Source organism: Natrononativus sp. DTA114 (assembly GCF_059736515.1).
Genome location: NZ_JCASSN010000003.1, coordinates 272,238 through 326,064 on the forward strand (window position 1 = coordinate 272,238; position 53,827 = coordinate 326,064).

Here is a 53,827-nt window from a genome sequence, read left to right on the forward strand (position 1 = left end):
AGAGGTCGATCCCGCTGCCGTCGGCACAGGAGTACACGACGCAGTCGGCGTCGTCGAGACGGTCGAGACACGACGCGACGGTGTCGACGCGCTCTACGGTCGCGTCGACGCCCGATCGGACTGCACTCCACCTGTCATCGCTCGCGTCGACGTACACGACGTGGGGGTCCGTATCCATGTTCGGGCGTTCGCTCCCCGTTCGTCCAGTGTCTCCAAATATCTTTGTTATGTAACACGCCGCTCGAATCCTCGACGGGGGCGTTCTCGACGCTCCGACGGTCGAACTGACGCCTCGAGACGAAACAGCTAAGCCGCGGTAGCCGCGTTTTCCGCGCCGATGGTCTCTCTGGAGCGGGTGTCGACTGATCTCCTCGCCGCGATCGCGGTTTCGACCGGCGTAATCGTCCTCGTCTCGGCTATCGGGCTGCTTGCAGGATGGGGGTGGGGTGCCGTGTCCGACCTCCTGTTCGTCCTCGCCGCACTCCTGTTCGTTCTCGGCGCGATCATGACGCGCCCGACGGTGTCGCGTCGCCGGGCGATCCAGCGAGCGACGGAAGACGACGATACCGAGGAGTCGTCCACGACGCACCAGGACGGTTCGGAACGCCAGTCAAGCGCGCGTAATCCGGGTTTGCAACTCGAGTGGGGACTCCGGATCGTGCTGGTCGCGGTGGTGCTCTTCTGTGCGTCGTTTCTCATTCATAGTATCTGATTCGTCGATCGGCTCTGGCTCGGCTCGCTGTCTTTCGAGCGATGATTTCGGATCTGGACCGATACTAATTACGACTGAATATCCATACTGATGGATTATATAAACACCAGATCTGTCCCCTGGATAGAAAGTTTTATATTCATAATTCCGTAGCAATGGATATGCCAACTCATAACGAAGGCAATGGTGAGAAGCGACGGACGCTTCTCAAGACGATGGGTGTTGGTGGGATAGCGCTTCTTGCGGGCTGTACTGGTGGCGACTCTCCAGCAGCCGGCGACGACGCAGGCGGCAACGGCGACGACGCAAATGGCGGTGAGGGTGGAACGAAACACTGGATCGGCGCACAGGGGAGCGAAGCGCCGAACTACAACGTATTCCGCGTCACCGACACGACGTCCGCAGCCCGCATCACCCGCGTGCTGGATCCGGCGTACACGTTCGACGAAGACAACGAGTTCGTGCCGCGGCTCATCCGCGAGTACGATATCAACGACGACTTCACCGAGTTCACGTTCACGCTCACCGAACACGGCGAGTGGTCCGACCCCTACGGCGAGATGACCGCCGCGGACTGGGTGTACTCGATCACCGAGGTCATCCAGGGCGAGGACAACTGGGCCGTCGTCTCGATGGCCGACGACTTCCGGATGTCCGTCGACGAGGTGCCCGACGGCTTCGACGTTCACGAAGAGCCCGAGGAGGACGGCGACCAGTACAGCGTCTGGTTCAACGTCGAGGAAACCGGCGACTACGAGTTCACCATCGAGACGCCGGCGCCGTATCCCTCGTTCATGGACGAGCCGATCATCTGGGGCTTCCAGGAGGTCGTTCCGCAGGGACTGCTCGAGGAGTACGTCGAGGATCAGGACGGCGACGGGCTGAACGAGGACGAGGAGATCCAGACCCTCAGCTACACCGGCAACCTCGGTGCGTTCACCATCGAAACCCTCGAAACCGAGGCGCGGATGCACGCCGTTCGTGACGACGACTACTACCTGACCAACTACGACGGCTACGAGGACGCCCCGACGCAGGACGAGTGGACCTACCAGGTCATGCGCGAGGAGTCTACCCGTCTGTCGGCACTCCAGGCCGGTGAGATCACCGGCACCGGCATCCCGGCCCGACGCGCCGAGGAGTTCGAGGAACACGACGAGATTAACGTGTTCAACAACCCGACAGTCTACTGCCAGAGCATGTTCTACAACATGCGCGACGACGGCTGGGAGGCGCTCAACACGGCCGAGGTGCGCCAGGCGCTCACGATGGCCGTCAACCGACAGGAGATCGTCGACGAGATCCAGCACGGCTACGGCACCGTCGCCCACACGCTCCAGCCGGAGTACTCCGAGTTCTACGACGACTCGGAGGTCGTCGAGTGGGAGTACGATCCCGAGGAGGCACAGAGTCACCTCGAGGAGCACCTTCCGGGCGACTACGGCTACTCCGACGGCCGCGTCGTCGACGGTAGTGGCGACGAGGTCGTCCTCAACTTCGTCTTCTCCGACTCGGCGGAGGCGACCGAGGTAACCGCCCGTCACATCCAGAGCGAACTGGACGAGATCGGTCTCGACGTCGAACTCGATCCCGTTCCGTGGAACACGATGCTCGACCAGTACATGTACTCGCCACCGGGCGAGGCCCAGGAGTGGGACCTGCTCGCCGGCATCGGCCGCAACGCCTACCCGCGGGCCCCCGAGGCGACGTGGGGCTACTGGGAGCCCGGCGAATCCGCGAACGCCTACGGCTACGACGACCCACACGGCGTCGCGGACATGCTCGCGGAGTCCCAGCGGATGACCGACGCCGACGAGCGCCAGGAGGTGCTGGCAGACGTCTACGGCATCCTGAGCGAGGAGCAGCCGTGGAACTTCCTCTACTTCCCGGACGACCTGTACGGCTACCGACACCACGTCGAGCCGACCGAGGAATCGAGTATCTCCTGGGAGTACGACATCCACCGCTGGGAGATGGAATCGGAGCAGTAACGCGGGACACTCCTCTCGACGTGCGGTTACCACCGCCCCGCGGCTGCGGGGATCTGTAAGATATGATGGATATTTACCGACATAGACAATGAAAGCGTACATCGCAAAACGCATCGCGTGGACCTTCTTTGCGACCTGGGTCACGCTGACGATCACGTTCTTACTGCTGGATTTCTCGCCCATTTCAGCGGCCGGAGCGGAGTTCGTCGACCAACAGGTCCAGCAGGGGATGGACGCGGACGAAGCGAGGGAACTGTATCAAGAGCAACTCGGACACGGGGATACGGTCTGGGAGCGCTACTCTAACTTCATGATCGGGTTAGCGACGCTCAACTGGGGCCAATCGACGACCTACCCCGGCTCGGTCGTCGACGTCATCGCGAACTCCTGGATCTACTCCTTCCAGTACGTCTTCCCGGCGACGGTCCTCTCGGTGTTTCTCGGGTTCGGGATCGGCCTCTACTCGGCGACCCACCAGTACACGAAGGAGGACTACGCGGCGACGCTGTTCGCCTTCAGCGGAATCAGCCTGCCGAACTTCTGGTTCGCGATCATGCTGATCCTGATCTTCGGGGTCTACCTCGAGTGGTTGCCTATCTTCTACACCACGAGCCACGACATCCTCTCGTGGGGGAACGTAAAGCAGCTGATATTACCGATTGTCGTTCTCTCGACCGCGGCAATCGCCTCCGAGATGCGCTATGCACGGGCGGAGTCGCTCGAGTACGTCCACGCGGAGTTCGTCAAGACCGCTCGAGCGAAGGGGCTCACTGAGAACGAGGTACGTGTTCGCCACATCTTCCGTCCGGCGATGGTGCCGTTGATCACGATCCTCGTCGGCGACATCCTCGGCCTGTTGTTCGCCGGCGGCTACGTCATCGAGGTAATCTTCCAGATCCCTGGACTCGGCCTCGTTAGCTACGAGGCGATCATCCAGCAGGATACGCAGCTCGTGCTGGCGACGGTGTTGATCCCGGTGTTCATCGCGATCATCGGCAACCTGATCCAGGACCTCTGTTACACCATCCTCGACCCGCGAATCGACTTCGGTGATCGCTAATGAGTACGGATACAGATTACGCACACGACGACGTCAGTTTCGAGGATATCGACTGGGAGGAGTACGGCGGGGGTTTCGAGTTGACGACGACCAAAATCGTCGCCTGGCTGGCGATGGGCGGGATCATCGTCGGCTGGGTCCTCGATTATCTCTACGGCCACCACCGACAGCCGCTCGTCGAGTGGGAGCTGGGACCGATCGGGTTTGCACCGAACCCCGGAAACGTCGAGTGGCTGTTCGCCCTCACGATTGCGGTGCTGTTCTTCTACGCGATCCTTCCGCTGTACCAGAACCCGCGCCGGACCAAACACTACTGGAAGGAGTTCCGGAAGAACAAGGCGGCGGTGTTGAGCCTGATCTTTCTCGTGTTTGTCTTCTTCGTGGCCGTCTTCGGGCCGTTCATCGTCGGTCGGCCGGAACTCGACCTCGCGAACGCCTACGAGCCGCCGGTGTTCGCGGGCGGCACGTGGGAGCACCCGTTCGGCACGATGCAGTCGGGTGAGGACATCCTCCAGATCACCGTTATCGGCGCACGGATCAGTATGATGGTCGGCCTCATCGGCTGTCTGATGATCATCGTGCTGGCCAGCGCCGTCGGGACGACCGCCGCCTACTTCGGCGGCATGGTCGACGAGGTGCTGATGCGCTTCGTCGACATCATGCTCACGTTCCCGACGTTCTTCCTCATCCTGTTCGTCGTCTACCTCTACGGCGGCGACCTGTTCACCATCATCCTCATCCTGGGGCTGACGACGTGGACGGCGACCTCGAGGCTGGTGCGCTCGGAGGCGCTCCAGCGAAACGAGGAGCAGTACATCGACGCGGCCAAGAACGTCGGCGCGAGCGAGCGCTGGATCATCACGCGCCATCTCGTCCCGAACGTTTCGAACACCATCATCACGGCCGCGACGCTCGCGATCCCGTCGCTGATCCTCTACGAGGCGGTGCTCGCGTTCCTCGGCTTCGGCGACCCGAACGTCTGGTCCTGGGGGCGGGTGATCTCCGAAGGACGGGCCGACCTCCAGAACGCCTGGTGGATCGCGACGATCCCGGGGATCTTCCTGTTCCTGACGGTACTGGCGTTTAACTTCCTCGGCGACGCGCTGCGCGACGCGCTCGACCCACGACACGAGGCCTAACTATGAGCGACGAACCACTACTCTCGATTCGAAACCTGCAAACCCACTTCCACACCGACGACGGGGTCGTCAAGGCGGTCGACGGCGTCAGCTTCGACGTCGACCGCGGCGAGACGGTCTGTGTCGTCGGCGAGAGTGGCTCCGGTAAATCCGTAACGAGCGAATCGGTAACGCAACTGATCCCGATGCCGCCCGGCGAAATCGACGGCGACGTTCACTTCGACGGCGTCGACGTGACCGAACTCTCCGATTCGGAGGTCAGAGACCTCCGCGGGGGACGGATCGGTCACGTTTTCCAGAACCCGCAAGGGGCGCTCAACCCCGTCTACACCGTCGGCTACCAGATCCGGGAGGCGATCAACTCCCACCAGGACGTCACAAAGGAGGAGGCCCGCGAACGCGCGGTTCAGCTCCTCGAGGACGTCGGCATTCCGGAGGCACCGACCCGCGTCGACGACTACCCCCACGAGTTCTCCGGGGGGATGAAACAGCGGGTCGTGATCGCAATCGCGCTCGCCTGTGAGCCGGACCTGCTAATCGCCGACGAGCCGACCACCGCACTGGACGTCACGATCGAGGCTCAGATCCTCGACCTCTTTCGGGACCTCCAGACGGAGTACAACATGAGCATCTTCTTCATCACGCACGATCTCGGCGTCGTCGCCGAGATTGCGGACAAAGTCGTCGTGATGTACGCCGGCAAGGTGATGGAGACGGGGTCGGTCCAGGCCATCTTCGAGAACCCGGCCCATCCGTACACACAGGCGCTACTCGAGTGTCTCCCGGGTCAGTCCGATCTCGAGCCGATCCCGGGGAGTCTACCCGATCCGACGGACCCGCCGGAGGGCTGTCGGTACCACGAGCGCTGTGAGTACGCGATCGAGGACTGCCGGGTCGGCGACCAGCCGCCGCTGTACGATCTCGGCGGCGACCACCGGGTGTCCTGCGTTCACTGGCGCGACGGACCGGAGAGCGACGGTCTTCCCGACGCCGAGACGCTGCCGGATGCCGACGCGAGCGCGACGATCGGAGGTGGACGATGAGCACCGGAGAGCCGCTGCTCGAGGTCGAGAACCTCAAGAAGCACTTCTCGATGACTCGAGGCATGATGAAAGACGAGATCGGCCGCGTACGCGCGGTCGACGGCATCTCCTTCGAGGTCGCGCCGGGCGAGACGTTCGGTATCGTCGGGGAATCGGGCTGTGGCAAGTCGACGGCCGCTCGAACGGTTCTCCAGCTCGAGGAGCCGACCGACGGCGCCGTCAAATTCGACGGCCGGGACATCACGGAGTACGATAGGGCGGAACTCAAGCGGTTCCGCCGGGAGGCACAGATGATCTTCCAGGATCCCGACTCGAGTTTCGATCCGCGGATGAGCGTCGGCGAGTCGATCGGCGAGCCGCTGATCGTTCACGGGATGACCGACCGCGAACTGCGCCGGTCGATCATCAAGAAGCTCCTCGTTCGCGTCGGTCTGCAGGCCGACGACATCGACCGCTACCCCCACGAGTTCTCCGGCGGACAGAAACAGCGGATGGGGCTCGCGCGAGCGCTGGTGTTGAACCCGCGGCTGCTCGTCGCCGACGAGCCCGTCTCGGCGCTCGACGTCTCGATTCAGGCGGAGATTCTGAAGCTGATGGAGGATCTCCAGGACGAGTTCGGTCTGAGCATTTTGCTCATCAGTCACAACCTGGGAGTCGTGCGACACATCTGTGACCGGGTCGGCGTGATGTACCTCGGCGAACTCGTCGAGGTGGGTCCCACCGAGGAGCTGTTCTCGGATCCGAAACACCCCTACACGCGCGCGCTGATTTCCGCGATTCCCTCGACTGATCTCGCGGACCGAGGCAAGCGCGTTCGCCTGACGGGTGACGTCCCGGATCCGGCGAATCCGCCGCGGGGGTGTCGGTTCCACACCCGCTGTCCCGAGGTCATCCCGCCGGAGGCGTACACCCTCGAGCAGCGGACCTGGCGATCGCTGCTCGATTACAAACAGCGCGTCGAGGCTGGATACTCCGTCCAGGAACTGTTCGAGCTGCTGTATCCCGAGGAGGATTCCGACGAGAGCGAAATCCCCGACGAGCTCCCGGCCGACGAGGTCGAAGCCGCGCTCAGAACGGAGTACGACCTCGACGCGCAGATCGAAGACCCCGAAGCGGACTCGGTGTTCGAACGCTCCGCCGGTCACCTCGCGGCGGGCGAACTCGAGACCGCCCAGGAACTGCTCGACGCCGAGTACGTGACGGTCTGTCAGGAGGAGACGCCCGAACTGGTCGAGGAGGATATCGGCCACTTGAACGCCTGTCACCTCACCGACGAGCAGGTAATTTCGCTCGAAGAACGGGCGACGACGTCGGACTGAACGCCGCGAACGGTCTTTTTGTTCGGTGGAACGCGGACTATGCCTCGAACCCGCGGAGAATCCCCTGGCCGTCGGTACCGCCGACGTCCGGGAGGGTCGCTCGCTCAGGGTGGGGCATCAACACGGCGACGGTCTCCGTCTCGCCGAGAAGGCCCGCGACGTTGTGCTTCGAACCGTTCGGGTTGACGCCCTCGCTGACGTCGCCGTTCTCGTCGCAGTACCGAAAGAGGATCCGGCCCTCGGCCTCGAGTTTCTCGAGGCGTTCGTCGGTGACCTCGTAGCGACCTTCGCCGTGGGCGATGGGGATCTCGATGACGTCACCCCGTTCGTAGGCCGCGGTCCAGGGGGTGTCGTCGCGTTCGACCCGCAGGTAGACGTGTTCACACTGGAAGCGCGCGCTCTCGTTGGTCGTGAACGCGCCCTCGGTGAGTCCGGACTCGCAGCCGACCTGAGCGCCGTTGCAGACGCCGAGGACGGGGATACCCTCGTTCGCGGCCTCCCGGACCTCGGCCATGATCGGCGAGCGAGCGGCCATCGCACCCGCCCGCAGGTAGTCGCCGTAGGAGAAGCCACCGGGGAGGACGATCCCCGTCGTCTTCGCCGGGAGACCGTCCTCGTGCCAGACGATCTCCGCGTCGATGCCGAGGTGTCCGAGCGCGCGGTCGGCGTCGCGATCGCAGTTCGAGCCGCCGAAGCGGATGATCGAAACCGTCACGCGAACCACCCCGTATGGTTCGTGTGATCAGGGAGCGGGAGGCGACCAACGGGAGCGAGAGCGACCGTGGTGTTGCGACCGACGGTTTCGGTCAGTGTAATCGAGACGCTCATCTACCGCTCGTCGACCTCCACGTCGTAGTCGTGAATGGTCGGATTGGCGAGCAGGCGCTCTGCCATCTCGCCGGCGCGCTCGCGGGCGCCGTCGGCGGAGTCGGCCTCGAGATCGATCTCGAAGCGGTCGGCGGCCCGAAGTGCCTCGAGATCGAAGCCCAGGCGCTTCAGGGCCTGCTTCGTCGTCTCGGCTTCGGGATCGAGCACGCCGTGTTTGAGTCGAACCGTCACCGTCGCGGTGTAGGCGGACATTACCTGATACCCCGCAACCGTGCTCAAAAACGCTTTCGGCTTTCGACTGTGATACACGTTTGTGGATACTCCCCGAAACTCGAGCGCTCGCCCGTTCGCGGGCGGCCGGAACTCCTGCGGACCACGGCGTCGGAGGCGGTACTGGATTCTCGGCTGCCGTGGTTCTCCGCCGCACGCCATGGACCGGCGACGTTTCCGGCGAGAGAGTCGACTGTCCCCGTGGTGAGCGCGCCGGTAACGAAGGTGGGGAGTCGGTACCGTCCTCGCGGCGCCACGGGAGGCTCCGTCGGCGAGCCAACTCGCGAACTGGCCGGCGGTCGCGCCCCCGCCGAGCGTTTCGCCGGCCAGGCGTCGTCGGCCCGACAGAGTCGTCCCGGCGGTGGTCGACGCCGTGGCAACGACCCCGTGTACTCGGGTGGCCCTCGAGTCGACCTAACAGACGCATCGCTCGTGTTGTTAAATTGTGCCGTCCATCATTGCGAATCTCCTAGCAACTCTTTTTAAGTAATGTGTTCTGAGTTACTAGTGTAATGGCATACACCTGTTCACGCTGTGATTCGGAGTTCCAGTCGGCAGCCGGCGTCACCCAGCATGTTGCGTTGCACCACAACACCTGCGCCGAGTGTGACGAGGAGTTCGGTGACGCGGACGATTTACGCGAACACATTCACGCCTCCCACTGAATCGTCAACGGGCCAGGAGCCCAGTGCGAGCGTCGCACGGCAGTATTTGCAGCCCATCCGCGGACAGCAGCGCTTTTACAGCCGTATGATCTGAAGGGGTACTAATGACCCGCGGCTCACCCGAGCGGAGGTGGTGTCGATGACGACCGATCTGACCGAAATCACGGTCGTCGGAGACGACGACACCGGACTGGTTGCGCGAGTGACGACGCTGTTGTTCGAACGCGGGGTCAACATCGAGGACATCGACCAGGCGGTTCGCGACGGCGTCTTCCGGATGTATCTCGCCGTCGATACTTCCGAGATGGTCTGCACCGAGGAGACGCTCCGGGCGGACCTCGAAGGACTCGGCGACGACCTCGGCCAGGACGTCCAGGTCCGTTTTCCGGCCGACAGAGAAACCCAGCAGATCGCGGTGCTTGTCACCAGGGAGAGCCACTGTCTCGAGGCGCTGTTCGAGGCGTGGGCGAACGACCGGCTCGGGGCGGATATCGGCGTCGTCATCGGCAACCACGACGACCTTCGGCCGCTCGCCGAGCACTACGACGTGCCGTTTCACGACATCGGTACCGACAGCGGCGCCCAGAACGAGGACGAACTGCTCGACCTGCTCGCGGAGTACGACGCCGACCTGATCGTTCTCGCCCGCTACATGCGTATCCTCAGCCCCAACGTCGTTTTCCGATACGAGGATCGCATCATCAACATCCACCCCTCGCTGTTGCCCGCCTTCCCCGGCGCGGAGGCCTACCGACAGGCGATCGAGGAGGGCGTCCGCGTCGCCGGCGTCACCGCCCACTACGTGACGACCGATCTCGATCAGGGGCCGGTGATCACCCAGCGTGCGTTCGACGTCCCCGACGACGCCGACCTCGCGGAGGTGAAAGCCCGCGGCCAGCCGTTAGAGGCCGAGGCGCTGCTCGAGGCCGTTCGACTCCACCTCAACGGCGACGTCTCGGTCCACCGCGGGCGAACGACGGTTCGCGACGACGGCTCGGACTACCAGCTCGGGCTGCCTTCGGAACTCGAGTCAGTGACGCCGGATCGGCCAGTAGACGGTATCGCCACCGCGGTTGCCGACGAACGGGAGGACTGATCGATCCCGCCGAGCGTTCCCGGGTCGCGGAGTCGTTTCTCCCGGCTGGCCTGTTGAGGCAAGCACTACCGTCAACTGGCGTGAGGGTGTTGTCCATACAATGAGTAACAGCACCGAGCGTTCCCCTGGTCGATCCAGCGTGAAGTACTGCGTGGACTGTGGCTGGTTTGCGAACAGCGACACCACCGAAACGAGCGGCTCTCGGGCGGCGATCGAGCACTTCCTCGAGACGGGCCATACGATAGAATCGATCGGCACGGGGCCGCCACCGCCGCTGATCACACGTCGATAGTTCGTCCGATCGAAAACTGGCCGCCCGTCTCAGTCGGCGTTCTGCGTCTCGAGCGCGTCGGCGGCGTTCGGGCTGCCGGACCAGCCGGGCATGACGAACGCGATGTACACCATGAACGCGACCGCGAGCAGCAACACGATCGATGCGACGGCAGTGATGCCGATGGTCGGGTCGAACGGAACGATACCGGGTACGATGCTGTTGAGACTCATTCGTCAATCGTACGTTACCTGCTCGGTCTTATGAGGATTTCTGAATCGGTCGACAACCCACATTATCGACCACGTTAAACGGCGTTTCGAACTAGAGGCCGCTGACGGAGCCGATCGCACTCGAGAGCGGCGGTGCATCGAAGAACTCGCGGCCGGTGTAGGCGTTCGTGCCGGCACAGTACATGTTCCGGGCGGTCGTGACGACACGGTCCTCGAGCGGGTCGGGTTTGACGTCACAGAGTTGCTTCCAGTTCGCGATGTCCTCCTGTTTCGCCTCGGCTTTCGCGGCCTTCACCGCCTGAACCCACTGGGGCTGGGTGCGTTTGTGGTACTGGCGGAGCACCTCCTTCGAGAGCTGTGTCCCCTCGTAACTGAAGCGGTTCTCGTCGAAGGTGCCGACGACGTCGGCGACGCGGAGTTCGCCGTCGTAGTACAGACACTCGATCTTGCCGTCCTCGTGAACCAGGTCCGTCGACGAGGCCTGATCGGTGATGACGTCGTTCACCTCGCGAGCGAGGGCCTCGAGATCGGAAACCGCGGCGCGGCCGGCGATCTCGTCGGCCTCCTCGCGGGAGAGATACCGGTCACCCTCCTCGTACTTCGTCGAGAACTCGACGATCGGCTCCTCGAGTTCGACGACGCCCTCCGGCCACGTCTCGTCGCTCAGCCCGTGGTCGGTCGGGTCGGTCCGTCGACGCAGGCTCGAGCCGACGGGAACCCGGTTGCGGAAGATGACCTCGAGTGGGACGAGATAGTTCTCGCCCGCCGTCTCGTGGTAGGATTCGTAGTCGTAGGTGCGCCCCTCGTTCGGCAGGTCGGGGACCTGTGTGAGCTCGATCGCCATCTCCCAGGGTGGTCGGGAGGCGTCGGTGAGGTCGAGAACCTCGCCGTTTTCGACGATGCCGCGATAGTGAGTCGGCACGCCCGCCGCCTCGAGCAACTCGAAGTTGAACGCCCCCATCGTACAGAGGCTCGCGCCCTTGTCGGGGATCTGGTCAGGCATCTTCCCCCAGTCGAACACCGAGTAGTCGTCGGTGAAGACGAACGAGCCGTGACCGAGGTCGTCGGCCGTCGCCGCCTCCTCGATTCGGAACTCCTTGACGCTCGTCACGGCTGGCACCTCGGGGACGGACAGTCGCCGCGTTCCATACTCGAGTTGCCGGTGCGGGGCCTCAAAAGGTTTCAGTATTCAGTCGACGGGTCAGAGTCAGCGGCTGTAGCCGCCGAGACGCCATTCTTTTTGTGGTGTGCGGCCATCGTTGCGACGATGAACCGACCGGTGACCGACGACGACCTCGCGTTTGCACACAGTCCCGAAACCGATCAGCCGTTCGAGAACGCTCTCGAGAGCGCTCGAAACGGCGATCGACTCTCCGTCGAGGACGCCGTCGCGCTGCTGACGACGGGGGCGGACGTCGAGGGGATCGACCCCCGACGCAAGGAACGGGTGCTCGAGGCGGCCGACCGCCGCCGCGCCGAGGTCGTCGGCGAGGAGGTCACCTTCGTCGCGAACCTCAACAACAACGTCACGACCGCCTGCAACGTGGGCTGTCTGTTCTGTAACTTCAAGGACGCCGCCCACACCTTCGAGGAAGGGTACGAACCCGACCCCGGCGTCGAGACGGCCGGCTTTACGAAGACGCCGGCCGAATCCCGCGAAATCGTCTCCGACGCCGTCGCCCGCGGCATCTACGAGGTGACCTCGGTTTCGGGCCTCCACCCCGGGTTCGCGCTCGACGACGAGCACCTCGAGATCCTTCGCGCACACGAGGAGCCGAAGGCGGTCAACTTCGTCCCACCCGAGCGGTACGACGTCGATCCCGGCACCTACGTCGAGCAGCTCGAGGCGATGGCTGTCGACGGCGTCCACGTCCACTCGATGACTCCGGAGGAGGCCTACCACGCCCGGCGGGGGACCGACTGGTCCTACGAGGAGGTCTACCGGCGTCTGCAGGAGGCGGGGCTCGACACGGTCCCCGGCACGGCGGCCGAAATCCTCGTCGACGAGGTCCGGGACGTGATCTGTCCCGGCAAGATCGATACCGGCGGCTGGCTCGAGGCGATGGCGGCCGCCGCCGACGTCGGACTCGGGCTGACGGCGACGATCATGTACGGCCACGTCGAGAACGAGCGCCACCGCGCGATCCACCTCGAGCGAGTGCGCGAACTGCAGGAGCGCGTCGACGGCGCGATCACGGAGTTCGTTCCGCTCTCCTTCGTCCACCAGAACACCCCGCTTTACGAACACGACGTCGTCTCGGGCGGGGCGAGCCAGGCCGAAGACGAACTGCTGATCGCCGTCTCGCGGCTCTTCCTCGACAACGTCGATCACATCCAGTCCTCGTGGGTCAAGTACGGCGACGAGGGCGGGCTGAAGATGCTCAACTGCGGCGCCGACGATTACATGGGAACGATCCTTTCGGAGGAGATCACGACCCGCGCGGGCGGCGAACACGGGGAGTTTCGCTCCTTTGCGGACTACGTCGAGATGATCGCCTCCATCGGCCGGGTTCCGGTCGAGCGCTCGACGGACTACGAGCAACGGCGGGTGATCGACCCCGACGACCCGCCGTTCGGACCGCGACTGGGGCCGAAGGCAGACGGCACGCCGCTGCTCGAGGACCGGCCGCGGGCGACAGCGGACGACTGACTTTTTTAGCCGCCCGCGCCTCGAGTGCGGTATGAACCACCTCTTTCAGACGGACGAGAACCGGTGGCGGCTACCGACTCACGCCCACCTCGTCGTCTACGAGCGCGAGGGTCGCGGCCTGCTCACGATCTACGACTGCGGGGCGGCCCAGAAGCCGCCCTCCGCGCAGTTGCTCGGGACCCTCGAGTCCGTTCGGGCACGGGCGGAGACGCAGCCGAACCCGACGGGCCGGGTCGTGAAACTCCGGGAGACGGCGGTCCTCGAACGGGTTGGCGAGGACCGGTATCGTATCGTTCCGGCCTGATCCGAGCGGAGGTCTCGCCGGTGCACCGGCGCCGGCACCTGCCGCAACCGTTAACCGGCGGCGATGACACCTTTCCGGCATGCTCACCCTGCATCTGGTCTTTCTCGTCCTGTTCGTCGGGACGACGGCGTTTTTCACCGCGCTCTCGGTACTCAACCTCCGGTACGGCGCGCGGACGATCGAGCGCGAACGGGAGTGGGTGGAGGACCGACTCGGCCTCGAGGACACCGACCGGGTCGTCGCCTACCAGCGCGCGAAGAGCCGACTGGGCGCGATCCAGACCTGGGCCACCGTCGCGCTGTTTCTCGCCGTTCTCTACTCCGGGGCGCTCGCGGCGGTCGGGGAGTGGCTCGAGTCCCTGGGGTACGGCCCCGCGCTCACGGGTGTCGTCTTCTTCCTCGGAACGATCGTCGCCCTCCGGCTGTTTTCGGTCCCGTTCGATCTCTACGACACGTTCGTACTCGAGGAGCGATTCGATTTCAACGAACAAACGCCGGGGCTGTTCGCGAAGGACCTCGTCCTCGGAACGGTCATCTCGGCCGCGTTCGTCGTCGTGCTCGCGGGCGGGGTGCTCTGGTTCATCGCGGCGGTGCCGACCTACTGGCCGCTCGCGGCGCTCGCGCTGTACGCCGCCTTCTCCCTCGTCATGCTCGTCGTCTACCCGCGGGTGATCGCCCCGCTGTTCAACGACTTCGAGCCGGTCGAGGCGGGCGAGCTCCGGGCGGCCGTCGAGCGGGTGTTCGAGCGCGCCGGCTTCTCCTGTGACGGCATCTACGTGATGGACGCGAGCAGGCGCTCGTCACACTCGAACGCCTACTTCGTCGGTTTCGGGCGGACCAAGCGCGTGGTGCTGTTCGACACGCTGGTCGAGCAGATGGAACTCCCGGAGATCGAGGCCGTCCTCGCCCACGAACTCGCCCACTGGAAGCGCGGCCACATCTGGACGCAGTTCGGCGCGGGACTCCTTCGGGTCGGCGCGATTCTCGCGATCCTCTGGTACCTGCTGTCGACCCCGTGGCTGTACGAGATGTTCGCACTCCCCGAAACCGCCTACCTCGGGCTGGCCGTCGGCGCGCTGTGGATCCAGCCCCTCGCGAAGCTCAGCCGGCCGCTCGAGAACCGACTCTCGCTGGCCCACGAGCGCGAAGCCGACGCCTTCGCGACGGACGTGATGGGCGACGGCCAGGCGCTGATCGACGGTCTTTGCCGGTTGACGAGCGAGAACCTCTCGAACCCGTTCCCGCATCCCTGGTACGCGACGTTCCACTATACGCATCCCCCGATTCCCGATCGGATCCGCTACATCCAGGGGCTGGGTGAGGGGGCCGACGACACGCCGCCGGCGGGTGCGAGCGGCGCGGACTGAGCGTCGACGTCTTGGGACTCAGTCGCCGGACGCCCGCGGCGCTCCCGCGAGTTCTTCGAGCGTCGGCCGAACCTCCTCGAAGTTCGGCCCTCTCGTGATTTCTCCTCGCTCCCGATGCCATCTGACGTAGCCTGCGTCCTCGAGCACTGGCAGGTGCACGTGGGCGAACGCGACGCGTCGGCGATCGGTGCTGTCGCTCACGCGATCGTGCTGGGGCTCTGCTTCGAGGAGCGCCAGCAGCAGGTGCCGCCGGTGTTCGTTCGAAAGCACCTCGAGGGGATGGCTCTCATTGGCATCGTCCATGTGTGACCCCAAAATCACGTTCGAATATCCTTAGAAGGGCTAACAGCGTAGGGTCTCCGAGCAGAACGCGAGGTCAGCCGCCCGGTTCGCCGAGAACCGCGCGGTACCGGTCGCCCGCCTCGTCGCCGGCTTCGAGGGCTGCCCGGATACGCGGCGAGATCCACTCACGCTCCCCGCAGGATGTGCCGTCGGCGGGGACGCCGTCGAAACCCGAGGTCCGGAGGCCGGCCGGGAGGAACCGCTCGTAGACGGGGAGCCGCTCGCGGAGGGGGACGCCGGCTTCTTCGGCGATTTTCTCGAGTTCGCGCAGCGCCGGCCAGGCGTAGTCGGGGTTGATGTGGTCGTCGGTCACGGGCGAGACGCCGCCCAGATCGTCGATCCCGCAGTCGACCAGTTCGCGGGCGGGCGCGAGGTTCGGCGGCACCTGCACCGACACCTCTTCGGGGAGGGCGACGCGGGCCATCGCCGTCACCCGTCGCAGCGTCTCGAGGTCGGGCGCCCCCTTCGACCAGCGCTCGTTGTCGACGACCGGCTGGACGATCACCTCCTGAATGTGATCGTAGCGCTCGTGCATCTCTCGGATCGCGAGCAGGCTCTCGGCGCGATCCCGCCAGCTCTCGCCGATCCCCACGAGAATCCCCGTGGTAAACGCGACGTCCAGTTCGCCCGCGTTCCGGATGGTCCGCAGCCGCTGGCCGGGCTCCTTTCGGCGAGGGCCGGCGTGGGCGTCGACTTCCGCCGTGGACTCGAGCATCACGCCCATGCTGGCGTTCAGGTCGGCGACCTCGGCCATCTGTTCGCGGGTCTGGTCGCCGGGGTTCGCGTGGGGCAACAGCCCCTCCTCTATGGCGACCTCACAGGCCGCCCGCAGGTAGGTGTGGATCGAGTCGTGGCCCCACTCGGCGAGCCGGTCGTGGATCTCGGTGTAGCGGTCGTCCGGGTCGTCGCCGAACGTAAACAGCGCCTCGGTACAGCCGGCCTCTGCGCCGGTTCGACAGATCTCGCGAACCTCCTCGAGGGAGAGCAGCGAGGCCTCCCCCGGCGGGTCGAAGTACGTACAGTAGGTGCAGGTGTACCGACAGGCTGTCGTCAGCGGGATGAAGACGTTTCGGGCGAAGCTGAGCTCCGGGGCGGGGTCGACGTCGTCGGGCGTTACCTCGAGCAATCGATCGCGGTCGCTGGGATCGATCGACAGCTCGACGCCGTACTCGGCCGCACCGGGAATCATCACGTCGGTGTGGCCGCCCCGCGGGCATAAGCGCTCTCACTTCGGTTCGGGGCCGTCGGCACGCGGCGTCCCGTCGCGAGCGACGGCGACGCGGCCGCCCGTCGTCTGGAGGCGAAAGCCGGCCTCCTCGAGAAACGTCCGCGAGCGCGGCCGACCGTGGAGCAACACTTCGACGAGATCCGCGGATTCGTCGATATCCGTCGCGAGCCGGTAGGAGTCGACGGTTTCGAGCCGGGCTCCGACCTCGTCGGCGACCGCCCGGTGGTCGAGAAACGACGCGCCGTGGTAGTCCACGCGGAACTCCGGGTGGCGGACGACCAGGGCGTTCGTCCCGCCGCCACGACCCGGTGCGACGACAACCTCGCCGTCGGCCGAAAGCAGCGCCTCGAGGGCGTCGCTCGTCGCCAGCGCGAGATCCGCCATCACGACCGCGACGGGTTCGGTCGCCGTCTCGAGGAGGGCGTTGACTGCCCTGGAAAGGGATCGGTCGTCGACGCGGACCTCGGCTTCGAGTTCGATCGGCCCCGTCGCCAGCACCGTCGGCTCGTGTCCGGCGTCGTCGATCGCCGCCAGGACGTCCTCGAGCATCGCTCGCGCGAACCGCTCGCGCTCGGCGGGCGAGAGCACCGGCTCGAGACGGGTCTTCGGCGTCTCGACGGCGATAGGGACGACGACCTGCATCGTCCGACGATTGCCCGCACGCCGTCAAAAGGGCGTCGCCATCGGGTAGCGACCGAGCGCGTCTCACCCGGCGTCCGGATCGACGCCTCTCGAGAGGGAGTTCTCGGTCGGAGGAACGGATCGAGGGGACCGCTTCGGGTCGACGGCTCTAGAACAGCGGCTCGAGTTCGTCCTTCTCGTCTTCGACGAGCGACTCGAGGTTCTGCTGGCTCTCGGCCTGGATATCCTCCTGGTTCTCCTGGGCTTCGATCGCGACCTGCTGGAGTCGCTTGATCCGCGGAACGTTCGTCACGCCCGACAGCAGGATGGCCGCGGACACCTCCGGCTCGTCCAGCGGGTAGTCGCCACCCCGGACCTCCATCGAGCCGGTTTCCTCCTCGAGCCACTTGCGCCCGCGCTCGATGCCTTTCCGATTGAGGTACTCGTTAGGACCGGCGACGACGAGCAGCGCCCGCTCGGTGCCGTCGATCTCACAGGGGAGCGTGAGCCGGCCGAGTGCGGCCTTGCGGACGAGGCTCGTGATGCGGTTGGTCGTGTTCGCAGCGTCGAGCCCGTCCTCCGGGCTGTTGCCGGTGCCGCCGGTAAAGCGCGCGAGCAACCCGCCGCCACCGCCGGTCAGTTCGACGTCCTCGCTCGCGTAGCCGACCGTAGAGACCCCGCCACCTGAGAGGGTGTTGATGATCTCCGAGGAGTCGACGACGCTCTCAGCGACGTCCTGTCCTTCGCCGACCTCGCCGGCGCCGAAGAGGATGCCGAACCGGCGGACGATCTCTTCGTTGATCTGATCGTAGCCACCCTCGACGGACTCGCCGGTCTGTCGCCACGAGTCGTTGTCGAAGACGAGCAGGTTGTCGACCTCGCGGACGAACGTCTGGAACGACCTGGCCGCGTTCAGGGTGTAGATGCCACCCTCGTCCGTTCCGGGCAGGACGCCCAGCCCGTAGACGGGGATGGTGTAAATCCGCTTGAGGTGTTTCGCGAGGACGGGTGCGCCACCGCTGCCGGTGCCGCCGCCCATCCCCGCACAGACGAGGAACGCGTCGACCTCGTGGGTCGGGATCTGGTCGATCGCGTTCTGGACCTCGTCGATGTCCTCCTCGGCGACTTCCGCGCCGAGTTCGTTGTCTGCGCCCACGCCGTGGCCCTTTACCCGGGCCTGGCCGATGAGCACTCGATTCTCCTGGGGAATGTTCTCGAGGCCGATGAGGTCCGCTTTCGCGGTGTTGACGGCGATCGCCGCGCGGACGATCCCGCCGTTCGTTCGATCGTCGTACTCGAGGAATCGATCGACGATCTTGCCACCTGCCTGTCCGAATCCGATCATCGCCAGCTTCATAGTTAGTTTGGGGGCTCCGTTGGGTTGACACCAGTGCGATTAACAGTATAAATCTTTTGATTGTGTGAATATGTGGCACGTGGTGTGGGTGCCGAAAAACGCAAGACTGCGGCGACTTCGAAAGACGACAATCTATGATAACGATATTTGTCGCTGTCGGCTGCTCTATTCTTTATAGTAAGTGTTTGGGTCACCCGCTCCGTGTATTATATCCCCCCGTATACTCGCCCGAGCGCTCACCCCGCTCTCACGCGGTCTCGCGCGGTGGCTCCGCGGTGGGCTGTGTCTCGAGGCCGAGGTACTCTCGCAGCGTTCGCAACTCGGACTCGGATCGGCCGAACGCGGCAACGTCGTTTTCCGAAACCACGTTGTCCACCTTCAGCGAGCGAGCTTGATCCGGGCCGAACGGGAAGAACGGCACCGGGTCGGCGACGGTGAACCCGAACTTCGCCATCGATAACGGAACCGGGACGATCGACACCGACTTTCCCTCGGCCTCGTAGACGAGTTCCGTGACGTCCGCGAGCGTCAACACCTCGGAGCCGCCGAGTTCGTACGTTTCGCCGGCGTGATCCTCGTCTTCGATCGCATCCGCCATCATCGACACCAGATCGTCCACCCAGATGGGCTGAAATCGCGTCTTCCCGCCGCCCGGGAGCGCGGTGACGTACGGGGTCGTCACCTTCTTGGTGAACTCGAGGAACTCGGCTCCGTCGCCGAAGACGACCGACGGGCGGAAGATCGTCCACCCGAGGTCCGACTGACGGACGACCTCCTCGGCTTTCCCCTTCGCGCGGAGGTAGTCTGTCGGCCCGTTCGGATCGACGCCGAGTCCACTCATCTGTACGAACCGCGAGACGCCGGCTTCCTCGGCGGCCCTGACGAGGTTTTTCGTCCCCTGGAGGTGGACCTCGTCGTGTCCTTTCTCGCCGCTCGGCTCGAACAGCGGCGAGAGCGAGACGAGGTTGACGACGACGTCCCGGCCGGCGACGGCGCTCGTGATCGAATCGTAGGCGCTGACGTCGCCCACCGCCGTCGACACCCCGTCGGGGAGGTCGTCGCCCTCCGGACTGCGCGAGAGCACCGTTACCTCGTGACCGCGTTCGACCAGTTCCGCGGTCAGATTCGTGCCGATGAAACCACTGCCACCCGCGACGAGGACGTTCATATCTGTACACACTATCTCGAGCGGTAAATAGTTAGAAGCCGACACTGTAAGGGATCCCTGTCGCCGGGAGACGATTCCCGTCGCGCCGACGGAGTCGACGAGCCTCGACAGATTGTAGTAGCCGCCACCGAGACTGACGGGTATGCTGGTCACGCTCGAGGGTCTGGACGGCAGCGGCAAGACGACGGTCTGGGAGGCGCTTCACGACGTCTACCCCGAGGCGGTGTTCACCTCGGAACCGACCTCGGGTGAGACGGGGTCGTGGTACGGCGAGGCCGTCTACCGCTCGATCGCCGACGACGACGCGGATCCCCTCGCCGAACTGTTTCTCTACACCGCAGACCACGCCGACCACCTCTCGCGGCTGATCGAACCGGCGCTCGAGCGCGGCGACCTCGTGATCTCGGATCGGTACTCGGACTCCCGCTACGCCTACCAGGGAGCCAGCCTCGAGGGCGAGATCGTCCGTCCGATGGAGTACATCATCGGCGTCCACCGGGCGTTCTCGATCGATCCGGATCTCACGATCTATCTCGACGTCGATCCGGAGACGGCGGCCGCCCGCGCGGGCCGGACCAACAAGTACGAACACGAGGCGTATCTCTCGAAAGTCCAGGCTAACTACGAACAGTTGCTCCAGGGTGAACCCGACCGGTTCGTCCGAATCGACGCGACGCAGTCGCCGGAGGTCGTCCTCGAACGGGTGGAAACCGTGCTAGAGACGGCGCTCGAGGAGTAGCTCACCGCTCGGTCGTTTCCGGAAGGTCGATCTCGTCGGGGTGGGGCATCCAGAAGACGTCGATGGTGTAGCCGAGCGCGAGCGGGAGGCCGATCGCGACGGTGAACACCATCTCCGTCGAACCGAGATCCGCTCCGAGTCCGAGCGGTCCGCTCAACACGAGCGTGAAGACGAACAGCGCCATCGGGATCAACACGAGCACGTAGAGCACCGTCCCCCACTGGGTCTCGAGACGAATACGAAGGAAGCGGGTGGCGACGGCTGCAAACAGCGTGTTGACCAGAAGGATAACGAGCAGGCCGACCGCCGCGACGAGCGACACCATACCGAACGTAGCGGCCGGACGCTCTTTTCGGTATCGGAACCGCTTTGATGCCCGCGGGAGAGACACCCGCCATGAACCGGGTTATCGGTGAGCGCGACCTCGATGGGACGCCGTACAGCGATGAGGAGGCGCTCTCGCTCTTTCGCGATATCGTCCGGACGCGTCGATTCGACGAGCGTGCACTCGCACTCCAGCGCCGGGGCTGGATGAGCGGCTACCCGCCGTACAAGGGCCAGGAGGCTTCCCAGGTGGGCGCCGCCCACGCTCTCACGGACGCGGACTGGCTCGTGCCGACCTACCGCTCGAACGCGATGCAGATCGCCTTCGGGGTACCGATGAGCGATATCCTGCTCTTCCGACGAGGTTACGCGGAGTACACCTCCGATCACGACCTGAACGTCCTCCCGCAGGCGGTGCCGATCGCGACGCAGATCCCCCACGCCGCGGGGATCGGGATGGCCGCAAACTACGCCGACGACGACGCGGCGGTCTGCTGTTACTTCGGCGACGGCGCGACCAGTGAGGGCGACTTCCACGAGGGGCTCAACTTTGCGGGCGTCTTCGACGCCCCGGTCGTCTTCTTCTGTGAGAACAACGACTGGGCCATCTCCTTGCCCCGGGAGAAACAGACCGCGAGCGACACCATCGCCCAGAAAGCCGACGCGTACGGCTTTTCGGGGACCCAGGTCGACGGCAACGATCCGCTCGCCGTCCGCGAAACCGTCTCCGAGGCGTTCGAGTCGGCCCGCGAGGGCGAGCCGGTCCTCGTCGAGAGCCTGACCTACCGGCAAGGTGCCCACACGACGAGCGACGACCCCTCCCGCTACCGCGGGGAGCGCGAGGACCTCCCGGAGTGGCGGACCGCCGACCCGCTCGAGCGCTACGGGAACTACCTCCGCGAGCAGGGCGTTCTGGACGACGAACTCGCCGAGGCGATCGAGGAGGAAGCCGAGACGGAACTCGCAGAGGCTGTCGACACCGCCGAGGAGACGCCGGCCCCCGAACTCGACGAGATTTTCGACTCCGTCTACGCCGAGCGCACCCCGCGACTCGAGGAACAGCAGGCGTGGCTCGAGTCGTTCACCGCCGAGCACGACGTGCAGGAACTCGAGCACTGAGTCAGGGCTCGAGCTGACGGCTGGACTGTGAGTGATCCAGTTTACCCCGTGGAAACACCGTATGGCCGGGAGCGTGAGTCACCGCATATCGCGGTGACTCCAGTGACCCGGGGAAGGGCAGGCTTCACGGCACTCACCGCGAGCCTCGGAGAGGCGAGCGGGCCGACGACCGATGTGGAGGGTCGCTTGCGACCCGGAACGGAGGGAGGAGTGCTTTTAATCGAATTTTTGCCGAGGGTGCGCCGTAGGTGCACCCGCAGCGCAAAACTTCGCTTTAGTCCATCGCGATGTACGTCTGCGTGTCCTCGACGCCGCGGATCCCCTGGATCTGGTCCGCGGCGATCTCCTTTACCTCGCCAGGCGTGTCGACGGTCGCCTTCGCGATGATGTCGACGTCGCCGGCGACGATGTGGGCCGACTCGACGCCGTCGATTCCCTCAATGCTGTCTCTCAGCCTGTCCGCCTCGCCCGTGTTTGCCTTGACCATGACGAAAGCTGTAACCATCAGTTGACACCTCCGGGTTCCGCGTTCGCGCGCTGGTTCGTCGCCGATTCGCCGACCAGGATCTGTCGCACGTCGCTCAACACCGCGAAGTCCGCGAGCACCACCAGCCGGTCGCCCGTTTCGAGGGACTCGTCCGGGGTCGGGATCTCGAGGGGTGCACCACGCTTGCCGAAGGCGAGGGTTGTCGCGTCGGCCGGTAGCTGGAGTTCGCTGATCGTGTACCCCTTGACGGGGGCGTCGTCGGTGATCGTGAGTTCGACGACCTGGAGATGCTGGGCGATGTCGGCGATCGCCCGGATCGTCCCGCCGAGCAGGGCGTTCTTCGCCCCCATCGCGCCGAGCCGTTCCGGGTAGATCACCTCGTCGACCTCGTCGGCGTACTTGCGGTAGATCTCCTCGCGGTAGTCCTCGTCGATGCGCATGATCGTCCGGCAGCCGTGGTGTTTGGCGATCATACACGCCGCGAAGTTGACGTTCAGATCGCCCGTGAGCGCCCCGACCGCGTCGGCCTCCTCGACGCCCGCCTCCCTGAGCAGTTCCTCTCGAGAGCCGTCGCCCTGTACGACGGTAAACTCCTGATTACGGGCACGGCGCACCTTCGACTCGTCTCGCTCGATGAGCGTCACGTCGTGTCCCTCCTCGCGCAGAACACGTGCCGTGCGCAGACCGACCCGTCCGGCACCAATGATGACAAACCGCATGGGCAGGGGTACGCCGTCCCCCGTGAATAAGTTTGCCCCGCCGCTTCGAGAAAACTGGGCAAAGGCTTTAGTCATGTGAGAGAGTATCACACCGCCGAGATAGATGGTACACGCCTACATCATGGTGAAGACCGCCTCCGGACAGTCGGAACAGCTCCTCGAGGAGATCCAGGGACTCGGGTCGGTCGAGGGCGCTCACATCGTCGCCGGTAAATTCGATATTATCGTCGAGGTCGACACCGAGGAGGTGTACGACGTGCTCAAGACGTCCTCCTCCGGAATTCAGGGGTTCGACGGCGTCGAGGAGACGAAGACGTACATCGCGATGGATTAGCGCCGGTCGTCGTCCGATCTGGCGGCTCTCGAACGACGCGTCGGTAACACTCGTTGAGCTACAGGGGCGTTCCGCCGCCGTTCTCCGCCGCCCGCTGGCCGCGTTGCTGAGCGCTCTCGAGCAACGTCGCCGCCTCGCCGCGGTATTCGTAGCCGGGGATGATCCCCTGTGCGTAGGTCCCCTCGACGTACTCGATGAGCGTCTTCGCGTCGTCGACCCCCTCGCCGGCGTCCCAGGCGACGTACTCGAGGGTCACCCGTACCCGATCGTCCTCGCGGTCGATCCGTGGCTCCTCGTGGCTCGTCGTGTGCGCCACCGAGAAGACGTCGGCGAGGCGGCGCTCGAGCGTCTCGAACCAGCCGTCTTCGACGACCGGGTCGACGAGGTCTGCGGTGGCCGCGGAGAGCGACGGCAGGGTGACGACGAGGGTAAACCGACCGTCGCGCTCGCCCGGTGCATCGGCGGCGGTGACGGTCGTCTCGAAGACGGTCGTCTCGAGGCTGTAGCCGACGTCGTCGGCTGCGAACGAGTCGTGTGTTTCGAGCGCGCGGTCGACGGCGGCCGGGAACTCGGTCATGACGGGACGGTCGCGGTCGCGAGAGAAGGGTGTTACGCTCGCCCGATAGTATCGGCGAGTGGACCCTGCGGCGTCCGTTCGCACACGCCACCTGGCGTTCGCTTGGCGGCCGTAATCGGATATTACGCATCGGCTGGGGTCGCCCGAAACCGTTCCGTCGAACTAAGCCCTCGTTTTGAGGCTGTTCGAGCACCATAACTACGTGGGCCGTCGCCGTTGTGCGGCGGCATGGCTCTGGATAAGTACGTCGCCGAACAGCGACGGTTCGCACGCCTTCTCGGAACCGGTTCACATCGCAGCGGCCTTCCCGTCGGCTCCGCACTCGAGGAGACTGACCGAGACGACTCGTCCGATCGCGGCTCCTTCGATTCGATTTCTGCCAGCGACTGATTCGATTGCCGCCTCGTCGGTATCAGTTCCGCGTTCGGTGCTCGAGAACGGTCCCGACCGCGGTCGCCACCTCTTCGAAATCCCGGATCGTCAGCCCGTCAGTCGTGACGAAAACCCCCTCGCGATCGGTCGTGACGCGGACGAGAAAGCCGTTGTTGAACACCCGGATCGTGTACCGATAGCTCCCCAGTTCCGATCCTTCGTACGCCGTCTGCGTGGTCTTGAACCCGCGCCACTCGTGGCCGATGAACGTCGAGAGGTCGGCGTCGCGGGCCAGATCGCGCCGCAGGTAGAGCTGTTCGTAGTCGTCCCGCGTGAAGTAGGTGATCGAGCGGAGACTGTCGCCGACGGCGGTCCTGCAGGTCGTCCGAATCCGATCGGCCGTCTCGGCCGGCAGTATGCTCGCAGCCATATCCACGCCGTCGGCCCCCGGCGGCTTAGTCGCCGCGACTCCGACAACGGGGACGGTCGTCCGGCATCCCGCCAGCCAACGAAAAGAGCGAACTATCCGGCGGTGCATCGGAGGGACGATGGACCACGACCACGAACTGTTGATCCCACACGCCTACTCGAGTCAGACGAAAACCACCCTCGAGGCCGCGCTCTCGTCTCTCGACGGGCTCTCGCTTTCGATCGCGGACACCCCTGCGGAGACGCGAGCGGGGTTCGAGACGGCGACCATCGCGCTGACGACGCGCCTCCCCGAGGAATGGCCTGATGTAGTCGCCCGCCTCGAGTGGGTACAGGCGATCAGCGCGGGCTACGATCACTACGACCTGGACGCCCTCGAGGAGGAGGGGATCGTCCTGACGAACGCCGCGGGGGTTCACGCCCAGCCGATCGCAGAGCAAGTCCTGGGGGCGATGCTCTCGTTCGAACGCGAACTACTCACGGCGCGGGACCGCCAGACCGACGGCGTCTGGCTCCGATCGGAGGGCGGCGAACTCGCGAGCAAGACGGTCGGCGTCGTCGGGTTGGGGGCGATCGGCGGGCGGGTCGCTGAACTCGCCGCCGCCGTGGGTTCGACGGTCATCGGTACCAAACGGGATCCCTCGAGCGCGCCCGCGGCAGCCGACGAGGTCTACCCGTCCGAGGAACTCGACGAGGTGCTTCGCCGCGCGGACTACCTCGTTCTGGCTTGCCCGCTCACCGACGACACGCGGGGCTTGATCGACGGCGCCGCCCTCGAAACGATGCCCGCAGAGGCGGTGCTGGTCAACATCGCCCGCGGCGGCGTCGTCGATGAGGACGCGCTGGTGGCGGGACTCCAGCAGGGGCGGATCGCCGGCGCGGCACTCGACGTGTTCGAGGAGGAACCCCTTCCACGGAAGTCGCCGCTGTGGAATCTACCGAACGTGCTCGTAACACCGCATATGGCGGGGTCGACGCCGCAGTACTACGACCGGGTCGCGGAGATATTCTCCGAGAACTACGAGCGGTTCCGGGCGGGCGATCTCGAGGGGATGCGAAATCGGATCGTCTGACCGGCGGCTCGCTACCACCTCTCGAGCGCTATCGGTCGGTCGCGACGGGGTCTATCCGCGACGGTGCTACCTCGATCGCCTTCGCGGTCTCGGTCGCGATGCTCGTGTCTCGAACCCTGACGTCACCACTTCGCGCATCGTACTCGAGTACCGACGCGTCGTTGAGGGCGGGAAGGTGACTGTGGCGGAGTTCGATCGCGATCCGACGGCGTACTGTCGCTTCGTCTGCGTCAGAGCGCTCATGCTCGTGTTCGACCAGCGCCTCGACGAGTTCGTCGACGTGGTAGACCTCCTCCTTCCCTTCGAGCGCGAACGAACACAGAAAGCGGCGTCGAGGGTTCTTGAGGAGCCGAAAGACAGTAGTGAGATGAACAGACTCGATCGGAATATACATCGTTCTTACTAACCAGAATTTTTCTGATGTAGCTGTGGCGGGAATACTCCTGCCATTTATCCTATGCGACCGGATCGCAAGACGAAGCCGTCAAATACCCTGCTTTCTCTCGGCAACATGAGAATGATCATCGTGGAATTCCGCCTCGATCACCCCGTCTTGCGGCAAACGCTTCAGCGGGTGCCCGAGGTCGAACTCACCTGGGAGCGATCGGACGCGATCGACGACAGCCGGATTCGCCTTCTGATCTGGGCCGACGGCGACGGCCTCGACGCGTTCGAGTCCGCACTCGAGGACGATCCCACGGTTGCGAGGTCGTCGCTGGTCGCCGACGTTGGCGATAGCCGTCTCTACCGGGCCGAGTTGGCCGACGAGGGGCTCGAGACGAGCATCTACCCGCTGCTCGTCGACGAGGGCAGCGTCATCCAGGAGCTCACCGCGACCCACGAAGGCTGGTCGTTCCAGGTCGCGTTCCCGAGCCGGGACTCGGTCGACCGGTTTTTTACGTTCTGTTCGGATCACGGGATTGGCGTCGATCTCCACCGGCTGTACGAGGAGGCCGACTCGATGCCGGAGTCGACGTACGGGTTGACTGACAGCCAGCGGGAGGCGCTCGTCGCCGCCCTCGAGAGCGGCTACTTCGAAATTCCGCGCGGGAGTTCGCTCGAGGAACTAAGCGATCGGCTCGAAATCTCCGAAAATGCGGCCTCGGAGCGGCTCCGGCGGGCGATGGAGACGCTGGTCGAGCACACGGTGTACCGGGACGCCTCGACCGCCGATTAGACGGCGTCGATCGCCGACTCGAGGTCCGCGATCACGTCGTCTGCGTCTTCGATCCCCACGGAGAGCCGCACGAGGTCGTCGGTGACGCCGCTGGCCAGTTTCTCCTCTTCCGTGAGTTGCTGATGGGTCGTGCTCGCCGGGTGGATGATCAGCGTTTTCGCGTCACCGACGTTCGCCAGCAGGCTCGTCAGATTGACCTCGTTGCAGACGGTTTCTGCCGCATCGTACCCTCCCTCGAGCCCGAACGTGATCATCCCGCCGTAGCCGCCGTCCAGATACTCGCTCGCTTCGGCGTGCGTCTCGTGGCTCTCGAGGCCGGGGTAGGTGACCCACGCGACCTCGGGATGGGCCTCCAGGAACTCGGCCACCGTGAGGGCGTTCTCGCAGTGTTTCTCCATGCGCAGCGGTAAGGACTCGAGCCTCTGGAGGGTGACCCAGGCGTCGAACGGCGACTGCTGGTTGCCCAGGTCCCGCAGGCCGCGGGTGCGGGCGGCGATGGAAAAGGCCTGCTCGCCGAACGTCTCGTAGAAGTTCACGCCGTGGTAGGCCGGATTGGGTTCCGTTAGTTCGGGATAGTCACCGTCCTCCCACGGGAAGGTACCGCCGTCGACGAGCACGCCGCCGACCGTCGAGCCGGCGCCGTGGATCCACTTCGTCGTCGAGTTCCAGACGAGGTCCGCGCCGTGCTCGAGCGGCCGGCAGAGGTAGGGCGTCGCGAACGTGTTGTCCACGAACAGCGGCACGTCGTGGTCGTGCGCGATATCGGCAATCCGTTCGATGTCGGGCGTCACCAGGGCGGGGTTGCCGATCGTCTCGAAGTGGACGAACGCGGTGTCGCCGTCGATCGCCTCGGCGTAGGCGTCGTAGTCGAGCGTGTCGACGAATTTCGTCCCGACGCCGCGCTTCTCGACGGTGTGAGTGAGGTAGGTGTAGGTGCCGCCGTACAGCGACGAGGAGGAGACGATGTTGTCGCCGGCGTCCGCGAGGATGAACGTCGCCAGATCGAAGGCGGCCATCCCCGAGGCGGTGGCGAGGGCGCCGACGCCGCCCTCGAGGGTGGCGATCCGCTCCTCTAACATCGCGTTCGTCGGGTTCATGATCCGCGAGTAGATGTTGCCGAACTCCTCTAAGCCGAACAGCGCGGCGGCGTGGTCGGTGTCCTCGAACTCGTAGGAGGTCGTCTGGTAGAGCGGCGGCGCCCGCGCCCCGGTCGTCGGATCCGGCTCGTGACCCGCGTGAACGCTGTTCGTCGCGAAGCGGTGGTCGTCCGTCATGGTCGCCCCCTCGCAGCGAACCCACCTAAAGGCGCGAGGTAGCTGCAAAAACGGTCGACTGTCTGTCACCCGCGCCGCTGCTACAACCGCTTTTCCATGTGCAACACGTCGAACGGTGCCGACTCGAGCGGGCGCACTCGAACGTCCTCGTACCCCCGGCGACGGTACATCGCCGGCAGGAACGGGTGGCCGTCGAACGTTCGAAGTCGCATGCGGTCGGCGCCCTCCCGTCGGGCGAGACCCTCGGCGTGGGCGACTAACGCGCCGCCGACGCCGGCCCCGCGCGCTCGCGGCGGAACGGCGAGACGGCCGAACTCCGGGGCGTCCTCGTCGTACTTCCCCGCCGCGCGATACCGGATGGCGCCGACGAGTTTGTCCTCGCAAACGGCGACGTAGAGCCGTGCCCCACGGATCCAGCGCTCGAGGGTGGCCCGGTCGGCCTCGGCCGCGCGGGAGCGAAAGCCGAGTTCGACGTTCGTCGCGTAGGCGTCGCGGTAGAGCCGCGCCAGCGTCGGGGCGTCCGCGAGCGCGGCCGGCCGGATCGAATCGAGGTCGGTCACGGTTTCGTGTGTCGCCTGTAGGGTGATAATATTACTCGAGCAGGTTTTCTCCCGTCATCTCCGGCGGCTGGTCGACGCCGATCAGCGAGAGCAGCGTCGGTGCGATATCGGCGAGCGTGCCGCCCTCGCGGACGCGTTTCCCGCCACTCGTTCCGTCGGGACCCACGTAGACGAACGGCACGTCGTTGTACGTGTGGGCGGTGTGGGGTTCCTCCTCGGTGCCCATCTCGTCGGCGTTGCCGTGGTCGGCCGTGACGATGACGTGTGCGCCGTGGGACTCGAGCACTTCGACGAGTCGGCCGAGTTCGGTGTCGACGGCCTCGACGGCCTCGACGGCGGCGCGGTAGTCGCCGGTATGGCCGACCATGTCGGGGTTGGCGTAGTTGAGCACGAGCACGTCGGGGTCGTCGCGTTCGATGCGGTCGATCGCCGTCTCCGTCACCTCGGGGGCGCTCATCTCCGGCTGCAGGTCGTAGGTGGGTACGTCCGGGCTGTCGACGATTTCGCGGCTCTCGCCGTCGAACTCGACCTCGCGGCCGCCGTTCAAGAAGTAGGTGACGTGGGCGTACTTCTCCGACTCGGCGATTCGAAGCTGGCTCTTTCCGGCGTCGGCGAGCACCTCGCCCAGCACCTGGGAGGGCTGGTTCGGCGGGAACGCGACGGGGAGGTCGAACGTCCTGTCGTACTGGGTCATCATCACGACCTCGACCTCCGGCGGGTGCGTCTCGAACTCGCCGCGCCAGTCCTCCGGGCGGATGTCTGCGAGCATTCGGGTCAACTGGCGCGCCCGGTCGGAGCGGAAGTTGAACCAGACGACCGCATCGCCATCTTGCAGCGCGAGATGGCTGCCAGCTGAGCTGTGCTCAGCGCTGTCGTCCGCCCCCTCTCCGTTCGCTCCGGAGCCTGTCACCAGCGTCGGCTCGAGGAACTCGTCGGTTTCGCCGCGGTCGTACGCGTCCCGGACGGCCTCGAGTCCGGTTTCGGCCGTGAACTCGGCGTCCCGGTTCACGATGGCGTCGTAAGCCCGCTTCGTTCGCTCCCAGTTCTGGTCGCGATCCATCGCGTAGTAGCGCCCGCAGACGGTCGCAACGCGGCCGGTGCCGACGTCCTCGATAACGTCTTCGAGCGTCTCGAGGTAGCCCTCCCCGCCAGTCGGCGAGGTGTCTCGGCCGTCGGTGATCGCGTGGGTAACCGCCTCGACGTCGCCGTCGGCGGCCATCCGGAGCAGGGCGTGGAGGTGTTCGTGATCCGAGTGGACGCCGCCGTCGCTGACGAGGCCGAGAAAGTGCACGCGGCCGCCGCGCTCTCGAGCGTGTTCGAACGCCCCGGTGATCGCCGCGTTCTCCCGGAAGGAGCCGTCGGCGACCGAGTCCGAGATACGGGTGTACTCCTGGTGGACGACCCGACCGGCGCCGATGTTCAGGTGGCCGACCTCGCTGTTCCCCATCTGGCCGTCGGGGAGCCCGACCCGCCGGCCCGCGACCTCGAGTCGTCCCGCGGCGCCGTGTCTCGAGAGTCTGTCGAACACGGGGGTGTGCGCCGCCTCGACCGCGTCCCTGTTCGTCCCGTCTCCGAGTCCCCAGCCGTCGAGGATGAGCAGAGCCGCCTCCATACTCGAGCGGTCACCCCGGCGGCGTAACTAGCTATCGTTCGAGACGCCGTCGAGGCGACGGTCACCGACGTTCCCCTCCGAACCGGTGGTCTCACGATCGATCGTCCCGCCCCCGTCGTGCGCCGCCAGCGGGAGACGGACCGTCACCGTCGTTCCGGTGTCGTCGCTGTCGAACGTGATCGAGCCGCCGGCGGCGTCGACGATCCACGTCGACACCCACAGCCCGAGCCCGCTCGAGTGATCGAGCGGGGTTTCGGTGCCGTCTTCCAGAACATCGAGTTCGCTCGTGGGGATACCGGGGCCGTTGTCGCAGATGGTGACGACGGCGGCGTTCGCGTCGATGTCGAGTCCGACGCCGAGTGCGGGATCGTCGGCGTGAACCGCCGCGTTCTCGAGCAAGTGATCGAAGGCAGCCTCGAGGTGGGCGTCCGTTCTGACCGTCACGCCCGACCGGATCGACGTCGTGATCGTCGCCGACGGAAATCGGTCGGCGAGCGCGGCCTGGCGGTTCCGGACCAACGCCGTGAGATCGACGTGGGTGGTCGGTGTATCGTCACCGATCGCGTCGGCAAGCCGGCGGACGGTATCGCTCAGGCGAACGATCCGTGCCGCGGTTTCTTCGATCTCGTCCGCCCGCTGGTCGGGGCGGCCGATTCCCTCGCGGACGAAGTCGGCCGTTCCCAGCAGCAGGTTGGCGCTGGTTCGAACGTCGTGTCTGAGTACCCGGTGTAACACCGCGAGTCGCTCGCGCTGGCGCCCAAGTTCCCGTTCGCGGCGGTTGGCCGCAGCCGAATTGGCGGTCGCCGCCTCCCCGCCTCGCTCGAGGCGGGAACCCGACTCGAGGACCGACCGGATACGGCTCTCGAGCAGCGTCGGTTCGCCCGTACCGTCACCGATGAACACGTCGTCGACACCGTCGTCGAGGGCGATGACGGCGTCGTCGCGATCGGTGACGACGGCGAGAACTGGGGCGTCAGCGCGGTTCACGGTTGCCTTGAGGCGGCGGTCGTCGACCGTTCTCGTGTCGACGACGAGACAGTCTACCGACTGGCCGATACCCGCTCGAGAGCCTCGCTCGGTGGTGACTCGCCAGGCCGAATCCATACGCGAGAGCCGTTCATCGATGGCGCTCTCGGTCCCCGCGACGACGAGGACGTGCGCCGGTTCTCGCTCGCGCACGGACAGTCCGGACACCATTACTCATTCCGGAAAATAGTACCTGATAGTGATAAATCCACGCGTGACGGAAACGACTGGTTCGGTTCGCTGGCACCGGTCGCACGACGGTCCGAGAACGGCTGTCCCGGTAGTTATCGATCGTGAGAGTACACCGCACCACACTCCCCACAGCGGGTCCCGTTTCCGGGTTTTCCCCGCTGGGCGAGGACGCTTCCGCAGTCGTGACAGATCATGTAGGGTCGGTGTTCCGGAGCGACGCCTGCCTCGAACTCCATGTGAACCCACGCGTCGGAATTCTCCTCGTCGTAGACGGTGACGCCGGTCGTCGTCTGGCGCCAGTTGATCGCGTCGCCCTCGGCGTCGCCGGTCCCTCGCGCTCGCTTCGACATCGGATACTCGACACTCCGCACACCGTCGCATAACCCTTCTGATACATTTTTACCCGCCTTCGAGTTAACCCGCACCGCGGGATTTTTCTCGGTGGGCTGGGAGGAGACGGGCATGACACTCGATCCGGTTCACTTCGAGGGAATCGCGCGACTGGCGCGACGGATCGACCACGGCGCGGACGAACGCGACCACCGGGCGTTCGCCGAGACGGTCTGGCGGGACTTTCTCGACCCGCTCGTCCACGACGGGCGAACGATACTCGAGCCGATCGACGGCGTCTCGAAACACCTCGTCAACTGCGAGGACGTCGCGCTCTGCGAGCGGCCGTTCCCGACCGAGCACGGTCTCGACGCGGGGACGATCAATCCGACGACGTTTCGCAACGGGCTGGTCATCGACATCGCGCAGGCGGCGATGAGCGCAACGCCGACGGACCTCGATCTGCACCGCTCCCGGAGCGTCGTCGCGACGGTCCACTCGAACGACGAAACCGCACGCGTCGACGACCGCTGGGATCGCTTCGACGAGGGGTACAGCCGCAGCCGCGCGGTGAAGGTGCCGCCGCTGCCGCGGTTCGCCGAGGGCGTCGTTCACGCGCTCTCGCTCTATCTCGCCGAGAGCGAACACGCCCGCGAGCACGCCTCGAGCGTTTCGGATCTGCTCGTCCTCGACGGCCCGCTTTATCCGCGCGGCCTGTTGCGATGGGCTGACCAGCACCCCGACCTCGCCGACTTCCTGCTCGAGGACCCGCGGCCGGCGACGGTCCTCGAGAACTACGTTCGGCTGGTCGAGACGTTCGTCGAACGGGAGGTTCCGCTCGTCGGCTTCGTCAAGAACCCCGCGACGCGAGTGCTCACGCGGGCGGTGAAGGCGAAGGGGCTCGAGGCGCCCTGGACCGACGACTCGGCGTTCTTCTCGCGGGTGCTCGAGCGCGGCGAGTACGTCGACGACGTCGAGGGCGACCGCTGGCAGCGCGACACCGACGCGCTCACCTACACCGGCTGGTTCCGCTCGCGGGGCGGCGTCGACCGCCCGCTCTCGACGGAGGGTGACGCGCTCGGGGTCGAGCGGCGGCTGGATCTCGAGAACTACGAGGTGACGTTCTTCGTCCTCTACGACCCGCGCGACGACCTCTGTTACCGCGTGGAGGCGCCGTATGCGTTTACTCGCAACCTCGACCTGCGCGAACGGCTAACGAAACAGTTGCTACAGGACGTCGCCGTCTCCCACGGCCCCCCGGGAATCGTCGAGAAGGCCGACGAACTCGCGCGGATCAGCGGCGCGGAGAAACAGTCGTTGCGAGAGGCGTTCGAGCAGCGGTTCGAGACGAGCCAGGACCGAACGTACGACGACCGTCGCTGGGGCGATGAGTTCGCCTGATACGGATCGGTATGACGTTTTACCGGCGATCGCTCGACCGGGGCTGCGATCACCGGCACAGAATTACGACGGACCGTATGAGCGGTCAGACTTCGGGCTCCGGCTCTCCCTTTTCGACCTCGAGTTCGACCTCGGTGCGGTCGACGCCGATCCGGGCGAACTGCGTGCGGACGTGTTCGCGGGCCGCCTCGAGAGCCTGATCGCGGGTGTCGAACCCGCGGGGCATCGGTGACTCGAACGCGAGGTTGACCTCCCGATCGCCGACGAACTGGGTGGTTCCGCCGCTATCGACCTCGTAGAACTCGTCGCAAACCCAGACGTACGCGGCGTCCTCGTCGGGGGCACCGCGGAACGACGGTGCGCGTTCACCCCGTTCGTACAGCGTACCGGTGAGTTCGGTGCCACCTGCCCGTCCGCGTACCAGAAGCATACCGAATTCGTACGCGTTCACGACGGAAAAAGACGCGGGGATCGATCGCGTGTTCTTTTTACGATCGTTCAGCGGATCGTGACTGGCCTCTGGAAACGACACTCCATTCGACGTTCAGCGAAACGAGTTGCGGCCGTTGTCGGGTTCCGTTCGACGCGCGTCCTTCCCGAATCCGTCCCGCCAGAATAGCCGGATCGATGACACTCAACCCGTTCGGTCACGGCGGTATCGGCTGAGAGCTATCGACGACGTTCTAACACCATGATCTATTACTACCAAACTGTTTTGGATCGGGGCTTATGTCGCTCCCGTGTGTACCGTGTTGCGATGAGTTCAGACGCTCCCCTCCACCGGACACGCGACCCGGCGCTTCGAACGGTCGACGTCCCGTCGGACGCTCTCGAAGCGTTCGCCCACCCGCGTCGCTGGACTGTCGTCTCGGTTCTCCTGGAATCGATGGAGTCGATGTCGGCATCGGAGCTGGCTGAACGAGTGATCGAACGCGAGCAGGGAGGTGAAATTTCGATAGGGGAGGACCTCGAACGGACGACCGTGGGCGTCTCGCTCTATCACAGCCACCTCCCGAAGCTTGCGGATCACGATCTCGTCGCGTGGGACCCGGAGACTGAGCGGGTCTCGCTCACCGACGACCCCCAGACGCGGATGTGGATACGATCGACGCTCGAGTCGGAGACGGCGAGCCGATGCCGGACGCTCGCGAGCGGCCGTCGCCGATCGGTGCTGGCGGCGCTCTCAGAGCAGTCCGGCGCCGTCTCCGTGTCTGCGCTCGCCGACGCCGTCGCCGCTCGAGCGGACGAGTCGGCGCTCGACGGCGACCGCCTCGCGATTTCGCTCCGCCATAGCGACCTTCCGGCGCTCGAAGCGGCGGGTTTCCTCGAGTACGACGCCGAAGCCAACGTGGTGGCGGCGCCGGACGCACGTGAGTAACACCGGGTGTCGGAGCGACTGGCCGCGTTTCACCGACGGTTCGGAGGCTGTTCTCGTTTCGCTACTGTCGTCGTCCAGCTAACACAGGGACGGTCTGTTTCCCCTGACGTGTGGCCGGGCGGAGGGAAACGGGTTTGAGGATCGCGTCGGATATCCTGGGTATGACCGATCTGGGTGATTTCAGCAGCTACACTGGGGACGATGGAGAGGCCGAGTCGCCGGACGACGATCAGGTGGCCTCGGACCCGGACTCTGACGAATTCGAGTCGATGGACGTCTCGCCGCGGGGCGACGACGTCGGGATCGGCACGCTCTGTGTCTCACAGGGGCTTCGAGTCGCCGAAGACGAAGAGGAGACGACCCTCCGGGCGTACGTCACGACCGGCAACCGAAGTGCGATTCGGATCGGCACCTACTTGCTCGCGCCCTATCCGGACGGGGCGGCGACTGCCGCCGGTTCAGAGCGTGCCGTCGGACACGCGGGCGAATCGCTGTTCTGTCGGATCTCGGGTCTCGAGTACGCCCAGCAGTATCACACCGACGACGCCACCGAAATCTACGCCCGGCGGGCGATGCGCGAGGAGTTCGACACGACGGACGAGGCCGACTACAAGTTCGTCGCGAGCCTCGATCCGGTCGCCGTGCTCTACGAGGACGACGGGGAACTCAAACGCCGGATGACCGACCGCGTTCCCAAGCCCCAGACGGTGGTCCGCGAGGCGACCGAAACCGAGGAGATCAAGACCGGGCTGAAGATGCCCGACGACGGCGTCTTCCTCGGTCACCTCGCGGTCGGCGGCGAGAAAGTTCGGACCGCCGCCTCCCCGCCGACGATCGACTACCGGCTCAAAGACGACTACGAAGCCGGCGACCCGCTCGTCTTCCGGCACACGCTGATCGCGGGCGGGACGGGATCGGGGAAGACCCACGGCGCGAAGAACATCCTCCGGCAGTACCTGAGCGAGGCGCGGACGTACCCGATGGACGGCGGCCGCGAGGCCCAGGCGGCGGTCGTCCAGTTCGATCCCCAGGACGAGTACGCCCAGATGCACGACGACAACCCCGATCTGGACAGCGAGTTCGCGCGACGGCTCGAGCGCGAGGGGATCGCCCACGGCGGTCACGACGATACGACGGCGTTCGTCCCGAAAATCGGCACCTCCTCCTACGCCGCGGGCCACCACCGCGCCGAGTGCGTCGAGTTCACCATCCCCTTTTCGATGGTGTACGACAACCCGTGGCTGGTCGCCGGCAGCGGCCTCAACGACAACCAGTACGGCGCGCTCGTGAGCGTGCTCCTGCCGCGGTTCAGAGAGCAGTTCGGCCGCGGCGGCACCTACGAGGAGTTCACGACGTTCCTCGACGACCCGGCCCTGCGCGAGGAACTCGACGAGTCGGGGCGGGTCCACGAGGCGACGTTCGACGCGGTCCGCCGCCGGATCTTCGGGTTCAGCCACGTCTTCGACCAGGACGCCCGGCCGATCACCGATCTGGTCCACGAGTTCGTCCGCCCCGGCGGGCTCACGGTCGTGCCGACCTACCACATCAACGACTCGCGGGCGACCGAGGCCGTCGTGCTCGCGCTCTCCTCGCTGCTGATCGACCAGAAGCTCTCGAACGATCCCACCTACGAGCGGATCAAGGAAACGCCGCTCGTGCTGGGGATGGACGAGGCCCACAACTTCCTCACCGACGCCGACAGCGTCCAGGCGGGGAAGGTGATCCGGAAGTTCACCGAGGCAGCGAAACAGGGCCGCAAGGAACGGCTCGGCCTCTTTCTCATCACCCAGGACCCCCAGGACATCGACGACGCGGTGTTCAAGCAGTTGAATACGACCGTCGTCCTGAATCTGGGCGACGAGGACGCCATCAAGAGCGTCAACATCCCCAGCAGCCTCGAGTCGAAGGTGCCCTACATGGAGAAGGGCCAGATGGTGGTCTACTCGCCCGACAACTCCGAACCCGTCGAGATCGTGGGGCTCTCGCAGTGTGTGACCCGCCACGGCCGGGACTGAGTGAGACGACGTCCAGCCACCGGCTATCGGGGAGCGACGGCCGTCGGTTACCGCCGCCCCAACCGTTATTCGATCGGCTTTCGCTCTTCGAGTATGAGCAGCTACGACGCCGTCGTCGTCGGCGGCGGAATCGTCGGCGCGTCGACCGCGTACCACCTCGCGCGAGCCGGCACCGAGGCGCTTCTTCTCGATCGAGCGGACGAGGGCCGCGCGACGGATGCCGGCGCGGGAATCCTCTCGCCGGCGACGAGCAGCCGAACCGCCTCCGACACCTGGTTCGAGTTCGGAACGGCCGCCGTTGACTACTATCCGACCCTCGCCGAGCGACTCGAGCGCGAGACGGGCGGGCCGACGAGCTACGAACGGCCGGGGCTGCTTTCGGTCGCCATCGATCCGGACGAGGTCGACGCGTTCGACGAGGCGTACGCCCGACTCGAGGCCCGACAGGAGCGTCTCGGAACGCCCGAGCCCGGGAGCGTCGAGCTGCTCGACGGCGCGGCGGCCCGCGAGCGGTTCCCGCCGCTGTCGTCGGTCGAACGCGCGTTCTACTACGAGAACGCCGGTCGCGTCGACGGCCGGGTGTTCGCCGACGCGCTGCTCGCGGGGGGTCGGGCTCACGGGCTGACGGCCGAAACCGCGGACGTCACGGAGATCCTCCTCGAGAGCGGCTCGGTCGCGGGGGTTCGGACGGCCGCCGGGGAGACTGTCCGCGCCGACCGCGTCGTCGTCGCGGGCGGAGCCTGGTCGAGCAGCTTCGGCGAGCAGCTGGGCCTCGAGGTTCCAGTCGAGCCGAAACGCGGGCAGATCGCCCACCTTCGGCTCCCCAACGCGGACGCCGACGGCGGCGCGAAGCGACGCGAGTCCACCGGCGACTGGTCTATCGTCGGGGCCTACCGCGGCCACTACATCGTTCCGTGGGACGACGGTCGCGTCGCGATCGGCGCGACGCGTGAGGCCGGCTCCGGCTTCGATCCACGACCCACGGCGGACGGCGTTCGCGAGGTGCTTGCGGAGGGGCTCCGCGTTGCGCCCGGACTCGCCGACGCGGAACTCGAGTCGGTGCGCGTCGGCCTCCGTCCCGTCACCCCCGATGGACTGCCAGTGCTCGGCTCCGTTCCCGGCGTCAGCGGGGCGTTCCTCGCGACGGGTCACGGACCGACCGGTCTCCAGTTGGGTCCCTACAGCGGGAAGCAGGTCGCCGACCTCGTCCGCGGCGAGGCGGTCGACCGCTCGCTCGAGGCGTTTTCGGTGTCGCGATTCGACTGAGACGAATCGGTATGTCGGTTTGCCGGTGATCGCAGCCCCGGTCGAGCGATAACCGGTAAAGAATCACGACAGGCCGTTCGGGGTGGCGCCCGTGACCGGTCGTCGCCCGTTTTCGGTGCCGGCGGCCGACGCCTCCCCGTCGACGTAGACACGATCCGCGCGAGCGGTGTGTCAACTCGAGCGAACTCAGAAGTAGCCGAACAGCGTCCCGACGAGCACGAGCGCCCACATCCCGACGCCGGCGATCAGCATGTCGTTTAACCGCGAGTCCCGCGTCGCTCGGCGGGCCGCGCCCCCGGCGATCAACCCGAGGGCGGCCACGACGAGGATCCGCTGGAAAACGACGTCGACCGGCAGCGAGTCCACGCCCAGCAACCCGTAGTCGATCCAGATCGCGACCGCGAGCGAGAGCGAGGCGACCATCGCGGCGTCGAGGCGGCGCTCGAGGCCGCTCGCGATGGCGTAGGTCGCGATCGGAATCCCGACCGCGATCACCGGGTAGAGCAGCGCGGCGATGGCGTGCATCGACAGAAACGAGGCGTTGCGCTCGAGGGCGACGCCGGCGATCCGAACCCCCAGAAACAGCGTGAGGATCGTCGCCGCGAGGATCAGGTGGCGGGCTTCGAGGCGGTCGTAGGCTGCCTGGAGCCGGGCACGATCGACGTCGGTGAGTTGTGCGAGCTCCTCGGGCTCGTCGGTCCGCTGGCGAGATTTGCCGACGCTCGAGCCCGCACTCGCGGTCAGCGCCAGGCCGCCCACGGCGGGAACGACGATCATTCCCAGGAGATCGACGACGGTGGCCCAGCCGTCCGAGTCGGAGGGGCCGGAGTTCTCGAGGTTGATCCGCCGGATGTCGGTCTGGTTGTCGGTCTGGGGCAGCGCCATGAACTCGGATTCGACCGCGAGCTGGGCGGCTTCGACGCCGTCGACACGGTGACGGAGCGTGAACCAGTCGAAGTGCTCGTGGTGGGTCTGCATCGCGACCCACTGGTCGTCGGGGTTCGGACTCTCGTAGAGCCGGATGTGGGTGCGCTCGCCGTAGTAGTCGCCGTCGTCGAGCTGGAGGGTTTCGGTCGTCCAGTAGGGGTCGTCGTCGCCGGGATCGATCCAGGCGTACCGGGTCGTTCCCGCAGCTTCGCCCCACTCGGTGCCGGTCGCGTGGTGGCCCTCGTCGGCGAGGAACGAGTACGTCTCGGGTTCGGCGTCTGCTTCGTCCTCGTCGATTTCGACCCAGTCGCCCTCGCCCTCTTCGACCAGCAGGCGGACGACTTCGTCGGTGTCGCCGCGGACGACGACGTTTATCGGACTCCGCTTCTCGTGGGCCTCGCGGGCGTTGAGGTACGCCCAGAACCCGCTGTCGGAGTCCTCGAAGGAGACGACTTCCGGCGTCGGCTGCTCCTCCTCTTCGGGGGCGACGTCGCTGGTCGACGGCGAGGTGAGCAGCGACGGACCGCCGACGAACAGGAACGCAATCGCGAGTACGGCGACGGCGACGACGATCGAACGGCGCATTTGGCCCGTGGTATCACCGGCGAGGACATTACTGTACTTGTAGCGGACGTCTCTGTCGTGATCCCGGCGATCACCGTCGGGTGTCGACCCTCGGATCGGCTCACACGCCGGGGATCCCGAGCGCCTCCGGGGTGATAATCTCCAGGAGTGCGAACCCGTAGACGATCGCCACCGCCACCAGCCAGGCGACGAAGCCGATGCCGACCGCGGTCGCCCAGCCGCCGGGATACCGCCAGTGGATCACGGCGACCCAGGCCAGCAACATCAACAGCACGCCGACGATCGGGACCCAGTCGACGACCGGGATCCAGTCGACGAGCAGGCTCGAGGCCGCCCAGACGACCGCGCCGACGAGTGCCGTTAGCGTCGCGTTCGCAATACCGGCGTCGCTGTCGACGATCAACCGCGCGCCGACGAGGATCGCGACGGCTCCGACGAGAAGGCTCAGCAGAAAGATCAGAACCGCGTCTTCGACGGCCATCTACGGCTTCCAGCTCAGTTCGATGTCGATCGTCTCGCGTTCGCCCCGCAGCATCGAGGAGCGCTCGACGACGTCGATCGAGACGTCGACGCTCTCGGGTGGGTGGAGTGCAACCGTCTTGTTTCCGACGGTAACGGCCATCTCCTCCCCCCCGCGCTCGAACTCGGCGGCGAGCTCCTCGAGGTAGGCGGCGAGCTCCGGGCGGGTCATCGTCTCCTCGGTAGTCGTTCTGTCGGCCATGGCCACCGATGTCGGCGCTGGCGCTGAAAAGTATGGGCTCCAAACAGGGGTCCAACGAGAAGTTACCCGGCCACCAGCCGGCGAAACAGTCGGTCTGGGAAACTCTCGTACGAATCGACACTCGTCGACGTCGGATTCTCGTCCCGACGACCGACGGCAGGTGGTTTTTTGCCGATACGGCGGGTAGCCGGCGACGATGGACGCCGCCGTCGGACTCGTCGCCCAGCGGAACAACGACCGAGCACAGGGCCTCGCCGCGAACATCGCCGAAGCACTCGAGCCGGCCGGCGCTCGCGTCGTCGTCGACGAGGCGACGGCACCGGCGTTCGGTGACGTCGAGGGGGTCCCCGTGGCGGCGATGAACGACTGCGATCTCGTGGTGAGCATCGGCGGTGACGGCACGTTCCTGTTCGTTGCCCGGGAGGCCGGCGACGCGCCGATCCTCGGTGTCAACCTCGGTGAGGTCGGCTTTCTGAACGCCGTCCCGCCGGCCGACGCCGTCGACACCGTTTCGAAACTCGTCGACGAACTGCGGACGACCGGCACCGTCGGCGGCTACGAAATCCCCCGTCTCGAGGCGACGGCTCGGGACTGGACGCTCGAGTCGGCGGTGAACGAGGTCGTCGTCCACGGGCCCAGACGGGGCCACGGCGGCGGGACGAGCGTCGAGATCAGCGTCGACGGCCAGACGTACGTCGGGAGTCACGCCGACGGGGTGCTGGTCGCGACGCCGACCGGATCGACCGCCTACAACCTGAGCGAGGGGGGGCCGCTCGTCCGCCCGGCTGTCGACGCCCTCGTCGTCACGCAGATGGCTGCCGCCGAACCGATGCCGCCGCTCGTCGTCGACAGCGACAGCGAGATCGAACTCCACGTTTCCGGCGCCGACACCGCCTACGCGATCAGCGATGGCAGAAACCGACGCGAGCTCGAGCCACCGGAGACGGTGACCATCACGCTCGCGGACGACCCGGTGACGGTCGCCGGTCCGCGCGGGAACTTCTTCGACGCTCTGGGCAAACTCGACTGATCAGGTTCCCTCGAGCAGCCGCGCCAGATGCTCGGGCGGGACCGCCCCGCGAGCGGTGTGGCCGTCGGCGACGAACGTCGGAACGCCGGTGATCCCGGCCCGGCGGGCGTCGGCGAACCGACTCTCGAGGCGAGCCGCGAGATCGTCGTCCTCGAGGAACTTCCCGACACTCGTTTCCGGCTGGTGCAATCCCGCTCGCTCGGCGACGTCGACGAGGACGTCCCGGTCGCCGATGTCACGCGACTCTCGCCAGAGCGCCTCGTAGACGGCGGCGTCGAACGTCTCCCACCGCTCCGGTTCTCGCTCGCCGATGGCAAACGAGACGAGTTGAGCGGGCCGGGAGTCGACGTCCGTCGCGATCTCCCGGCTCATCTCGACGCCGTAGCGCTCCTGGAGCCGCCGGACGTTCGACCGCGCTTGCGCGTAGTAGTCGTCGTCCTTGCCGTCGTCGACGGTGTGGTCGATCGAGCCGTCGGCGTCGCGTTTGTCGTACCGGAGATCGAACGGCCGCCAGTCGATCTCGAGGGGGTCCTCTCGACGCGTTCGATACTCCGACAGCGTCCGGTGGCCGAGATAGCAGAACGGGCAGACGTAGTCGGCGTAGACGGTAATCGTCTCCGCGGCGGTCGTGTCGCTCACGGTAATCGGTCCTGAGCGATGGGCGGTGCGACGCGCTCCCACTGCCGGCGGCCGGGCCGACGCGCGTCGACGTTACTCGCCCGACGCATCCTCGAACTCGCGATCGGTGAAACTCGGCAGGTTCGGGTCACGGTTCGGGCTCCGGCCGTAAGCCGGCAGGCCGTCGGCGTCCTCGAGCTGTGCCTTCAACACCCGCCGGAGGCGGTTGAGGTTGGTCGTCTCGAGGCCGTACTCGGCCGCGAGACGTTTGAACGCTCGGTCGTCGGTGATGTCGTGGGCGCGGTACTGGGTGAACAGGTCGTCCATCCGATCGGCCGAGAGCGCCGCCGCGTCGAGGTCGTCCAGCCCGAAGTAGTGGCGACGGTCGACGTCGACGACGTGGCGGATGACGACCAGCGCGACCTTCGGGATCGCTCGCTGGCTTCCGAACTCGGTGAGATCGATCTCGTCCATGATGCCGAGGGCCAGGTCGCGCTGCCAGGGGGTGAGCTCGAGAGCGTTACACAGCGCCTGGGTCGTCCGCAGGCGGTCGAGCTGGTGGGCGCGTCCGGCGTGGCCCGCCGTCGCCGTGTGCTGTTCGTCGTGGAGCCGCCGGATGCTCTCGGAGAGATCCTCCTCGGGTGAGGCCGCCCGCCCGATGACCGTCGCACTCGGGGTGACGACACCCCAGCGGCGGACCGTCGCGTCGCGCTGGGCGGCCGCCCGGGTGAGCGAACCGGCACCCGCGCGGGTCTCGAGCCGCCGCGGCTCGTCCTCGGCGTGTGTCGACTCGAGGGGTATTTCGGGCGGTCCGCCATCGACTTGCATACGGGTTGGTGGTCGTACGTAGAGACTGATAAAGCCGTCCCAACGACTCCAGAAGTTGATAATTACCGTGGGCGTTGATTACCGTTGCTAGAGGGTCGACCTGCCGAAAAAGTCCTTCATAGCTCCCCCTTGTGACCAGAGATACTTAAATGGACGATGAGCGATCACACGGAGGCAGCCGTTCGGGAGACGCAGACAGCGTCGGTCGCAGCGGCTCTCGAGCCGATTGTGCCTCCGAAAAGCCCTTCATAGCTTCCCCTTGTGACCAGAACTACTTAAACGAATGTCGGTCGTTCACACACGCAGGCTCGTCTCGGGGCATCGACGAGGCGACAGCAACGGCTCTCGAGTCAGTCGTACCCCGTAAAATCCCTTCATAGCTCTTCCTTGTGACCAGAAGGACTTAAACGAGTGCCACTGCCTCTCACACCGGCTTCGATCCGGAAGCGTCACACACCGCGTTCGCGGCGAGACCGCGACCAGAATCCGATAGCGAAGCCTCTCGAGTCGATTGTGTCTCCGAAAAGCCCTTCATAGCTCTCCCTTGTGACCAGAACTACTTAAAGAACGGCGGGGACCACCGTCGCCGGGGTCCGAGCGGCGAGGCGTAAGCCTTCCGAAAGGCCTAATCACGCGTCGTCCCCAGTTGTCGACAATGAGCCACCAGTTGCCGGACGTCCAGGCGACCGCACCCGACGTCACCGTCGGGCTGAGTCAGGTCGGCGTCACCGGCGTCGAGAAACTCGTCAAGATCGCCCGCGAGGGGAAACGCCCCATCGTCCTCATGGCCGACTTCGAGGTGTTCGTCGATCTCCCCTCCTGGCGCAAGGGGGCGGACATGAGCCGTAACATGGAGGTCATCGACGAAACCCTCGAGGAAGCCACCCGCGAGGAGGCCTACCGCGTCGAGGACGTCTGCGGCGACGCCGCCGAGCGGTTGCTCGAGAAACACAAGTACACGACCCGTGCGGAGGTGTCGATGGAAGCCGAGTTCGTCAAGCGCGAGCAGACGCCCGCTTCCGACCGCGAAACCCAGCACACGGTCGACATCATCGCCTCGGCGACGGCCACGGAGGAGGGCACCCGCGAGGAGGTCGGCGCCCACGTCGTCGGGATGACCGTCTGTCCCTGCTCGCAGGGGATGTCCGCCGCCCGGGCGAAACAGACCCTCGAGGATCTGGACGTCGACGAGGACACCATTACGCAGTTTCTCGATGAGGTGCCCCAGCCGGGGCACTCCCAGCGCGGCCACGCCACGCTCACCGTTGAGGCAGCCGGCGACCCCGACGTCGATCTCAACGAGATCATCGACATCGCGCGCGACTCGATGAGCGCCCGGATCTACAACCTCGCGAAGCGGCCCGACGAGGACCACATGACCTACGAGGCCCACGCCGACGCGAAGTTCGTCGAGGACTGCGTACGCGCGATGGCGGAGGGAGTGATCGATCAATTCGACCACCTCGCCGACGACGCGGTGATCTCGATGAGCCAGTCGAACGACGAGTCGATCCACCAGCACAACGCTCACGCCGAGCGCGTCGTCGAGATGAAGACGCTGCGCGAGGAAGTCAACGGCGACGGCGAGTGATCAGAACGTAAGCCGCGTCGCCTCGTCCCAGCGCGGGCGGAACTCCTCGTAGACGTCGGCAGCGAACTCCGGATCCTTGAGGTCGATCATTCCAAAGGCGTCTCCCGAGGAGAGGGGGTTCGGAACCTGAATACAGACCTCGACGCCGTCGATGATGTTGAACGTGCCCGTGACGTCCTCGTTCGTCCGTACCGAGAAATCGGGATGTGATTGCAGGGTTTCCTGGTAGCGCCGGCCGACGTTTGCAGAGAGCGAATCGACCAGCTCGCGGCTCAACAGCACCTCGACGCCCACGTCCCGGTCCAGGGCGTCCTCGAGCTGTGAGAGGACGTCCTCGCCGACCGTCCGGATGTCGAGTTGCGGGGAGGGGTCGGCCGCGACCATCACGATCTCCCGGTCGGCCGCGGTGAGTCGCTCGAGCAACAGATCGATCGTCTCCTCGGGGCCGACGGCGGCCGTCCAGAACTGCTCCTCGACGGGTTCGGCGGCGTCGAGTTCGTCCGCGAGGTCGTCGACGATCGACTCGTACTGCTCTGCTTTCTCTTCGAGCTCCTGGCGCTTGTCCTCGAGCAGCCGATCGAGCGCGGTCGCGGGCTCGACGGCGACGTACTTCTTCGGTCGACTCGCCGTCTGACTGCGGACGAGGTTGTACTGCTCGATACTGTTGAGCACGTCGTAGATCCGTCCCATCGGCACGTCGCTCGCTCGTGACAACTCCTTTGCGGTTGTGGGGCCCGTACTCAGCAGTGCCCGGTAGGCGCGTGCTTCGTACTCTGAGAGTCCGAGGTCCCTGAGACTGGCCATGTCGGTACGAATTCGCTCGAGCAGATATAAACGCTGTGGTAGTTTGATAGCCCGGTGACGGGACGACGGGGTCGAGAACGCGTCGCCGCGCTACGGGAGTAGCGTCCGAACCCGCTCGCTCAGCTCTTCCGGCGACCCGGCGGTCTCGGAGACCAGCTCACCGCGCTCGACACGGGCGGTTCCCGCCTCGAGGTCGTCGCTCGCCGGGACGACCACCTTCTCGTGGTCGGCCATCCGGAGCGCGGCGCGATGGAGGTCCGAGCCCGGTTCGTCGCCGACTCGAATCACGAGCGAGCCCTCGAGCAGTCGGGAGGCGACCGAGGCGTAGGACGCGACCTGAACCCCGAACCGGTCGCTCGCACCGGCGAACGCCTCGAGCGTCTCGCGGGCGACCTCCCGGTATCGATCCTGGCCCGTGAGGGCTGCCAGATCGAGCAGGGCCTCGGCGAACTCGACGTTCGAGTCGAGCGGCCGAAGGGGCCGTTCGAGCAGACCAGCCCCGGTTGCCGGTCCGTCGACGAACGACTGCCCGTCTCGCAGGCGGTCGATCGTTTCCTCCGCCACCGCTCTCGCGTCCTCGAGTGCGCCGGTTTCCGGGCCGAGCACACTCGCTGCGGTCGTCAGCGCGCTGAGGGTGCGCGCCTGATTCGCCAGCAGACAGCGCTCGCCGTCCCCGTCGCTCCGGGTTCCGAGCGCGCTCGCCCCCGCCGCCTCCCCGCCGTCGCGGTAGTGGATCGTGACGCCCTCCTCGAGGAGGTGTTCGCGCAGCGACGACAGCGCCCGCTCGGCGAATCGCCCCGCGCGCTCGTCGTCGGTGTAGGCGTGGTAGGTCAGGAGCGCGTCGACCGCGAGGGCGTTCCGGCCGGCGAACACCGTCTCGTCGACCGGCGGCTCTCCGGCCTCCTCGCGGTCGCTCGCCTCGAGGGTGTAGTTCTCGGGATCGCCGGGTGCCTGGCTGCCGGCGAACGCGCCGGTCCCCGACTCGTCGGTCGTCCACAGCGTCGTCGTGAGGTAGTCGATGGTTCGGGCGGCCGGCTCACGGTACGCCTCGCGACCGGTGTAGAGGTAGGCGTTCGAGAACGCCCGCACGAGGGCCGCGTTCTCGTCGAGCAGTTTTTCGCGGTGGGGGGCAGACCAGTCGCGCTCGGCCGCAAAGCGGTAGAAGCCGCCGTCGTGCTCGTCGAACAGGTTCGCCCCGACCGCGTCGAACGACCGCAGCGCCATCTCCCGGTCGCGCTTGAGCGCGAACTCGAGGGCACCGGGAAGCGGGAATTTCGGCTCCGTCCCCCAGCCGCCGGCGACCTCGTCGTAGTTTTCGCTGAGCTGGCCGAGCATGTTCGCCTCGGCATCCTCGGTGAGGTCGCCGGCGGGCGGTTCGTTCTCCCGGAGCGGGCGCGGAATCCGCCCCGCGTCGCTCCCCTTCTCGTCCCACATCGTCCGGACGCTCTCGAGTACCTGCCGCATCCCGTCCGGGCCGAGATAGCCCGCGCCCGTGAGCACCGAGCCGTCGGGGGTGAGAAACACCGTCGAGGGAAAGCCGCCCATGTTGTACCGGTCCCGGACCCGCGGGTGGCGGTCGACGTCGACCCGAACCGGCACGAAGCCGTCGGTGACGTTCGCCGCGACCGTCGGAACGGCGTACGTTTCGGCGTCCATCTCGTGGCAGTGATCGCACCACGCCGCCGTTAGCGAGAGCAGGATCGGGCTGTCGGCGTCGGCGGCTGCTTCGAACGCCGCCGGCCCCCACTTCCGCCACTCGACGTGGGTTTCCTCGTCCATACGCGAGGCGTCGGCGCTCGCGGGTGTAAGACCTTCGTTCGCAGACGCGACCCGAGGGATCGACGGCCGGGAAATCGGCGACATCGCGACAGCTGCACCGAGAGTAAAGCGTTTTCACCCTCGAGCGGTTACTGACGGGCATGCTCCGGTGGCTCTTCGCGCTGTTGCTCATTCCGTTTCTCGACGCGGTGTTGCTCGCACTCGTCGTGAGCCAGACGGATTTCGGCTGGGTCGCGATGATCTTGCTCGTCGTCCTGACGGGACTCGTCGGAATGCTCCTGGTTCGTGCGGAGGGCCGGCGGACGATCGGTAAGATGCAGCGTTCGCTCGCAGCGGGGCGGCCACCGACGAACGAACTGCTCGACGGCGCGCTGTTGATCGCCGCGGGGGCGTTCCTGCTTACGCCCGGCCTGGTGACCGACCTCGTCGGCTTCCTGCTCGTGATCCCGATCACGCGGATTCCGATCCGGAAGGCACTCAAGCGGTTCGTGGTCGTCCCCTACGCCGACAGGAAGATGGACGGCTTCGTCTCCGGCAACGTCTGGACGTTCGGGTTTCCCGACGCGGAGGGTGACGCCGGGGCGGCCGGTTCGACCGGCCGGTCGTCGGCGGCCAGCGACACCTACGACCTGAACGAGGACGATTACACCGTCGACACCGGCTCGAGTGAGAGCTACTCGATCGACTTCGACGACGAGCGCTCGAGCGGGCCTCGAGACGGCCACGATGGGACGGGCGATTCGGGCGCTCGCTAGCGGTTCTCACTGGGGGTGGAGAAAGAAACGTTTAAACGTACCACTGCGCAACTGTGGGATGCAGCGCGGGCCAATAGCTCAATCAGGTTGAGCGCCACTCTGATAAGGTGGAGGCTCTCGGTTCAAATCCGAGTTGGCCCACTTCTCGCGGCGAACAATTCCGTGAGCCGCGGGTACGTGCCGCCGCTCGGATTTGAATCAGGGAGTGAGAGGTGAGCGAGGCATTGCCGAGCGAACGGGAACGACCGTGGTGACAGTTGGAAAATCGTACCGGTCGCGGCGATCGGCGCTCGCCGCGTTCGAGAGGTGTTCGAACGCGACCGGTGTCACTCCTCGGTCTCGTAGGGCTCGCCGACGGACGACGGCATCCGCGTCTTCCCCCACGCGGTGAGCACCACGATCACGGCGACGTAGGGCAAGAGATTGACGAGCCTCGAGGACACCTGGATGCCGACCGTCTGGAACTGGACGTTCAGCATGTCCAGCCCGCCGAACAGCAGTGCGGCGGCCGCCGCACCGATCGGGTTGTAGTTGCCGAACAGGTAGGCGACGATGGCGATCCAGCCACGGCCGTCGGTCATCGTGTCACCGGTACCGACGAAGTTCCCGAGGTGGGCCAGCAGCACCGCCCCACCGAGACCCGCCATCGCGCCGGAGAAGATCACCGTCGCGTACCGAACCCGGTTGACGTCGATGCCGGCCGTGTCGAGCGCCTCCGGGTTCTCGCCGGCGGCCTGGATCCAGTAGCCATAGCGGGTGCGGTAGAGCACGACCCAGGAGACGGCGACGACGAGAACCGTGAGGAGCACCAGCGGCGACTGGTTGAAGACGATCGAGCCGACCCACGGAATCTCCTGGAGATACGGGACCGCGACGTTGTTGATGCTCTCGAGGCCGGGGCTGCGCCTGCTTCCCCAGATGGCGGCCGCCGCGAAGGGTGCGAACCCGAGGCCGATGAACCAGACGGCCAGTCCCGCGACGATCTGATCCGCCTTGAAGTGAATCAGGAGCACGGCGAAGATCACGGTCAGCGCCATCGTGACGAGGATCGCGCCGACCAGCGAGAGCCAGATGTGTCCCTGTGAGGGCGACGTTCCGCCGAGGAGGTAGAGGGTGCCGGCCGCAGAGATCGCTCCGAAGATCATGAACCCCTCGAGACCGATGTTGAAGACGCCGCTCTTTTCGGCGTACAGGCCGCCGATGGCTGCGAGCGCGATCGGCGTGGCCATCTGGAGCGACCGGTTGACGAAGCCGACGGTGACGATGCGGTCGAGCGTGACGAGCGCGGCTACGGCATGATCGACGACTTCCGCCGCCGAAACGCCGTACCAGAACGCGAGCACCGTACCGAGGGCGAGCAGGACGACCGCGCCGAGGCCGCCGATTCGGACGCCGGTCCGGTCGGCGTAGTCGGCGACGCTCATCGGCTCTCACCTCCCAGGTTCGTCCGCTGTGCGACCATTCTGAACAGTTCCGGCACGGCGACGAACAGGACGACGAGCCCGGCGATGCCGTCGATCAGCTGGACCGGAACGTCGCTTCGAATCTGGATGTACGAGCCGCCGGACTCGAGGCCGCCGAACAGCAGTCCCGCGGGGATGACACCGATCGGGTTGTTGGCCGCGAGCAGGCTGACGGCGATGGCGTCGAATCCGTAGTTTCCGATCCCGGAGGGATCGGTGTAGTAGCCCTGTATCATGATCGCGAAGACGGCCCCCGCGAGTCCTGCGACCATCCCGGAGAACGTCATGGTCGAGACGATCATCCGCTTCGCGTCGACGCCCGAGTACGTCGCGGCGGACTGCTGGTGGCCGCTCGTCACCATGTCGTAGCCGAAGCTGGTCCGCGTCATGACGACGGCCACGAGCGCGACGACCGCGACCGTCACCAGCAGGCCGATGATCGACAGACTCGAGTCGCTGAACACGATCGACGGGAGGTCGACGTTGTCGGGAAGCCGTCGGGTTCGCGTCGCGGTCGTCTCCGGATCGCTGAACCAGCCGCCGACGAGCCAGCCGACGAAGCCGATGGCGATGAAGTTCAGCATGATGGTGGTGATGATCTCGTTCGCACCGCCGTACGCCTTCAACACGCCGGGTAACGCCGCGTACAGGCCGCCGGCGGCGACGGCGACACCGGCCCCGATGAGCATCAGGGCGATACCGCCCGCCGTTCCGGTCGGGAAGAACGGCGCGAGCCAGACGATCGCCACGACGGTGGCGAACCCGCCGACGATGAACTGACCCTGGACGCCGATGTTGAACACACCGGCCCGGAACGCGATCGCCACGGAAACGCCCGTCAGAATGAACAGCGTCGAGTACCGAAGCGTCCGTGAGATCGCTCGCTCGCCGCCGAACGAGCCGATCACCAGCTGGTTGGCGAACCGAACCGGGTTGTGGCCAGCCGCAGCGACGATGATCAGTCCGATCGTCAGGGCGAGAACCGTCGACGCGACGGCGATGCCGATCCGCTCGAGCACCGACGCCTGCAACATCCGTGCGGCGGCACGGTCGAGCGCGCCGTCGGAGCGGTCCGGATTGTCGGCACTCATCCGTGTGCACCTCCGTCTGTCGCGTTTTCGGCCGTTTCTTCCGTCTCGAGCCGGTGGCCGGCCATGAGTAGACCGAGCTCCTCCTCGGTGACGTCGTCCGGGTCGACGACGTCGATGAACTCGCCTTCGTACATGACCGCGATGCGGTCGGCGAGCTTCTGAATCTCCTCGAGTTTCGACGACACGACGAGGATCGCGACCCCGTCGTCCCGAAGTTCGATCAACCGGTTGTGGATGAACTCGATCGAGCCGATGTCGACGCCGCGGGTCGGGTGTGACGCGACGATGACGTCCGGGTCGTGGCCGATCTCGCGCCCGACGATGAACTTCTGCTGGTTGCCACCGGACAACGACGTCGCGCTGGCGGCGGGGTTCGGCGGCTGGACGTCGAACTCGTCGATGATATCCGTAGTGTGCGCCCGAACTGCCTCCCAGTCGAGAAACCCGTCCGCAGCGTACGGCTCGACCGTCTGATTACCCAGCAGGGCGTTCCGGACGAGGTCGTAATCCTGTACGAGCCCGTCCGTCTGGCGATCCTCGGGGACGTAGGCGATCCCCCGTTCGATTCGCTGTCGTCGGCTCAGATCCGTTATCTCCTCGCCATGGAGCGAAACCGCTCCGGCGTCTACCGACCGGAGCCCCGTGATCCCCTCGACGAGCTCCCGCTGTCCGTTCCCCTGGACGCCCGCGATTCCGAAAATCTCGCCCGTCCGCACGGTGCAATCGATCCCGCTAACCTGTTCGCGACCCCGACGGCCGCGAACGTGCAACTCGTCGACTTCGAGCGCCGGATCGCCAGGAGTGGTCTCGCGCGATTGGCGGTCAAAGAGGACCTCCCGGCCGACCATCATCCGCGCCAGTTCCTGCTCTGAGGTCTCCGCCGCGGAGACGGTCCCGATCGCCTCGCCGTCTCGAAGGACGGTGATGTGATCGGCGATCTCGAGCACCTCGTCGAGTTTGTGCGAGATGAAGATGAGCGATCGTCCGTCGGCTCTGAGGTCGTGCATCACGTCCATCAGCCTGTCGACCTCCTGTGGGGTAAGCACCGCCGTCGGCTCGTCGAGAATGAGGATCTCCGCGCCGCGATAGAGGCTCTTGACGATTTCGACGCGCTGCTGGGCGCTGAGGTCGAGCTCCTCGACGGGCGTATCCAGGTGTCGATCGATGTCGAAATCGTACCGCGCGCAGATCTCTTCGATTTCGGCTCTGGCGCTCGTCTCATCGATCAGTCCGTCTTCCGTCGGCTCGTGTCCCAGAATGACGTTTTGCAGGACCGTCATCGGCCGCACGAGCTGGAAGTGCTGGTGGATCATTCCGACGCCCGCATCCATCGCCTCTCGCGGGGATTCGAGGGCTCTCGGCTCGCCGTTGATGGAGACCTCCCCCTCGTCCATCTCGTACAGCCCGTAGAGGATTCGCATCAGGGTCGTCTTTCCCGATCCGTTCTCGCCCAGTAGCGCGTGGATCGAGCCGCGCTCGAGGGTAAAATCGACGTCGTCGTTCGCGACGACGTCACCGAACCGCTTGGTGATCCCCTCGAGACGAACTGCTGGCGGTGTACTGGTTTCGTCCATTCTCTATAATGTTGGTAACATGATGGCGTCTGCGGGTTAGCAGCTCGTCGGCCCGCAGCTCAGATCGATCTCGTCGTCCTCGAACGCCTGCTTCGCGTTTTCGACTTCCTCCTCTACCGCGTCGGGCAGTTCGCCCGCGAACTGCTCGCCGACGATGAAGTCGATCCCCTCGTTCTCGAGGCTGAGGTTCTGCTCGCCGACCATCTCGTCGAAGTTTCCGTTGACGACCGATTCGGCGACCTGGTACGCAGCCTCGTCGAGCGCCTTCACCGCGGAGCCGAGGATAACGTCCGCGTACTGGTCTTCGGTCACCGACTGGTCGACGTCGACGCCGATCGCGAACCGGTCGTTGTTCTGGGCGGCCGAGAAGGCGCCCGCTCCCGCCGCCGAGGCGGCGTGCCAGACGATATCCGCGCCGTCGTCGATCTGGGACTCGGCGACGTCCTCCACCCCGCTCGGGTCGTCGAAGCTGCCGCCGTAGCCGGTGAGGACCTCCGCGTCGTCGTTGACCCACTCGACGCCCTCGATGTAGGACTGTTCGAACGCCTCGATCAGGGTAATCTCCTCGCCGCCGACGAAGCCGACGACGGCGTCGTCCGGATCGGTTTCGCTGTCTTCGTGCTCGAACTCCTCGTCGGTCATCACGCCGGCGACGACGCCGGCGAGGAACGACATCTCGTTGTTCATCTCGATCCACCCCGAGACGTTGTCGGCACCTTCGACGACGTTGTTGATGAGCATCCAGTTCTGGTCGGGATACTCCTCGGCGTTCGTCGACAGCGGATCGGTGTGCTGGTCACCCACCAGCACGATGAGGTCGTACCCCCCTTCTGCGGTGTCCGCCTGCGTCGATTCGTACTGCGCCTCCTCCGTCTCTTCGACGGTGATGACTTCGAAGCCGAACTCGTCGCCCGCCTCCTCGAGACCGTCGCGTGCGTTGTCGTTGAACGCGTTGTCGTCGAAGCCGGCGGGACTCGAGATGATCGCCATCTGATCCGCGTCTCCGTCGCCTCCGTCGTCGAGACAGCCGGCGAGTGCCGCGCTGCCGAGGACGGCCGCACCGGATGCGAGTACGGACCGACGGCCGACGTGCGATGCGAACTCTTTCCCCTTCTGACCGTTGCCTGCGGCCTTACCACGTGACATTACAGTCGCTCTATCTGACCCGGCTATCATAAAATTACGCATATGAGAAATAATTTTCCCAGATGCTCCTGTCTCCGGGAGGTGTCCGTAAAATTCACCAGTCGGTCATCGGGATTCTTTGGTAATTTCCGAACGAATCGATTCGTTCAGGGCGCACCCGTTATCCGAAGAGAGCGAGTTCGGAGCGTCGCGGCTGGGTTCGGTGAGAGCGAACTGACCGAACTCGCTTTCGGATCGAACTACTCGACGTCTTCGCCGGTCAGTTTCCGGAGAACCACGTACAGGGCGACGAACATCACGACGAAGACGAGAAGCCCCTGTACGACCGTAGTTGCCCGACTCGAGTCCGATTCCTCGACGTCGCCGGCCGCTTGCTGTGTGTCACCTGCCGTCTCCTCGCGGATTTTGACGGCCCCAGAGTCCCTGACGGCCTCGAGGATCGGCTCCCGGAAGGAGGTCTCCAGGCCGAGACGAACGGCTTCGTTGACGAGTTGTTCCTGCAGTTCCCACTCCTGGTCGGCATCTGCGGACGTGTCATGATCGGCATCGACGGACATGGCTCCCGCTTCATCACGGATACAAATAGGTCTATCCGCTGCGGTATCGCCCCGCGGCGTCGAACGACCTTTCGTCGGCCCCGACGAACGAGGGGGTATGACCGACGCGGCCACTCCCGCGGAACCGTACCGACTCACGGAGATGACCTGGCAGGACGTCGAGAGCGCGCTCGAGGAGACGTCGACGCTGCTCGTCCCCGTCGGGAGCACCGAACAGCACGGCCACCACCTTCCCCTCGGGGTCGACGGCTTCATGCCAGAGGCGATCGGCGAGTGCGTCGCCCGAGAGTG

At 65.8% G+C, this 53,827-nt stretch carries 60 protein-coding genes and 1 tRNA gene (2 of these 61 only partly in view); 27 read left to right on the plus strand and 34 right to left on the minus strand.

Annotation, left to right across the window (positions count from 1 at the left end; translation table 11 throughout):
• Positions 1–178 carry the 5' portion of a PAS domain S-box protein gene (locus AC6I6S_RS11320; RefSeq protein WP_497950193.1) on the minus strand. 2,891 nt of this gene lie to the left of the window's left edge, so 178 of the gene's 3,069 nt are visible here — the first part of the coding sequence; its start codon is at positions 176–178; its stop codon lies beyond the left edge, outside the window.
• A 159-nt stretch (positions 179–337) separates the two neighbouring features.
• Between AC6I6S_RS11320 and AC6I6S_RS11325 the strand changes: the two genes are divergently transcribed.
• The 6 genes from AC6I6S_RS11325 (at position 338) to AC6I6S_RS11350 (ending at position 7,264) form a co-directional block, all read left to right on the plus strand.
• Positions 338–712 carry a DUF7555 family protein gene (locus AC6I6S_RS11325; protein ID WP_497950194.1) on the plus strand — a complete coding sequence of 125 codons (375 nt, stop codon included), beginning with the start codon at positions 338–340 and terminating at the stop codon, positions 710–712.
• Between the two features lie 161 nt (positions 713–873).
• Positions 874–2,703, plus strand: a complete 1,830-nt coding sequence (locus AC6I6S_RS11330; RefSeq protein WP_497950196.1) for an ABC transporter substrate-binding protein — start codon at positions 874–876, stop codon at positions 2,701–2,703.
• A gap of 88 nt (positions 2,704–2,791) precedes the next feature.
• Positions 2,792–3,763, plus strand: coding sequence for an ABC transporter permease (locus tag AC6I6S_RS11335; protein WP_497950197.1), 972 nt, complete (start codon positions 2,792–2,794; stop codon positions 3,761–3,763).
• Positions 3,763–4,902 carry an ABC transporter permease gene (locus AC6I6S_RS11340; RefSeq protein WP_497950199.1) on the plus strand — a complete coding sequence of 380 codons (1,140 nt, stop codon included), beginning with the start codon at positions 3,763–3,765 and terminating at the stop codon, positions 4,900–4,902. The genes AC6I6S_RS11335 and AC6I6S_RS11340 overlap by 1 nt, the downstream gene beginning before the upstream one ends.
• A gap of 2 nt (positions 4,903–4,904) precedes the next feature.
• A complete protein-coding gene (locus tag AC6I6S_RS11345; RefSeq protein WP_497950200.1) occupies positions 4,905–5,945 on the plus strand; it encodes an ABC transporter ATP-binding protein in 1,041 nt (346 codons plus the stop codon).
• Entirely contained in the window at positions 5,942–7,264 is a 1,323-nt protein-coding gene (locus AC6I6S_RS11350; RefSeq protein ID WP_497950202.1) for an ABC transporter ATP-binding protein, read from the plus strand. The genes AC6I6S_RS11345 and AC6I6S_RS11350 overlap by 4 nt, the downstream gene beginning before the upstream one ends.
• 37 nt (positions 7,265–7,301) lie before the next feature.
• Here AC6I6S_RS11350 and purQ read toward each other — a convergent pair whose 3' ends face one another.
• Together purQ and purS are read right to left on the minus strand one after the other, a co-directional pair.
• Entirely contained in the window at positions 7,302–7,979 is a 678-nt protein-coding gene (purQ, locus tag AC6I6S_RS11355; RefSeq protein WP_497950203.1) for a phosphoribosylformylglycinamidine synthase I, read from the minus strand.
• Positions 7,980–8,092: 113 nt separating this feature from the next.
• Positions 8,093–8,344 carry a phosphoribosylformylglycinamidine synthase subunit PurS gene (purS, locus tag AC6I6S_RS11360; protein ID WP_497950205.1) on the minus strand — a complete coding sequence of 84 codons (252 nt, stop codon included), beginning with the start codon at positions 8,342–8,344 and terminating at the stop codon, positions 8,093–8,095.
• 530 nt (positions 8,345–8,874) lie between these two features.
• Here purS and AC6I6S_RS11365 point away from each other — a divergent pair.
• The 3 genes from AC6I6S_RS11365 (at position 8,875) to AC6I6S_RS11375 (ending at position 10,415) form a co-directional block, all read left to right on the plus strand.
• Positions 8,875–9,027 carry a C2H2-type zinc finger protein gene (locus AC6I6S_RS11365; protein ID WP_497950206.1) on the plus strand — a complete coding sequence of 51 codons (153 nt, stop codon included), beginning with the start codon at positions 8,875–8,877 and terminating at the stop codon, positions 9,025–9,027.
• A gap of 139 nt (positions 9,028–9,166) precedes the next feature.
• A complete protein-coding gene (locus AC6I6S_RS11370) occupies positions 9,167–10,123 on the plus strand; it encodes a formyltetrahydrofolate deformylase (protein ID WP_497950208.1) in 957 nt (318 codons plus the stop codon).
• A 100-nt stretch (positions 10,124–10,223) separates the two neighbouring features.
• A complete protein-coding gene (locus AC6I6S_RS11375; RefSeq protein ID WP_497950209.1) occupies positions 10,224–10,415 on the plus strand; it encodes a hypothetical protein in 192 nt (63 codons plus the stop codon).
• Between the two features lie 29 nt (positions 10,416–10,444).
• Here the strand turns inward: AC6I6S_RS11375 and AC6I6S_RS11380 are convergent, their stop codons facing one another.
• Both AC6I6S_RS11380 and AC6I6S_RS11385 read right to left on the minus strand, forming a co-directional pair.
• The gene (locus tag AC6I6S_RS11380; protein WP_497950210.1) at positions 10,445–10,627 is read right to left on the minus strand and encodes a hypothetical protein; all 183 of its coding nucleotides are present in this window, start codon (positions 10,625–10,627) and stop codon (positions 10,445–10,447) included.
• Between the two features lie 91 nt (positions 10,628–10,718).
• A complete protein-coding gene (locus AC6I6S_RS11385; RefSeq protein WP_497950211.1) occupies positions 10,719–11,738 on the minus strand; it encodes a phosphoribosylaminoimidazolesuccinocarboxamide synthase in 1,020 nt (339 codons plus the stop codon).
• A 156-nt stretch (positions 11,739–11,894) separates the two neighbouring features.
• Between AC6I6S_RS11385 and cofH the strand changes: the two genes are divergently transcribed.
• The 3 genes from cofH (at position 11,895) to AC6I6S_RS11400 (ending at position 14,947) form a co-directional block, all read left to right on the plus strand.
• Positions 11,895–13,277: a 7,8-didemethyl-8-hydroxy-5-deazariboflavin synthase subunit CofH gene (cofH, locus tag AC6I6S_RS11390; RefSeq protein ID WP_497950213.1), complete on the plus strand. Its 1,383-nt coding sequence runs from the start codon at positions 11,895–11,897 to the stop codon at positions 13,275–13,277.
• Positions 13,278–13,308: 31 nt separating this feature from the next.
• Complete coding sequence (locus AC6I6S_RS11395) at positions 13,309–13,581, plus strand: hypothetical protein (protein WP_497950214.1); 273 nt, start codon at positions 13,309–13,311, stop codon at positions 13,579–13,581.
• Positions 13,582–13,660: 79 nt separating this feature from the next.
• Positions 13,661–14,947 (plus strand): M48 family metallopeptidase, encoded by a 1,287-nt coding sequence (locus AC6I6S_RS11400; protein WP_497950215.1) that lies wholly within the window; start codon positions 13,661–13,663, stop codon positions 14,945–14,947.
• 18 nt (positions 14,948–14,965) lie between these two features.
• Here AC6I6S_RS11400 and AC6I6S_RS11405 read toward each other — a convergent pair whose 3' ends face one another.
• The 5 genes from AC6I6S_RS11405 to AC6I6S_RS11425 form a co-directional block, all read right to left on the minus strand.
• Positions 14,966–15,250 (minus strand): hypothetical protein, encoded by a 285-nt coding sequence (locus AC6I6S_RS11405; protein ID WP_497950217.1) that lies wholly within the window; start codon positions 15,248–15,250, stop codon positions 14,966–14,968.
• 73 nt (positions 15,251–15,323) lie between these two features.
• Complete coding sequence (gene cofG, locus AC6I6S_RS11410; protein ID WP_497950218.1) at positions 15,324–16,478, minus strand: 7,8-didemethyl-8-hydroxy-5-deazariboflavin synthase subunit CofG; 1,155 nt, start codon at positions 16,476–16,478, stop codon at positions 15,324–15,326.
• 36 nt (positions 16,479–16,514) lie between these two features.
• Positions 16,515–17,159, minus strand: a complete 645-nt coding sequence (gene cofC, locus AC6I6S_RS11415; protein WP_497950220.1) for a 2-phospho-L-lactate guanylyltransferase — start codon at positions 17,157–17,159, stop codon at positions 16,515–16,517.
• A 148-nt stretch (positions 17,160–17,307) separates the two neighbouring features.
• Positions 17,308–18,495: a tubulin/FtsZ family protein gene (locus AC6I6S_RS11420; protein ID WP_497950221.1), complete on the minus strand. Its 1,188-nt coding sequence runs from the start codon at positions 18,493–18,495 to the stop codon at positions 17,308–17,310.
• Positions 18,496–18,742: 247 nt separating this feature from the next.
• Positions 18,743–19,663 (minus strand): complex I NDUFA9 subunit family protein, encoded by a 921-nt coding sequence (locus tag AC6I6S_RS11425; protein ID WP_497950223.1) that lies wholly within the window; start codon positions 19,661–19,663, stop codon positions 18,743–18,745.
• 142 nt (positions 19,664–19,805) lie between these two features.
• Between AC6I6S_RS11425 and tmk the strand changes: the two genes are divergently transcribed.
• Positions 19,806–20,402: a dTMP kinase gene (gene tmk, locus AC6I6S_RS11430; RefSeq protein ID WP_497950224.1), complete on the plus strand. Its 597-nt coding sequence runs from the start codon at positions 19,806–19,808 to the stop codon at positions 20,400–20,402.
• A gap of 1 nt (position 20,403) precedes the next feature.
• On the opposite strand, the gene AC6I6S_RS11435 is transcribed toward tmk, so the two are convergent.
• Positions 20,404–20,727, minus strand: a complete 324-nt coding sequence (locus AC6I6S_RS11435) for a DUF7991 family protein (RefSeq protein WP_497950225.1) — start codon at positions 20,725–20,727, stop codon at positions 20,404–20,406.
• Positions 20,728–20,798: 71 nt separating this feature from the next.
• On the opposite strand from AC6I6S_RS11435, the gene pdhA reads away from it, so the two are divergent.
• The gene (pdhA, locus tag AC6I6S_RS11440; RefSeq protein WP_497950227.1) at positions 20,799–21,845 is read left to right on the plus strand and encodes a pyruvate dehydrogenase (acetyl-transferring) E1 component subunit alpha; all 1,047 of its coding nucleotides are present in this window, start codon (positions 20,799–20,801) and stop codon (positions 21,843–21,845) included.
• A gap of 274 nt (positions 21,846–22,119) precedes the next feature.
• Here pdhA and AC6I6S_RS11445 read toward each other — a convergent pair whose 3' ends face one another.
• Together AC6I6S_RS11445 and AC6I6S_RS11450 are read right to left on the minus strand one after the other, a co-directional pair.
• Positions 22,120–22,350 (minus strand): Lrp/AsnC family transcriptional regulator, encoded by a 231-nt coding sequence (locus AC6I6S_RS11445; RefSeq protein ID WP_497950228.1) that lies wholly within the window; start codon positions 22,348–22,350, stop codon positions 22,120–22,122.
• On the minus strand, positions 22,350–23,051 hold the full coding sequence (locus AC6I6S_RS11450; RefSeq protein ID WP_497950230.1) for a potassium channel family protein: 702 nt from the start codon (positions 23,049–23,051) through the stop codon (positions 22,350–22,352). Before AC6I6S_RS11450 ends, AC6I6S_RS11445 begins: the two co-directional genes overlap by 1 nt.
• Before the next feature lie 103 nt (positions 23,052–23,154).
• On the opposite strand from AC6I6S_RS11450, the gene AC6I6S_RS11455 reads away from it, so the two are divergent.
• On the plus strand, positions 23,155–23,385 hold the full coding sequence (locus AC6I6S_RS11455) for an Lrp/AsnC ligand binding domain-containing protein (protein WP_497950231.1): 231 nt from the start codon (positions 23,155–23,157) through the stop codon (positions 23,383–23,385).
• Between the two features lie 58 nt (positions 23,386–23,443).
• On the opposite strand, the gene AC6I6S_RS11460 is transcribed toward AC6I6S_RS11455, so the two are convergent.
• Positions 23,444–23,962 (minus strand): DUF5813 family protein, encoded by a 519-nt coding sequence (locus AC6I6S_RS11460; RefSeq protein ID WP_497950233.1) that lies wholly within the window; start codon positions 23,960–23,962, stop codon positions 23,444–23,446.
• Positions 23,963–24,190: 228 nt separating this feature from the next.
• Here AC6I6S_RS11460 and AC6I6S_RS11465 point away from each other — a divergent pair, with 228 nt between their 5' ends.
• Positions 24,191–24,352: a hypothetical protein gene (locus AC6I6S_RS11465; RefSeq protein ID WP_497950234.1), complete on the plus strand. Its 162-nt coding sequence runs from the start codon at positions 24,191–24,193 to the stop codon at positions 24,350–24,352.
• Positions 24,353–24,374: 22 nt separating this feature from the next.
• Here AC6I6S_RS11465 and AC6I6S_RS11470 read toward each other — a convergent pair whose 3' ends face one another.
• A complete protein-coding gene (locus AC6I6S_RS11470; RefSeq protein WP_497950236.1) occupies positions 24,375–24,764 on the minus strand; it encodes a DUF7522 family protein in 390 nt (129 codons plus the stop codon).
• Positions 24,765–24,882: 118 nt separating this feature from the next.
• Here AC6I6S_RS11470 and AC6I6S_RS11475 point away from each other — a divergent pair, with 118 nt between their 5' ends.
• Entirely contained in the window at positions 24,883–25,836 is a 954-nt protein-coding gene (locus AC6I6S_RS11475; protein ID WP_497950237.1) for a D-2-hydroxyacid dehydrogenase, read from the plus strand.
• A gap of 28 nt (positions 25,837–25,864) precedes the next feature.
• On the opposite strand, the gene AC6I6S_RS11480 is transcribed toward AC6I6S_RS11475, so the two are convergent.
• Positions 25,865–26,230, minus strand: a complete 366-nt coding sequence (locus AC6I6S_RS11480; RefSeq protein WP_497950238.1) for a DUF7344 domain-containing protein — start codon at positions 26,228–26,230, stop codon at positions 25,865–25,867.
• 123 nt (positions 26,231–26,353) lie between these two features.
• Here AC6I6S_RS11480 and AC6I6S_RS11485 point away from each other — a divergent pair, with 123 nt between their 5' ends.
• Complete coding sequence (locus AC6I6S_RS11485) at positions 26,354–27,013, plus strand: helix-turn-helix domain-containing protein (protein WP_497950239.1); 660 nt, start codon at positions 26,354–26,356, stop codon at positions 27,011–27,013.
• On the opposite strand, the gene AC6I6S_RS11490 is transcribed toward AC6I6S_RS11485, so the two are convergent.
• The 5 genes from AC6I6S_RS11490 to AC6I6S_RS11510 all read right to left on the minus strand — a co-directional run bounded on the left by AC6I6S_RS11490 (position 27,010) and on the right by AC6I6S_RS11510 (position 32,027).
• Entirely contained in the window at positions 27,010–28,287 is a 1,278-nt protein-coding gene (locus tag AC6I6S_RS11490) for an O-acetylhomoserine aminocarboxypropyltransferase/cysteine synthase family protein (protein WP_497950241.1), read from the minus strand. The two genes, AC6I6S_RS11485 and AC6I6S_RS11490, sit on opposite strands and share 4 nt — an antisense overlap.
• 80 nt (positions 28,288–28,367) lie before the next feature.
• Positions 28,368–28,847, minus strand: a complete 480-nt coding sequence (locus tag AC6I6S_RS11495) for a GNAT family N-acetyltransferase (protein WP_497950242.1) — start codon at positions 28,845–28,847, stop codon at positions 28,368–28,370.
• A gap of 31 nt (positions 28,848–28,878) precedes the next feature.
• Positions 28,879–30,459 carry a 2,3-bisphosphoglycerate-independent phosphoglycerate mutase gene (gene gpmI / locus AC6I6S_RS11500; RefSeq protein ID WP_497950243.1) on the minus strand — a complete coding sequence of 527 codons (1,581 nt, stop codon included), beginning with the start codon at positions 30,457–30,459 and terminating at the stop codon, positions 28,879–28,881.
• 27 nt (positions 30,460–30,486) lie between these two features.
• Positions 30,487–31,638 carry a sensor histidine kinase gene (locus AC6I6S_RS11505; RefSeq protein WP_497950244.1) on the minus strand — a complete coding sequence of 384 codons (1,152 nt, stop codon included), beginning with the start codon at positions 31,636–31,638 and terminating at the stop codon, positions 30,487–30,489.
• A gap of 131 nt (positions 31,639–31,769) precedes the next feature.
• Positions 31,770–32,027 carry a hypothetical protein gene (locus AC6I6S_RS11510; RefSeq protein ID WP_497950246.1) on the minus strand — a complete coding sequence of 86 codons (258 nt, stop codon included), beginning with the start codon at positions 32,025–32,027 and terminating at the stop codon, positions 31,770–31,772.
• Between the two features lie 112 nt (positions 32,028–32,139).
• Here AC6I6S_RS11510 and AC6I6S_RS11515 point away from each other — a divergent pair, with 112 nt between their 5' ends.
• Positions 32,140–33,408 carry a DNA double-strand break repair nuclease NurA gene (locus AC6I6S_RS11515; RefSeq protein WP_497950248.1) on the plus strand — a complete coding sequence of 423 codons (1,269 nt, stop codon included), beginning with the start codon at positions 32,140–32,142 and terminating at the stop codon, positions 33,406–33,408.
• 85 nt (positions 33,409–33,493) lie between these two features.
• On the opposite strand, the gene AC6I6S_RS11520 is transcribed toward AC6I6S_RS11515, so the two are convergent.
• The gene (locus tag AC6I6S_RS11520) at positions 33,494–33,838 is read right to left on the minus strand and encodes a DUF7113 family protein (RefSeq protein ID WP_497950249.1); all 345 of its coding nucleotides are present in this window, start codon (positions 33,836–33,838) and stop codon (positions 33,494–33,496) included.
• Between the two features lie 327 nt (positions 33,839–34,165).
• Between AC6I6S_RS11520 and AC6I6S_RS11525 the strand changes: the two genes are divergently transcribed.
• The 3 genes from AC6I6S_RS11525 to AC6I6S_RS11535 all read left to right on the plus strand — a co-directional run bounded on the left by AC6I6S_RS11525 (position 34,166) and on the right by AC6I6S_RS11535 (position 38,067).
• The gene (locus AC6I6S_RS11525; RefSeq protein WP_497950251.1) at positions 34,166–34,786 is read left to right on the plus strand and encodes a DUF7344 domain-containing protein; all 621 of its coding nucleotides are present in this window, start codon (positions 34,166–34,168) and stop codon (positions 34,784–34,786) included.
• Positions 34,787–34,947: 161 nt separating this feature from the next.
• Positions 34,948–36,801 (plus strand): ATP-binding protein, encoded by a 1,854-nt coding sequence (locus AC6I6S_RS11530; RefSeq protein ID WP_497950252.1) that lies wholly within the window; start codon positions 34,948–34,950, stop codon positions 36,799–36,801.
• A gap of 93 nt (positions 36,802–36,894) precedes the next feature.
• Positions 36,895–38,067 carry an NAD(P)/FAD-dependent oxidoreductase gene (locus tag AC6I6S_RS11535; RefSeq protein WP_497950253.1) on the plus strand — a complete coding sequence of 391 codons (1,173 nt, stop codon included), beginning with the start codon at positions 36,895–36,897 and terminating at the stop codon, positions 38,065–38,067.
• Between the two features lie 186 nt (positions 38,068–38,253).
• On the opposite strand, the gene AC6I6S_RS11540 is transcribed toward AC6I6S_RS11535, so the two are convergent.
• The 3 genes from AC6I6S_RS11540 to AC6I6S_RS11550 all read right to left on the minus strand — a co-directional run bounded on the left by AC6I6S_RS11540 (position 38,254) and on the right by AC6I6S_RS11550 (position 40,300).
• Positions 38,254–39,579, minus strand: a complete 1,326-nt coding sequence (locus tag AC6I6S_RS11540) for a hypothetical protein (RefSeq protein ID WP_497950254.1) — start codon at positions 39,577–39,579, stop codon at positions 38,254–38,256.
• Between the two features lie 100 nt (positions 39,580–39,679).
• Positions 39,680–40,060, minus strand: coding sequence for a hypothetical protein (locus AC6I6S_RS11545; RefSeq protein ID WP_497950256.1), 381 nt, complete (start codon positions 40,058–40,060; stop codon positions 39,680–39,682).
• Positions 40,061–40,300, minus strand: a complete 240-nt coding sequence (locus AC6I6S_RS11550; protein WP_497950257.1) for an amphi-Trp domain-containing protein — start codon at positions 40,298–40,300, stop codon at positions 40,061–40,063. It abuts the gene before it with no gap.
• A gap of 196 nt (positions 40,301–40,496) precedes the next feature.
• Between AC6I6S_RS11550 and AC6I6S_RS11555 the strand changes: the two genes are divergently transcribed.
• Positions 40,497–41,330 (plus strand): NAD(+)/NADH kinase, encoded by an 834-nt coding sequence (locus tag AC6I6S_RS11555; protein ID WP_497950258.1) that lies wholly within the window; start codon positions 40,497–40,499, stop codon positions 41,328–41,330.
• Here AC6I6S_RS11555 and AC6I6S_RS11560 read toward each other — a convergent pair whose 3' ends face one another.
• Both AC6I6S_RS11560 and AC6I6S_RS11565 read right to left on the minus strand, forming a co-directional pair.
• Positions 41,331–41,969, minus strand: coding sequence for a DsbA family oxidoreductase (locus AC6I6S_RS11560; RefSeq protein WP_497950260.1), 639 nt, complete (start codon positions 41,967–41,969; stop codon positions 41,331–41,333).
• Between the two features lie 72 nt (positions 41,970–42,041).
• Entirely contained in the window at positions 42,042–42,776 is a 735-nt protein-coding gene (locus AC6I6S_RS11565; protein ID WP_497950261.1) for a DNA-directed RNA polymerase subunit epsilon, read from the minus strand.
• Between the two features lie 655 nt (positions 42,777–43,431).
• Here AC6I6S_RS11565 and mptA point away from each other — a divergent pair.
• Positions 43,432–44,367 (plus strand): GTP cyclohydrolase MptA, encoded by a 936-nt coding sequence (mptA, locus tag AC6I6S_RS11570; protein WP_497950262.1) that lies wholly within the window; start codon positions 43,432–43,434, stop codon positions 44,365–44,367.
• Here mptA and AC6I6S_RS11575 read toward each other — a convergent pair whose 3' ends face one another.
• Together AC6I6S_RS11575 and AC6I6S_RS11580 are read right to left on the minus strand one after the other, a co-directional pair.
• Positions 44,368–45,171 (minus strand): TrmB family transcriptional regulator, encoded by an 804-nt coding sequence (locus AC6I6S_RS11575; RefSeq protein ID WP_497950263.1) that lies wholly within the window; start codon positions 45,169–45,171, stop codon positions 44,368–44,370. It lies immediately after the preceding gene.
• A 90-nt stretch (positions 45,172–45,261) separates the two neighbouring features.
• Positions 45,262–46,950 (minus strand): DUF255 domain-containing protein, encoded by a 1,689-nt coding sequence (locus AC6I6S_RS11580; RefSeq protein WP_497950265.1) that lies wholly within the window; start codon positions 46,948–46,950, stop codon positions 45,262–45,264.
• A gap of 140 nt (positions 46,951–47,090) precedes the next feature.
• Between AC6I6S_RS11580 and AC6I6S_RS11585 the strand changes: the two genes are divergently transcribed.
• Both AC6I6S_RS11585 and AC6I6S_RS11590 read left to right on the plus strand, forming a co-directional pair.
• Positions 47,091–47,705: an FxsA family protein gene (locus AC6I6S_RS11585; protein WP_497950266.1), complete on the plus strand. Its 615-nt coding sequence runs from the start codon at positions 47,091–47,093 to the stop codon at positions 47,703–47,705.
• 67 nt (positions 47,706–47,772) lie between these two features.
• Positions 47,773–47,846 (plus strand) — tRNA-Ile (locus tag AC6I6S_RS11590).
• 185 nt (positions 47,847–48,031) lie between these two features.
• Here the strand turns inward: AC6I6S_RS11590 and AC6I6S_RS11595 are convergent.
• The 5 genes from AC6I6S_RS11595 to AC6I6S_RS11615 all read right to left on the minus strand — a co-directional run bounded on the left by AC6I6S_RS11595 (position 48,032) and on the right by AC6I6S_RS11615 (position 53,536).
• A complete protein-coding gene (locus AC6I6S_RS11595; RefSeq protein ID WP_497950268.1) occupies positions 48,032–49,129 on the minus strand; it encodes an ABC transporter permease in 1,098 nt (365 codons plus the stop codon).
• Positions 49,126–50,202: an ABC transporter permease gene (locus AC6I6S_RS11600; RefSeq protein ID WP_497951474.1), complete on the minus strand. Its 1,077-nt coding sequence runs from the start codon at positions 50,200–50,202 to the stop codon at positions 49,126–49,128. Before AC6I6S_RS11600 ends, AC6I6S_RS11595 begins: the two co-directional genes overlap by 4 nt.
• 53 nt (positions 50,203–50,255) lie before the next feature.
• Positions 50,256–51,833, minus strand: coding sequence for an ABC transporter ATP-binding protein (locus tag AC6I6S_RS11605; protein WP_497950269.1), 1,578 nt, complete (start codon positions 51,831–51,833; stop codon positions 50,256–50,258).
• Between the two features lie 36 nt (positions 51,834–51,869).
• On the minus strand, positions 51,870–52,979 hold the full coding sequence (locus AC6I6S_RS11610) for a BMP family lipoprotein (protein WP_497950270.1): 1,110 nt from the start codon (positions 52,977–52,979) through the stop codon (positions 51,870–51,872).
• 239 nt (positions 52,980–53,218) lie between these two features.
• On the minus strand, positions 53,219–53,536 hold the full coding sequence (locus AC6I6S_RS11615) for a hypothetical protein (RefSeq protein ID WP_497950272.1): 318 nt from the start codon (positions 53,534–53,536) through the stop codon (positions 53,219–53,221).
• 97 nt (positions 53,537–53,633) lie between these two features.
• Between AC6I6S_RS11615 and AC6I6S_RS11620 the strand changes: the two genes are divergently transcribed.
• A protein-coding gene (locus tag AC6I6S_RS11620) for a creatininase family protein (RefSeq protein ID WP_497950274.1) crosses the window boundary here: on the plus strand, positions 53,634–53,827 show its 5' portion. Its footprint extends 595 nt past the window's final position; only the first 194 of its 789 coding nucleotides appear in the window; the start codon lies at positions 53,634–53,636; its stop codon lies off the right edge, out of view.

Coding starts and splice junctions, on each gene's coding strand:
- AC6I6S_RS11475 (WP_497950237.1), top strand. CDS start 24,883: ATGGACCACGACCACGAACTGTTGATCCCACACGCCTACTCGAGTCAG.
- AC6I6S_RS11540 (WP_497950254.1), bottom strand. CDS start 39,579: ATGCGCCGTTCGATCGTCGTCGCCGTCGCCGTACTCGCGATTGCGTTC.
- AC6I6S_RS11380 (WP_497950210.1), bottom strand. CDS start 10,627: ATGAGTCTCAACAGCATCGTACCCGGTATCGTTCCGTTCGACCCGACC.
- AC6I6S_RS11405 (WP_497950217.1), bottom strand. CDS start 15,250: ATGGACGATGCCAATGAGAGCCATCCCCTCGAGGTGCTTTCGAACGAA.
- AC6I6S_RS11610 (WP_497950270.1), bottom strand. CDS start 52,979: ATGTCACGTGGTAAGGCCGCAGGCAACGGTCAGAAGGGGAAAGAGTTC.
- AC6I6S_RS11585 (WP_497950266.1), top strand. CDS start 47,091: ATGCTCCGGTGGCTCTTCGCGCTGTTGCTCATTCCGTTTCTCGACGCG.
- purS (WP_497950205.1), bottom strand. CDS start 8,344: ATGTCCGCCTACACCGCGACGGTGACGGTTCGACTCAAACACGGCGTG.
- AC6I6S_RS11600 (WP_497951474.1), bottom strand. CDS start 50,202: ATGTTGCAGGCGTCGGTGCTCGAGCGGATCGGCATCGCCGTCGCGTCG.
- AC6I6S_RS11420 (WP_497950221.1), bottom strand. CDS start 18,495: ATGAAGCTGGCGATGATCGGATTCGGACAGGCAGGTGGCAAGATCGTC.
- cofG (WP_497950218.1), bottom strand. CDS start 16,478: ATGATTCCCGGTGCGGCCGAGTACGGCGTCGAGCTGTCGATCGATCCC.
- AC6I6S_RS11615 (WP_497950272.1), bottom strand. CDS start 53,536: ATGTCCGTCGATGCCGATCATGACACGTCCGCAGATGCCGACCAGGAG.
- pdhA (WP_497950227.1), top strand. CDS start 20,799: ATGAACCGGGTTATCGGTGAGCGCGACCTCGATGGGACGCCGTACAGC.
- AC6I6S_RS11445 (WP_497950228.1), bottom strand. CDS start 22,350: ATGGTTACAGCTTTCGTCATGGTCAAGGCAAACACGGGCGAGGCGGAC.
- AC6I6S_RS11575 (WP_497950263.1), bottom strand. CDS start 45,171: ATGGCCAGTCTCAGGGACCTCGGACTCTCAGAGTACGAAGCACGCGCC.
- AC6I6S_RS11485 (WP_497950239.1), top strand. CDS start 26,354: ATGATCATCGTGGAATTCCGCCTCGATCACCCCGTCTTGCGGCAAACG.
- AC6I6S_RS11350 (WP_497950202.1), top strand. CDS start 5,942: ATGAGCACCGGAGAGCCGCTGCTCGAGGTCGAGAACCTCAAGAAGCAC.
- mptA (WP_497950262.1), top strand. CDS start 43,432: ATGAGCCACCAGTTGCCGGACGTCCAGGCGACCGCACCCGACGTCACC.
- AC6I6S_RS11465 (WP_497950234.1), top strand. CDS start 24,191: ATGGCTCTGGATAAGTACGTCGCCGAACAGCGACGGTTCGCACGCCTT.
- AC6I6S_RS11365 (WP_497950206.1), top strand. CDS start 8,875: ATGGCATACACCTGTTCACGCTGTGATTCGGAGTTCCAGTCGGCAGCC.
- AC6I6S_RS11340 (WP_497950199.1), top strand. CDS start 3,763: ATGAGTACGGATACAGATTACGCACACGACGACGTCAGTTTCGAGGAT.
- AC6I6S_RS11325 (WP_497950194.1), top strand. CDS start 338: ATGGTCTCTCTGGAGCGGGTGTCGACTGATCTCCTCGCCGCGATCGCG.
- AC6I6S_RS11530 (WP_497950252.1), top strand. CDS start 34,948: ATGACCGATCTGGGTGATTTCAGCAGCTACACTGGGGACGATGGAGAG.
- AC6I6S_RS11330 (WP_497950196.1), top strand. CDS start 874: ATGCCAACTCATAACGAAGGCAATGGTGAGAAGCGACGGACGCTTCTC.
- tmk (WP_497950224.1), top strand. CDS start 19,806: ATGCTGGTCACGCTCGAGGGTCTGGACGGCAGCGGCAAGACGACGGTC.
- AC6I6S_RS11335 (WP_497950197.1), top strand. CDS start 2,792: ATGAAAGCGTACATCGCAAAACGCATCGCGTGGACCTTCTTTGCGACC.
- AC6I6S_RS11525 (WP_497950251.1), top strand. CDS start 34,166: ATGAGTTCAGACGCTCCCCTCCACCGGACACGCGACCCGGCGCTTCGA.
- cofH (WP_497950213.1), top strand. CDS start 11,895: ATGAACCGACCGGTGACCGACGACGACCTCGCGTTTGCACACAGTCCC.
- AC6I6S_RS11395 (WP_497950214.1), top strand. CDS start 13,309: ATGAACCACCTCTTTCAGACGGACGAGAACCGGTGGCGGCTACCGACT.
- AC6I6S_RS11595 (WP_497950268.1), bottom strand. CDS start 49,129: ATGAGCGTCGCCGACTACGCCGACCGGACCGGCGTCCGAATCGGCGGC.
- AC6I6S_RS11375 (WP_497950209.1), top strand. CDS start 10,224: ATGAGTAACAGCACCGAGCGTTCCCCTGGTCGATCCAGCGTGAAGTAC.
- AC6I6S_RS11490 (WP_497950241.1), bottom strand. CDS start 28,287: ATGACGGACGACCACCGCTTCGCGACGAACAGCGTTCACGCGGGTCAC.
- AC6I6S_RS11345 (WP_497950200.1), top strand. CDS start 4,905: ATGAGCGACGAACCACTACTCTCGATTCGAAACCTGCAAACCCACTTC.
- AC6I6S_RS11460 (WP_497950233.1), bottom strand. CDS start 23,962: ATGACCGAGTTCCCGGCCGCCGTCGACCGCGCGCTCGAAACACACGAC.
- AC6I6S_RS11565 (WP_497950261.1), bottom strand. CDS start 42,776: ATGCAAGTCGATGGCGGACCGCCCGAAATACCCCTCGAGTCGACACAC.
- AC6I6S_RS11520 (WP_497950249.1), bottom strand. CDS start 33,838: ATGCTTCTGGTACGCGGACGGGCAGGTGGCACCGAACTCACCGGTACG.
- AC6I6S_RS11550 (WP_497950257.1), bottom strand. CDS start 40,300: ATGGCCGACAGAACGACTACCGAGGAGACGATGACCCGCCCGGAGCTC.
- AC6I6S_RS11450 (WP_497950230.1), bottom strand. CDS start 23,051: ATGCGGTTTGTCATCATTGGTGCCGGACGGGTCGGTCTGCGCACGGCA.
- cofC (WP_497950220.1), bottom strand. CDS start 17,159: ATGCAGGTCGTCGTCCCTATCGCCGTCGAGACGCCGAAGACCCGTCTC.
- gpmI (WP_497950243.1), bottom strand. CDS start 30,459: ATGGAGGCGGCTCTGCTCATCCTCGACGGCTGGGGACTCGGAGACGGG.
- AC6I6S_RS11510 (WP_497950246.1), bottom strand. CDS start 32,027: ATGTCGAAGCGAGCGCGAGGGACCGGCGACGCCGAGGGCGACGCGATC.
- AC6I6S_RS11370 (WP_497950208.1), top strand. CDS start 9,167: ATGACGACCGATCTGACCGAAATCACGGTCGTCGGAGACGACGACACC.
- AC6I6S_RS11435 (WP_497950225.1), bottom strand. CDS start 20,727: ATGGTGTCGCTCGTCGCGGCGGTCGGCCTGCTCGTTATCCTTCTGGTC.
- AC6I6S_RS11515 (WP_497950248.1), top strand. CDS start 32,140: ATGACACTCGATCCGGTTCACTTCGAGGGAATCGCGCGACTGGCGCGA.
- AC6I6S_RS11605 (WP_497950269.1), bottom strand. CDS start 51,833: ATGGACGAAACCAGTACACCGCCAGCAGTTCGTCTCGAGGGGATCACC.
- AC6I6S_RS11425 (WP_497950223.1), bottom strand. CDS start 19,663: ATGAACGTCCTCGTCGCGGGTGGCAGTGGTTTCATCGGCACGAATCTG.
- AC6I6S_RS11535 (WP_497950253.1), top strand. CDS start 36,895: ATGAGCAGCTACGACGCCGTCGTCGTCGGCGGCGGAATCGTCGGCGCG.
- AC6I6S_RS11480 (WP_497950238.1), bottom strand. CDS start 26,230: ATGTATATTCCGATCGAGTCTGTTCATCTCACTACTGTCTTTCGGCTC.
- AC6I6S_RS11400 (WP_497950215.1), top strand. CDS start 13,661: ATGCTCACCCTGCATCTGGTCTTTCTCGTCCTGTTCGTCGGGACGACG.
- AC6I6S_RS11580 (WP_497950265.1), bottom strand. CDS start 46,950: ATGGACGAGGAAACCCACGTCGAGTGGCGGAAGTGGGGGCCGGCGGCG.
- AC6I6S_RS11545 (WP_497950256.1), bottom strand. CDS start 40,060: ATGGCCGTCGAAGACGCGGTTCTGATCTTTCTGCTGAGCCTTCTCGTC.
- AC6I6S_RS11470 (WP_497950236.1), bottom strand. CDS start 24,764: ATGGCTGCGAGCATACTGCCGGCCGAGACGGCCGATCGGATTCGGACG.
- AC6I6S_RS11555 (WP_497950258.1), top strand. CDS start 40,497: ATGGACGCCGCCGTCGGACTCGTCGCCCAGCGGAACAACGACCGAGCA.
- AC6I6S_RS11455 (WP_497950231.1), top strand. CDS start 23,155: ATGGTACACGCCTACATCATGGTGAAGACCGCCTCCGGACAGTCGGAA.